General features: G+C 65.5%; 50 protein-coding genes, 1 pseudogene and 1 riboswitch (2 of these 52 only partly in view). Of the genes and pseudogenes, 21 read left to right on the top strand and 30 right to left on the bottom strand.

Translation table 11 applies throughout. The features are described 5' to 3' along the window. On the top strand, positions 1-751 hold the final stretch of the coding sequence (locus CLV01_RS11065; RefSeq protein ID WP_257221574.1) for a mechanosensitive ion channel domain-containing protein. It extends 2690 nt beyond the left edge of the window; only the last 751 of its 3441 coding nucleotides appear in the window; its start codon lies off the left edge, out of view; its stop codon occupies positions 749-751. On the opposite strand, the gene CLV01_RS11060 is transcribed toward CLV01_RS11065, so the two are convergent. Together CLV01_RS11060 and CLV01_RS11055 are read right to left on the bottom strand one after the other, a co-directional pair. Further along, complete coding sequence (locus CLV01_RS11060) at positions 748-2475, bottom strand: methyl-accepting chemotaxis protein (RefSeq protein WP_099734295.1); 1728 nt, start codon at positions 2473-2475, stop codon at positions 748-750. The two genes, CLV01_RS11065 and CLV01_RS11060, sit on opposite strands and share 4 nt — an antisense overlap. 191 nt (positions 2476-2666) lie before the next feature. Next, on the bottom strand, positions 2667-3584 hold the full coding sequence (locus tag CLV01_RS11055) for a LysR substrate-binding domain-containing protein (RefSeq protein WP_052155357.1): 918 nt from the start codon (positions 3582-3584) through the stop codon (positions 2667-2669). 56 nt (positions 3585-3640) lie between these two features. Between CLV01_RS11055 and CLV01_RS11050 the strand changes: the two genes are divergently transcribed. Genes CLV01_RS11050 through CLV01_RS11035 form a run of 4 tightly spaced genes read left to right on the top strand, consistent with a single transcriptional unit; the run spans position 3641 to position 7621 of the window. Further along, positions 3641-4543 (top strand): HpcH/HpaI aldolase/citrate lyase family protein, encoded by a 903-nt coding sequence (locus tag CLV01_RS11050; RefSeq protein ID WP_099734296.1) that lies wholly within the window; start codon positions 3641-3643, stop codon positions 4541-4543. After that, positions 4540-5721, top strand: a complete 1182-nt coding sequence (locus CLV01_RS11045; protein WP_099734297.1) for a CaiB/BaiF CoA transferase family protein — start codon at positions 4540-4542, stop codon at positions 5719-5721. The genes CLV01_RS11050 and CLV01_RS11045 overlap by 4 nt, the downstream gene beginning before the upstream one ends. A gap of 32 nt (positions 5722-5753) precedes the next feature. Further along, complete coding sequence (locus CLV01_RS11040) at positions 5754-6734, top strand: Bug family tripartite tricarboxylate transporter substrate binding protein (RefSeq protein ID WP_157760065.1); 981 nt, start codon at positions 5754-5756, stop codon at positions 6732-6734. Between the two features lie 47 nt (positions 6735-6781). Next, positions 6782-7621: a fumarylacetoacetate hydrolase family protein gene (locus tag CLV01_RS11035; RefSeq protein WP_099734298.1), complete on the top strand. Its 840-nt coding sequence runs from the start codon at positions 6782-6784 to the stop codon at positions 7619-7621. Between the two features lie 54 nt (positions 7622-7675). On the opposite strand, the gene pmbA is transcribed toward CLV01_RS11035, so the two are convergent. Then, positions 7676-9085 (bottom strand): metalloprotease PmbA, encoded by a 1410-nt coding sequence (gene pmbA, locus CLV01_RS11030; protein ID WP_012204243.1) that lies wholly within the window; start codon positions 9083-9085, stop codon positions 7676-7678. 66 nt (positions 9086-9151) lie between these two features. On the opposite strand from pmbA, the gene yjgA reads away from it, so the two are divergent. Continuing rightward, positions 9152-9835, top strand: a complete 684-nt coding sequence (gene yjgA, locus CLV01_RS11025) for a ribosome biogenesis factor YjgA (protein ID WP_099734299.1) — start codon at positions 9152-9154, stop codon at positions 9833-9835. Beyond that, positions 9828-10433 carry a molybdopterin adenylyltransferase gene (gene mog, locus CLV01_RS11020; RefSeq protein WP_099734300.1) on the top strand — a complete coding sequence of 202 codons (606 nt, stop codon included), beginning with the start codon at positions 9828-9830 and terminating at the stop codon, positions 10431-10433. Before yjgA ends, mog begins: the two co-directional genes overlap by 8 nt. Before the next feature lie 43 nt (positions 10434-10476). On the opposite strand, the gene CLV01_RS11015 is transcribed toward mog, so the two are convergent. After that, complete coding sequence (locus CLV01_RS11015; RefSeq protein WP_047325805.1) at positions 10477-11013, bottom strand: DUF6036 family nucleotidyltransferase; 537 nt, start codon at positions 11011-11013, stop codon at positions 10477-10479. After that, entirely contained in the window at positions 10994-11680 is a 687-nt protein-coding gene (locus CLV01_RS11010; protein WP_047325806.1) for a helix-turn-helix transcriptional regulator, read from the bottom strand. The genes CLV01_RS11015 and CLV01_RS11010 overlap by 20 nt, the downstream gene beginning before the upstream one ends. 322 nt (positions 11681-12002) lie before the next feature. Here CLV01_RS11010 and CLV01_RS11005 point away from each other — a divergent pair, with 322 nt between their 5' ends. The 4 genes from CLV01_RS11005 (at position 12003) to CLV01_RS10990 (ending at position 17921) form a co-directional block, all read left to right on the top strand. Further along, positions 12003-13214: an ABC transporter substrate-binding protein gene (locus CLV01_RS11005; protein ID WP_012204238.1), complete on the top strand. Its 1212-nt coding sequence runs from the start codon at positions 12003-12005 to the stop codon at positions 13212-13214. 189 nt (positions 13215-13403) lie between these two features. After that, the gene (locus tag CLV01_RS11000; RefSeq protein WP_099734301.1) at positions 13404-14585 is read left to right on the top strand and encodes an efflux RND transporter periplasmic adaptor subunit; all 1182 of its coding nucleotides are present in this window, start codon (positions 13404-13406) and stop codon (positions 14583-14585) included. A gap of 2 nt (positions 14586-14587) precedes the next feature. Further along, positions 14588-16534, top strand: coding sequence for a MacB family efflux pump subunit (locus CLV01_RS10995; RefSeq protein WP_043822875.1), 1947 nt, complete (start codon positions 14588-14590; stop codon positions 16532-16534). 1 nt (position 16535) lies between these two features. After that, positions 16536-17921: an efflux transporter outer membrane subunit gene (locus tag CLV01_RS10990; protein WP_099734302.1), complete on the top strand. Its 1386-nt coding sequence runs from the start codon at positions 16536-16538 to the stop codon at positions 17919-17921. A gap of 25 nt (positions 17922-17946) precedes the next feature. Here CLV01_RS10990 and CLV01_RS10985 read toward each other — a convergent pair whose 3' ends face one another. The 10 genes and pseudogenes from CLV01_RS10985 to CLV01_RS10940 form a co-directional block, all read right to left on the bottom strand. Further along, positions 17947-19002, bottom strand: a complete 1056-nt coding sequence (locus CLV01_RS10985) for a porin (protein ID WP_099734303.1) — start codon at positions 19000-19002, stop codon at positions 17947-17949. 307 nt (positions 19003-19309) lie between these two features. Further along, positions 19310-19657: an L-rhamnose mutarotase gene (locus CLV01_RS10980; RefSeq protein ID WP_099734304.1), complete on the bottom strand. Its 348-nt coding sequence runs from the start codon at positions 19655-19657 to the stop codon at positions 19310-19312. Positions 19658-19673: 16 nt separating this feature from the next. Continuing rightward, a complete protein-coding gene (locus tag CLV01_RS10975; protein ID WP_065347600.1) occupies positions 19674-20450 on the bottom strand; it encodes an SDR family oxidoreductase in 777 nt (258 codons plus the stop codon). 16 nt (positions 20451-20466) lie between these two features. Continuing rightward, on the bottom strand, positions 20467-21384 hold the full coding sequence (locus CLV01_RS10970) for an amidohydrolase family protein (RefSeq protein WP_099734305.1): 918 nt from the start codon (positions 21382-21384) through the stop codon (positions 20467-20469). A 3-nt stretch (positions 21385-21387) separates the two neighbouring features. Beyond that, the gene (locus CLV01_RS10965; RefSeq protein ID WP_099734306.1) at positions 21388-22665 is read right to left on the bottom strand and encodes an L-fuconate dehydratase; all 1278 of its coding nucleotides are present in this window, start codon (positions 22663-22665) and stop codon (positions 21388-21390) included. A 7-nt stretch (positions 22666-22672) separates the two neighbouring features. Continuing rightward, positions 22673-23563, bottom strand: a complete 891-nt coding sequence (locus CLV01_RS10960) for a fumarylacetoacetate hydrolase family protein (protein WP_099734307.1) — start codon at positions 23561-23563, stop codon at positions 22673-22675. Between the two features lie 18 nt (positions 23564-23581). Continuing rightward, complete coding sequence (locus CLV01_RS10955) at positions 23582-24331, bottom strand: SDR family oxidoreductase (protein ID WP_099734308.1); 750 nt, start codon at positions 24329-24331, stop codon at positions 23582-23584. Positions 24332-24389: 58 nt separating this feature from the next. Beyond that, positions 24390-25405: pseudogene (locus tag CLV01_RS10950) on the bottom strand (ABC transporter permease). Beyond that, positions 25395-26945, bottom strand: coding sequence for a sugar ABC transporter ATP-binding protein (locus CLV01_RS10945; protein ID WP_084027447.1), 1551 nt, complete (start codon positions 26943-26945; stop codon positions 25395-25397). Before CLV01_RS10945 ends, CLV01_RS10950 begins: the two are co-directional and overlap by 11 nt. Next, complete coding sequence (locus CLV01_RS10940) at positions 26942-27946, bottom strand: sugar ABC transporter substrate-binding protein (protein ID WP_099735186.1); 1005 nt, start codon at positions 27944-27946, stop codon at positions 26942-26944. Before CLV01_RS10940 ends, CLV01_RS10945 begins: the two co-directional genes overlap by 4 nt. Before the next feature lie 278 nt (positions 27947-28224). Here CLV01_RS10940 and CLV01_RS10935 point away from each other — a divergent pair, with 278 nt between their 5' ends. Further along, a complete protein-coding gene (locus tag CLV01_RS10935; protein WP_099734309.1) occupies positions 28225-29025 on the top strand; it encodes an IclR family transcriptional regulator in 801 nt (266 codons plus the stop codon). Positions 29026-29050: 25 nt separating this feature from the next. On the opposite strand, the gene thiC is transcribed toward CLV01_RS10935, so the two are convergent. From thiC to CLV01_RS10915, 4 genes are all read right to left on the bottom strand, one after another. After that, positions 29051-30994 (bottom strand): phosphomethylpyrimidine synthase ThiC, encoded by a 1944-nt coding sequence (thiC, locus tag CLV01_RS10930; RefSeq protein WP_047218741.1) that lies wholly within the window; start codon positions 30992-30994, stop codon positions 29051-29053. Between the two features lie 265 nt (positions 30995-31259). Continuing rightward, positions 31260-31385: riboswitch (TPP riboswitch) on the bottom strand. A gap of 63 nt (positions 31386-31448) precedes the next feature. Continuing rightward, complete coding sequence (locus tag CLV01_RS10925) at positions 31449-32111, bottom strand: nitroreductase (protein ID WP_012204232.1); 663 nt, start codon at positions 32109-32111, stop codon at positions 31449-31451. Positions 32112-32173: 62 nt separating this feature from the next. Further along, a complete protein-coding gene (cysE, locus tag CLV01_RS10920; protein ID WP_099734310.1) occupies positions 32174-32998 on the bottom strand; it encodes a serine O-acetyltransferase in 825 nt (274 codons plus the stop codon). A 35-nt stretch (positions 32999-33033) separates the two neighbouring features. Continuing rightward, on the bottom strand, positions 33034-33831 hold the full coding sequence (locus tag CLV01_RS10915) for an RNA methyltransferase (protein WP_099734311.1): 798 nt from the start codon (positions 33829-33831) through the stop codon (positions 33034-33036). A 216-nt stretch (positions 33832-34047) separates the two neighbouring features. Here CLV01_RS10915 and CLV01_RS10910 point away from each other — a divergent pair, with 216 nt between their 5' ends. Further along, the gene (locus CLV01_RS10910; RefSeq protein ID WP_016449664.1) at positions 34048-34962 is read left to right on the top strand and encodes an inositol monophosphatase family protein; all 915 of its coding nucleotides are present in this window, start codon (positions 34048-34050) and stop codon (positions 34960-34962) included. Between the two features lie 302 nt (positions 34963-35264). Here the strand turns inward: CLV01_RS10910 and fusA are convergent, their stop codons facing one another. Further along, positions 35265-37367 (bottom strand): elongation factor G, encoded by a 2103-nt coding sequence (gene fusA, locus CLV01_RS10905; protein ID WP_047219361.1) that lies wholly within the window; start codon positions 37365-37367, stop codon positions 35265-35267. 350 nt (positions 37368-37717) lie between these two features. Between fusA and CLV01_RS10900 the strand changes: the two genes are divergently transcribed. After that, complete coding sequence (locus CLV01_RS10900) at positions 37718-38068, top strand: ArsR/SmtB family transcription factor (protein ID WP_012204227.1); 351 nt, start codon at positions 37718-37720, stop codon at positions 38066-38068. Positions 38069-38105: 37 nt separating this feature from the next. On the opposite strand, the gene CLV01_RS10895 is transcribed toward CLV01_RS10900, so the two are convergent. The 7 genes from CLV01_RS10895 to CLV01_RS10855 form a co-directional block, all read right to left on the bottom strand. Then, complete coding sequence (locus CLV01_RS10895) at positions 38106-38492, bottom strand: hypothetical protein (protein ID WP_099734312.1); 387 nt, start codon at positions 38490-38492, stop codon at positions 38106-38108. 405 nt (positions 38493-38897) lie between these two features. Next, the gene (locus tag CLV01_RS10880; RefSeq protein WP_099734313.1) at positions 38898-39998 is read right to left on the bottom strand and encodes an HNH endonuclease; all 1101 of its coding nucleotides are present in this window, start codon (positions 39996-39998) and stop codon (positions 38898-38900) included. Further along, a complete protein-coding gene (locus CLV01_RS10875; protein WP_099734314.1) occupies positions 39998-41788 on the bottom strand; it encodes a restriction system-associated AAA family ATPase in 1791 nt (596 codons plus the stop codon). The genes CLV01_RS10880 and CLV01_RS10875 overlap by 1 nt, the downstream gene beginning before the upstream one ends. Beyond that, a complete protein-coding gene (locus CLV01_RS10870; protein WP_099734315.1) occupies positions 41785-43410 on the bottom strand; it encodes a restriction endonuclease subunit S in 1626 nt (541 codons plus the stop codon). Before CLV01_RS10870 ends, CLV01_RS10875 begins: the two co-directional genes overlap by 4 nt. Then, a complete protein-coding gene (locus CLV01_RS10865) occupies positions 43407-45071 on the bottom strand; it encodes a type I restriction-modification system subunit M (protein ID WP_099734316.1) in 1665 nt (554 codons plus the stop codon). The genes CLV01_RS10870 and CLV01_RS10865 overlap by 4 nt, the downstream gene beginning before the upstream one ends. Positions 45072-45086: 15 nt before the next feature. Further along, the gene (locus tag CLV01_RS10860) at positions 45087-47885 is read right to left on the bottom strand and encodes a type I restriction endonuclease subunit R (RefSeq protein WP_099734317.1); all 2799 of its coding nucleotides are present in this window, start codon (positions 47883-47885) and stop codon (positions 45087-45089) included. A gap of 21 nt (positions 47886-47906) precedes the next feature. Continuing rightward, complete coding sequence (locus CLV01_RS10855; protein ID WP_099735293.1) at positions 47907-48113, bottom strand: helix-turn-helix domain-containing protein; 207 nt, start codon at positions 48111-48113, stop codon at positions 47907-47909. A gap of 381 nt (positions 48114-48494) precedes the next feature. On the opposite strand from CLV01_RS10855, the gene CLV01_RS10850 reads away from it, so the two are divergent. Next, on the top strand, positions 48495-49619 hold the full coding sequence (locus tag CLV01_RS10850; RefSeq protein WP_099734319.1) for a sterol desaturase family protein: 1125 nt from the start codon (positions 48495-48497) through the stop codon (positions 49617-49619). On the opposite strand, the gene CLV01_RS10845 is transcribed toward CLV01_RS10850, so the two are convergent. The 3 genes from CLV01_RS10845 to CLV01_RS10835 form a co-directional block, all read right to left on the bottom strand. Next, the gene (locus CLV01_RS10845) at positions 49573-50505 is read right to left on the bottom strand and encodes a LysR family transcriptional regulator (protein ID WP_099735187.1); all 933 of its coding nucleotides are present in this window, start codon (positions 50503-50505) and stop codon (positions 49573-49575) included. The two genes, CLV01_RS10850 and CLV01_RS10845, sit on opposite strands and share 47 nt — an antisense overlap. Positions 50506-50545: 40 nt before the next feature. After that, complete coding sequence (locus tag CLV01_RS10840) at positions 50546-51319, bottom strand: SDR family oxidoreductase (RefSeq protein ID WP_099734320.1); 774 nt, start codon at positions 51317-51319, stop codon at positions 50546-50548. 477 nt (positions 51320-51796) lie between these two features. Continuing rightward, positions 51797-53041, bottom strand: a complete 1245-nt coding sequence (locus CLV01_RS10835) for an SAM-dependent methyltransferase (protein ID WP_099734321.1) — start codon at positions 53039-53041, stop codon at positions 51797-51799. A 237-nt stretch (positions 53042-53278) separates the two neighbouring features. On the opposite strand from CLV01_RS10835, the gene CLV01_RS29510 reads away from it, so the two are divergent. From CLV01_RS29510 to arsC, 6 genes are all read left to right on the top strand, one after another. After that, positions 53279-53401, top strand: coding sequence for a hypothetical protein (locus CLV01_RS29510; protein ID WP_256974566.1), 123 nt, complete (start codon positions 53279-53281; stop codon positions 53399-53401). Next, positions 53398-54219 (top strand): hypothetical protein, encoded by an 822-nt coding sequence (locus tag CLV01_RS10830; protein WP_257221258.1) that lies wholly within the window; start codon positions 53398-53400, stop codon positions 54217-54219. The genes CLV01_RS29510 and CLV01_RS10830 overlap by 4 nt, the downstream gene beginning before the upstream one ends. Before the next feature lie 51 nt (positions 54220-54270). Continuing rightward, positions 54271-55203: a DUF4349 domain-containing protein gene (locus tag CLV01_RS10825; RefSeq protein ID WP_099734323.1), complete on the top strand. Its 933-nt coding sequence runs from the start codon at positions 54271-54273 to the stop codon at positions 55201-55203. Positions 55204-55282: 79 nt separating this feature from the next. Then, positions 55283-56380: a DNA glycosylase AlkZ-like family protein gene (locus CLV01_RS10820; RefSeq protein ID WP_099734324.1), complete on the top strand. Its 1098-nt coding sequence runs from the start codon at positions 55283-55285 to the stop codon at positions 56378-56380. An 89-nt stretch (positions 56381-56469) separates the two neighbouring features. Continuing rightward, positions 56470-56799 carry an ArsR/SmtB family transcription factor gene (locus tag CLV01_RS10815; RefSeq protein WP_099734325.1) on the top strand — a complete coding sequence of 110 codons (330 nt, stop codon included), beginning with the start codon at positions 56470-56472 and terminating at the stop codon, positions 56797-56799. A gap of 25 nt (positions 56800-56824) precedes the next feature. Then, positions 56825-57136, top strand: the 5' portion of a protein-coding gene (gene arsC, locus CLV01_RS10810; protein ID WP_099734326.1) for an arsenate reductase (glutaredoxin). It continues 120 nt past the right edge of the window; only the first 312 of its 432 coding nucleotides appear in the window; its start codon is at positions 56825-56827; its stop codon lies off the right edge, out of view.

The following is a 57136-nucleotide window of genomic DNA, read 5'->3' as shown; positions in this document are numbered from 1 at the left end:
CTACGCCATCACCATCGCGGGTACGGTCAGCGCCTTCACGCTGCTGGGCCTGCGCTGGGGCCAGCTGCAGTGGATGGTGGCGGCGCTCACCGTGGGTCTGGGCTTTGGCCTGCAGGAGATCTTCGCCAACTTCGTCTCGGGCCTGATCCTGCTGGTGGAGCGGCCCTTCCGCGTGGGCGATGTCATCACCATCGACACCCTCACCGGCACCGTCACGCGCATCCGCACGCGGGCCACCACGGTGCTGGACTTCGACAACAAGGAAATCGTCATCCCCAACAAGACCTTCATCACCGGCCAGGTGACGAACTGGACCTTGAGCGACGACGTGACCCGCCTGGTGATCGACGTGCCCGTGGCCCACGGCAATGACCCCGAGCGAGTGCGCGACATGCTGCTGGGCATTGCCAGGGAACACCCCCAGGTGCTGCGCGAACCCGAGCCCAACTGCTGGTTCATGGCGCTGGAAGGCAACGGCCAGCGCTTCGAGCTGCGCGCCTACGTGGGCAAGGTCGAAGACCGCCTGCCCGTGCGCCACGACCTCAACCGCCGCGTCAACGACCGGCTCAAGGACGCTGGCATTGCCGTGGCCTTCCCGCAACTGGACCTGCATGTGCGCAACATGCCGACCCATACACCGGGGCAGGCATCTGGGCAGGCACCGGGGCAGACCCCACCCATCCGACGGCATGAGGCCGGCAAGTCCCCCGGTTCCACGCGCACAGCGCGGCATTGCCCCGCTCGCGGTTAGAACACTTCCCAGTTCTCGTCCACACGCTCGCCCGCATTGCGCAGCGGGGTGACCTTGGCAGGCGCTGCAGCAACCCTGGGTGCCGCTGCGGACGCCCTCGTCCGCTGGTCGCCCTTGCTGCCTGCGGCGGCCGGCGCTGGCGCCTGGGCCGGTGAGGACGCGGGCAGGGGCACGGACGAGGACACCCCGTCCAGCTTGAACAGACTGACCAGATCGACCAGCCTGGCAGCCTGCGCGTTCAAGCTTGCGGCAGCCGCCGCCGATTCCTCGACCAGGGCCGCATTCTGCTGCGTGACCTGGTCAAGCTGTACGACGGCATCGCCCACCTGCGCCACACCGTCGGCCTGCTCAGCCGTGGCCGCGCCTATTTCGCCGATCAGGTCGGCAACACGCTGCGCCTGCTGGACGATGTCCTTCATCGCGGAACCCGTCTCGCCCACCAGGCCCGAGCCCTCGTCCACCTTGGACACGCTCTCGCCTATCAGGGCCTTGATCTCCTTGGCTGCCCCCGCGCTGCGCTGGGCCAGGCTGCGCACTTCGGATGCCACCACCGCAAAGCCTCGCCCCTGCTCGCCGGCCCGCGCCGCCTCCACGGCGGCATTGAGCGCCAGGATGTTGGTCTGGAAGGCAATGGAGTCGATCACGCCGATGATGTCCTCGATCTTCCGGGAACTGGCGGTGATCTGCTCCATGGTGGCCACAACGCGGTCCACGATCTTGCCGCCGCCAGTGGCGGCCTGGCTCGACGATGCGGCCAGCTGGGTGGCGGTACGCACCGTATCGGCATTGAGCTTGACGGTGGCGTTCATCTCCTCCATGGAGGCGGCGGTCTGTTCCAGATTGCTGGCCTGCTCTTCCGTGCGCTGGCTCAGGTCCGCATTGCCCGAGGCAATCTGGCTGGCGCCGGTCGCGATGGATTCACTGCTTTGCCGCACATCAGCGACCACGCGCGCCAGGCCGGCCCGCATGTCCTCCATGGCGCGCAGCAGGCTGGAGGTGTCGCCGGGCGCCAATTGCACCCGCACGGACAAATCGCCCTGCGCGATCTGGCGCGCCACCCCGGCGGCATAGGACGGCTCTCCGCCCAGCTGCTGCTTGACCGTCCTGGTGATCATCCAGGCCACCAGACCGCCCAGCGCGGCGGCCAGCAGCGTCAGCACCAGCATGGCCACGCCGTCTTCGGCCACGCGGCGCAGCGAGCCGTCCACGGTGGCCTGCGTCTGTGCCTTCTGGTAATCGACCAGCGCCTCGACCGCATCGAAATAGGTCGTCTGCAAGGAGCGCAGGCGCCCCATGATCAGATCCCTGGCGGCATCGCCCTGGTTGGCCAGGCCCAGGTCACCGGCCTGGCGCATGGTCTCCACGAAAGGCTGGCGCGCCTGCCGTATGTCGGCAAAGAGCCGGCGCGCCTGCTCGGTCTGCAGGCGCTGGTCCAACTCCTTCATGACCAAGCCGTTCCTGGCAACCACCTCATCCAGCCGGCGGCTCTCCTCGGCCATCTGCGCCGGATCGGTGATCAGCGCCAGATTGCGCACCACCCGTGCCGACGCATTGGCGTTGTCCTTGAGCGATTGCAGCCGGGCCAGATTGCCCATGCGGTCCTCGGCCAGCACGCGCAGCTGCTCGCCCTGGTCACGCAACTTCATCCAGCCGAAGGCCGCCACGCATACGCAAACCACGATCACCGCGAAAAAACCCATGCCCAGCATGGTTCCCAACTTCATACGCCTCAGAAAACCCACGTCGCTCTCCCTCGAACCACCCACGCAAACCGGCCAGACTGCTGTCACGGAAGAAACACATTCCGGAACAAATTTGACAATTTGAATCAGTCGCGTCGCTTTCCCAAACCCTGCACATCCAGTAGGACAGCGCCTTGCCGGCATGCAGGCATGGCGCTGCCAGCGGTCTGCAGTCAGCGATGGGAAGCCAGGGGCGCGTAGATATCCCGCAGCAGGTGCTCCAGCTGCGCCAGCACCATGGCGCTGGCCCGGCTGCGGACGGCCTGCGGCTTCGTGGCCGTGAGCACGTCGCGGTAGAGGTGCTCGACGTCGAGGGGGCGGATCACCGTGGAGCGCCGTGGCCGCAGCATGCGCAGGCTGATCCACGGCAGCACACTGGCGCCCAGCCCTGCGCGCACCGCACCGATCTGGGTGGCAGTGGAGTTCACCTCGCCTGCCACCTGGTAGCCGGTGTCCAGCGCCGCAAAGGCCCGGTCCAGCGCACCGCGCGTGGCATTGGGCAGGCTGGGCAGCAGCAGTGGATGCCGTGCCAGATCCTGCAGCGACATGGGCTTGCCATCCGCCTCGGGCGCCAGGGCGCGGGCGCAGCCAAAGAAGAAAGGCTCGCGTACCACGGGCCGCGTCTCCAGCTTGGCCGTGGCCTCCGAGGCATAGAGCACGCCCATGTCGAAGCGGCCGCTGTGCACGCCCTCCACCAGATGGCCGCTCAGCCCTTCGTGGATGGACAGGATGACGGCCGGCCAGCGCTCGCGGCAGGCGGCCAGCAGGGGAACGGCCAGCACCTGGGCGATGCTGCCCGCAATGGCCACCGATACAGAACCGGCCACCTGCGATTCCTCGACCTGAACGCAGGCCCGCGCATCGGCCACCTGCCGCAGGATGGCCTGCGCCTGGCCGTACAGCAGCCGGCCCGTGGCCGTGGGTTGCACGCCCAGCGCGCCACGCACCAGCAGCGTGCTTTGCAGTTCCTGCTCAAGCAGCTTGAGCTGGTGGCTCACGGCGGATGGCACCACGTGCAGCACATCACAGGCGCGGGTGATGCTCTGGGCATCGATCACGGCAATCAGGTATCTGAGCTGGCGCAATTCCATGTCAGGTCCGAAGAGGGGTTCGATTTGCACGAAGGCCGGTTCTGAATTCCTCAGCCATGCGCTGCGAGGTGCTGCCTACATTGTGCTTACCGCCACTCCGCTACCCAAGCCCCATGCCGTTCCACCCCCGATCCCTGCTATATGTTCCTGCAACCTCCGCACGCATGCTGGCCAGCGCAGGGCGGCGCGGTGCCGATGCCCTCGTACTGGACCTGGAAGACGCCATTGCCCCCGCGCAGAAGGCGCAGGCCCGCGCCATGCTGCAACCGGCCATCGCCAGCCTGCGCGGGCAGTGCCTCGTGCTGGTGCGCATCAACGCGGACAGGGCATTGGCACAGGCCGATACCGAGGCCGCCTTGCAGGCTGGTTGCGATGGCCTGGTCATCCCCAAGGTGGAATCTGCCGCCGATGTGCAGCGCATCGCAGCCCTGGTCGATATCCACGGCAGCCCGCCGGTGCTGCTGCAGGCCATCGTGGAGACGCCCACCGGGCTGATGCGTCTGCAGGACATTGCCCAGGCCTCGCCCCGGCTGGTGTCGCTGGCCTTTGGCGGCGAGGACTTCGCCACTGCATTGGGCGTGGCGCCCACGCCCCAGGCCCTTGCCATGCCGGCACAGGCCGTGGTCATCGCAGCCGTGTCAGCCGGGCTGCATCCCGTGGGGCTGGCAGGCAGCATCGGCGGCTATGCGGATCTTGCGCAGTTCGGCGAACTGGCCCGGATCTCCCGCGCACTGGGCATGCAAGGTGCCGCCTGCATCCACCCGGCCCAGTTGGCGGCCGTGCACGCAGCCTTCGGAGCCAGCCAAGAGGATCTGCGCCAGGCGCGCGACACCGTGCTGGCCTATGAACAGGCGCTGGCGCAGGGACAGGGCGCCGCGGCCGTTGACGGCCGCATGGTCGATGCACCCATTGCTGAGCGCGCACGCCAGTTGCTGCGCAGCACCGGGGAAGCCGCATGAACGCCACGGACAACACAGGCGCCCTGCCCCTGCGCGGCATCCGCGTGCTCGACCTGTCGCGCCTGGCTGCAGGCAACATGCTCACGCTGCAGTTGGCCGACTTCGGCGCCGAAGTGATCAAGGTCGAGGCGCCGGGCGGCGACACCCTGCGCGACTGGAAGAACGACGGCCAGCCGCTGTGGTGGCAGATCTACGCGCGCAACAAGAAAAGCATCTGCCTGGACCTGCATGACGGGGTCGATGTGCAAAGTCTTCTGCAGCTGGCCGAATCGGCACAGGTCCTGGTGGAGAGCTTTCGCCACGGCGCACTGGAAAAGTTCGGACTGGGACCCGATGTCCTGCTGCAGCGCAATCCCCGCCTGGTGATCGTGCGCATCTCAGGCTGGGGCCAGACCGGTCCCTATGCGCAACGGCCCGGCTTTGGCACCCTGGTCGAAGCCTTCTCGGGCTTTGCCCAGAAGAATGGCTTTCCCGACAAGCCGCCCGCCCTGCCCAACCTCGGCCTGGCCGACATGATCGCGGGCCTGGCGGGCGTGGGCGCCACCATGTTCGCACTGCGCGAAGTGGAAACCAATGGTGGCCGCGGCCAGGTGGTGGACCTGTCGCTGCTGGAACCCATGTTGGCCGTGCTCGGCCCCGACCCCGCCATCTTCCAGCGCACCGGCCGGCGGCCACGGCGCATGGGCAACCGTGCCGACATCGCCGCACCGCGCAATGCCTACCAGTGCGCCGACGGGCGCTGGCTGGTGATGTCGGGCTCCACCCAGCGCATGGCCGAACGGATTTTCGAGGCCATGGGCCGCAAGGACCTGTGCAGCGATCCCCGCTTCGCCACCAACGCGGCACGGCTGCGACATGTCGATGCGCTGGACGCGCTGATCGCCGGCTTTGTGGCACAGCGCAGCCTGCAGGACAACCTGCTGCACTTCGGCCAATGGGAGGTGACCGTGGGGCCGGTGCTTGACGTGGAGCAGTTGCTGGCCGACGAGCATGTGCGCGCCAGGGCCTGCATCACCTGCATCCCCGATGCCGACGGCCAACCGCTGCCCATGCACAACGTCTTTCCGCGCCTGTCGCGCACACCCGGGTCCATCCGCAGCCTGGGCCCTGCGCTGGGAGAGCACCAGCACCTGGTGCCACCGGGCGGCTGGAGCGATCACCCTGCCCCGACCGAATGAACCCTCAGCCCATACAACGAAGGAGACATACCATGGCCTTTCTCAGGACTTTGCTCACCAGGGTCGCCACGGCGGCAGCCCTGGGCCACGCCGCCCTGCTCTCTTTGCCAGCCCACGCGGCCCCTGCGCAACTGGTCACCCTGGTGGTGCCTGCCGCGCCGGGCGGCTCCAACGACATCGTGGCGCGCGTCATGGAGCCGCTGCTACGCGGCGAACTCGACCGGCCCGTGGTGGTCGAGAACCGGGGAGGCGGCGGGGGCAATGTCGGCGCAGCCTACGTGGCACGCGCCGAAGCCGGCAGCAACATCTGGCTGCTGACATCAGCCAGCATCGTCACCATGAACCCCGGCTTGTTCGCCAACCCGGGCTTCGACACGCTGCGCGACTTCGTGCCCGTGGCCGGCATTGCCAGCGTGCCCCATGTGCTGTTGGTCAACAAGGACTTTGCGCCGTCCACCCTGCCCGAGCTGCTGGCCTTGCTGCGCAGGGAGCCGGGCAGGTACTTCTTCGGCTCTGCCGGCAACGGCACCTACTCGCACATCCTCATGGAATTCCTCAAGCGCGCCGAAAAGGTGGATGCCTCCCATGTCCCCTTCCGTGGCGTGGCCCCGGCCATGACCGAACTGATGGCCGGGCGCATACAGATGCTGATCAGCACCCTGCCTTCGGCCATGCCCTACCTGCAAAGCCGCGACGTCAAAGCCCTGGCCGTGTTCTCCGACCAGCGCAGCGAGTTCCTGCCCGACCTGCCCCTGGCCCGCGACACCGTTGCCGGCCTGGTTGGCGACCTGTGGATTGCGCTGTACGCGCCCAAGGACACACCCTCGCAGGAAGTGCAGCGCATGCGCCAGGCCGTGGACAAGGCCCAGGCATCACCCGGACTGCGCGAGAAATTCCGCAAAATGGGCGCCAGCGTCTACGCCCCCACGGCTGCAGAACTGCGGCTGCAGACGGCAGCCGACCTGGCACGCTGGAGCCAGTTGATCCGGCAGGCAGGCATCCAGGTGGACTAGGCAGCCGGCCCATTTCAAGTCATTCCAGAGCATTCCAAGGAGACTCCATGAAACTGCTGAGATTCGGCCCCGAGGGCCAGGAAAAGCCCGGCCTGCTGGATACCGAAGGCCAGATCCGCGACCTGTCCGCCCTGTTGGACGACTACACGCCCCGCCTGCTGGGCCGCGAGACGCTGCGGGCCCTGGCCGCCATCGACCCCGCCAGGCTGCCCCTGGTGCAAGGCCCGGTGCGCATCGGCATGCCCTGGAGCGGCATGTCCAAGTTCGTCGCCATCGGCCTGAACTACCGCGACCATGCCGAGGAAGCCGGCATGCCCATTCCCAAGGAGCCCATCCTCTTCGCCAAATGGCCCAGCTGCGCCTGCGGCCCCGACGACGACATCCCCCTGCCCGAGGGCAGCACGCGCATGGACTGGGAGGTGGAACTGGGCATCGTCATCGGCGAGCGCGCGCGCAATGTGTCCGTGGCCGATGCGCTGGAGCATGTGGCCGGCTACTGCCTTGCCAACGATGTGTCCGAGCGCGAATACCAGATCGAGCGCAGCGGTGGCCAGTGGAGCAAGGGCAAGGGCTTCGACCGCTTCGGCCCCATCGGCCCCTGGCTGGTCACGCGCGACGAAGTGACCGATCCGCAGGCCCTGCAGCTATGGCTGGATGTGAACGGGGAGCGCCGCCAGAGCGGCAGCACGCGCACCATGATCTTTGGCTGCGCCGAACTCATCAGCCACTGCAGCCGCGTGATGACGCTGGAGCCCGGCGACCTCATCATCACCGGCACGCCCCCGGGAGTCGGGATGGGCATGAAGCCGCCGCGCTATCTGAAGGCTGGCGATGTGATGGAGCTGGGGATCGAGGGGCTGGGGGTGCAGAGGCAGCGAGTGGTGTAGATCCACAAAAAAGCGGCTTCAAAAAGCCGCTTTATTCTTGAGCTGAACCAGCGCTCAGCTGCCCGCCACCTTCATCCGGTTGATCAGGATCGAGCCCACGGTCTTGGCGCCGTAGTTGTAGGCATCTGCGCCCACGGCCTCAATGCCCTTGAGCATGTCCTTGAGGTTGCCGGCGATGGTGATCTCGTGCACGGGGAAGGCGATTTCGCCGTTTTCCACCCAGAAACCGCTGACGCCGCGCGAGTAGTCGCCGGTCACGTAGTTCACGCCCTGGCCCATGAGCTCGATCACGAACAGGCCCGTGCCCAGCTTCTTGAGCATGGCGGGCAGGTCGTCGCCGGCCTTGGTGCGGCGCGAGGTCATGACCAGGTTGTGCGATCCGCCGGCATTGCCGGTGGTCTTCATGCCCAGCTTGCGGGCCGAGTAGCTGGACAGGAAGTAGCCCTCGACGCGGCCGGCATCGACCACCTTGCGGGCCTGCACACGCACGCCTTCCTCGTCGAAGGGCGAACTGCCCTTGCCGCCGAGGATGAAGGGGTCTTCCGTGATGTCGATGTGCTTGGGGAAGACGGGCTTGCCCAGCGAGTCGAGCAGGAAGGTGCTGCGGCGGTACAGCGCGCCGCCGCTGACGGCCTGCACGAAGCTGCCCAGCAGGCCTGCGGCCAGCGTGGACTCGAACAGCACCGGGCATTCGGTGGTCGGGATCTTGCGGCTGCCCAGGCGGCTCAGGGCGCGCTGGGCGGCGTAGCGGCCCACCGCTTCGGGCGAGGCCAGGTCGGCCGCGTTGCGCATGGAGCTGTACCAGGCGTCGCGCTGCATCTCGCCATTGCGGCCCGGCAGCGATGCGATGGGCGCCACCGACAGGCTGTGGCGCGAGCTGGCGTAGCCGCCACGGAAACCATTGGTGTGGGCACTGAAGAAATGGCTTTGCTGAGCCGAAACGCCCGCGCCTTCGCTGTTGGTGATGCGCTTGTGCGTGCGCAGCGCGGCTTCCTCGCATTGCAGCGCCAGTTCGGCCGCAGCCTCGCTGGTGAGGTCCCAGGGGTGGAACAGCTGCAGGTCGCGGTGGGTGCCGGGCTGGGCGATGTCGGCCGCATCGGGCAGGCCGGCCATGGGGTCTTCGGCCGTGAAGCGTGCGATGTCGTAGGCGGCCTGCACGGTCTGCTGGATGGCGGCATCCGAGAAGTCCGAGGTGCTGGCGTTGCCACGGCGGTTGCCCAGGTAGACGGTCACGCCCAGCGACTTGTCGCGGTTGCGCTCCACGGTCTCCAAAGCCCCCTTGCGCACGCTCACGCTCAGGCCGCAGCCCTCGGAAGCCTCGGCCCCGGCGTTGGTGGCGCCGAGCTTCTTGGCGTGGACCAGGGCACGGTCCACCAAGTCTTCAAAAAACGGTTGGCTGTAGCTGAAGCCGGAATCAGCCTGCGGTTTGGCGGTGCTTGCCGAGCGGGGACGGGGTTTTTTCATAGCGGCGGCTATGATAGCCGCCACTGCAGCGCTCTCCGCGCCGCCACTGCATTTGTCCCCTACCCCATGTCACGCAAACCCAAAAAAGGCTACTACGTCAAAGGTCACTTCGTTGCCGAAGGCAGCGAACTCGACCTGCAGCTCAAGGCCGAACTCAAAGGCACCCCCGACTCCAGCAAGACGGATCTCAAGCGCGAGTCCGACGCCTTGCAGGACCTCGGCAAGGATTTGCTGACGCTGCGCTCCGACCTGTTCAAGCGCCTGCAATTGCCCGACCAGCTGGCCGATGCCCTGGCCGAGGCCAAGCGCATCACCAATTTCGAAGGCAAGCGCCGCCAGATGCAATTCGTCGGCAAGCTCATGCGCAAGCTGGACGAGACCGAGATCGCCGCCGTGCGCGCGGCACTGGACGAGCAGCACAACGGCTCGGCCGCCGAGAAGATGGCCCTGCACGCCGCCGAGCAATGGCGCGACCGCCTGATTGCCGAGGAATCGGCCCTGTCCATCTGGCTGGACCATTTCCCCGACACCGACACCCAGCAGCTGCGCGCCCTGATCCGCCAGGCCCGCAAGGACATGCCGGGCGCCCATGAAGCCAATGTGCAGGAATCCACCGGCCTGGCCCAGCGCAAGGGCCGCGCCTACCGCGACCTGTTCCAGCTGGTTCGCCAGCAGTTGGGCGGCACGGGCCGCGAGGCTGCCGAGGACGGTGACGGTGACGGCGCTGGCGAGGAAGCTGACGATGAGTGAACCCGTCCATGACGCTGTGCGCATCGGCATCGTCTCGATCAGCGACCGTGCCAGCAGCGGCGTCTATGAGGACAAGGGCCTGCCGGCCCTGCAGGACTGGCTCACCCGCGCGCTCAGGAACCCCATCACGTTCGAGCCGCGCCTGATCCCCGACGAGCAGGCCGGCATCAGCGCCACGCTGATCGAACTGGTCAATGCAGGCTGCTCCCTGGTGCTGACCACGGGCGGCACCGGCCCCGCTCTGCGCGATGTCACGCCCGAAGCCACGCTGGCCGTGGCCGACAAGGAAATGCCGGGCTTTGGCGAGCAGATGCGCCAGATCAGCCTGGCCTTTGTGCCCACGGCGATTCTGTCGCGCCAGGTGGCGGTGATCCGTGGCAAGAGCCTGATCATCAACCTGCCGGGCCAGCCCAAGGCGATTGCCGAAACCCTGGAAGGCCTGAAGAACCCCGATGGCACGCAAAAGGTCAACGGCATCTTCGCGGCCGTGCCCTATTGCGTGGACCTGATCGGCGGGCCTTATCTGGAAACGGATGACAGCGTCTGCAAGGCGTTCCGCCCCAAGAGCGCAGTGCGCACCGCACGACCTGCGGCCTGAGCGCGCGGACACGGCAATCGACAAGCAGCCTGCGGGCTGCTTTTTATTTTTTCAGCCCCTTGAACCAGCGCTGAATCCGGGCCCGCAATTGCCGTTTGCCGTCATCACCCAACGGCATGCCGCTTGCCAGTTTCAGTGCCGCATCGACCTGTACATGGCCATGCTCCATCAGTGCCATGCAAAACACCCGGTCCTTGTCGCGCCCCGCCTGGGCCTTGGAGAGAAAGAGATCCAGCACATCCAGGCAATAGCCGACGCGATCGTTGGTATTGCCGTTCTGGATACGGTGCAGCCGGTTTTGCCAGCCTGAGGCAAGCACTGCCGTGTCCGGGCCCACGCCCTGCGCGTAGTAGCCATTGGACTCGTGGAAGCGAGAGCCTTCGCCAATGGATCCGTCGATCCGGTCCGCCAGATCCGGAGCGTTGAGCGGATAGATGTCCGCCTCTGCGGACATCTTGAAAACCGGCTCGGGATACGGGATGGAGCCCAGGATTGCCTGGCTTCCCACGATGACGAATTCATACTCATTCGTCACATCCCCGCTGGCACGAATGATGTGCTCAAGATCCTCTCGGTTCATAGGCCCGCCCTGTATCTCCCAATGCAACGCCCCGCTTGAGATCCCCCACCTGCGCCAGTACCTGCTGGCGCACCTGTTCGGGCAGCACCGATGTCAGGGGCGAGGCCTGGCGCAGTTCCTGGGCCCTTCGCGTGCGGGCCAGGATGGTGCGCCAGCGGCCATTTTGCAAGACATCCTGCCACTGCCTCCACAGGCTGGCGGAATGCGAATCCCCCTGGCTCAACCACCGCTCCAACGTGTCCTGTGCCTGCTGCAGCAATGCCGGGTCTGATCGCACAAGGCGCACGGCTTCTTCATGCAATGCCAAGCTTTGCAGATCCTGCACTTCATGGCGCGCATCCTGCGCACGCACCAGAACCTGTACGACGGGCCTGGCATGGCGCGAACGGGCTGCGGCAGTTCCTGCGGGCGCGGGCTGCAGGGCGTCGCCCGCCAGCAATGCCAATTCTCCCCCTATGCCCAGTTCCGACATGACCCGCAGGTACGTGCCCATGGATGGCCCGGGATCGCCGGACTCGACTGCAGCGAGCGTGCTGCGGGATATGCCTACGCGCGAGGCCATCTCGACCGTGCCCAGCCCCTGCTCCTTGCGCAGACGCTTGAGCCGGTCACCGAACTGCAAAAGCAGTTGGCGCTGAAGAAGGGTGGACTTTTCTGGCGTTTTCATTTGTCCATTATTTTAAGCAAAACCTATATTTTTGATTGTTTTTCTAGACAAATTAATTCAAGACCAGTGCTTTCGCATCCCCAGGTCAAGGAACGGAAAAGCAGGTCCTGACGCGCGCACAAGCCACGGCCGGGATGCGCAGCGCATGGCGATCAATCAACGGGCCAGCCACGTTGCAAGAATGAGCGGCTGGACTGTCGCACCGGGGCCACCAAGCCCGTGCTTGCCCCAATGCGGCAGGCCCCTGTCCCTGCCAGCATGGAATCACCCCGGCCCCTGCGCAACAGCAGCGGGCTTTTTCCATCCAAAGCAAGGAGACTTCATGCAGCAACGCCCCAAGACATCGCTGATGACACCGCTGGCCCTGGCACTGTGCGCCGCCGCACTGGCAACGCCGGCCCTGGCGCAGCAGGACAAGGTTCGGATCGGCTTCATCACCGACATGTCCAGTCTCTATGCCGATGTCGAGGGCAAGAACGGCGCCGTGGCGATACAGATGGCCATCGACGACTACGGCGGCAAGCTGCTGGGCAAGCCCATCGAGCTGCTGACGGCCGACCACCAGAACAAGGCCGACATTGCCGCCAGCAAGGCGCGCGAGTGGATTGACACGCAGGGCATCAGCCTGGTGTTTGGCGGCACGAACTCGGCCACGGCCCTGTCCATGGCCAAGGTGGCGCAGGAGAAAAAGCGGGTCTTCATCGACAACGGCGCGGGCAGCTCGGCGCTGACCAACGAGCAGTGCAGCCCCTACACCGTGCACTACGCCTTCGACACCGTGGCCCTGGCCAAGGGCACGGGCGCGGCCGTGGTGGAGGCCGGCGGCAAGAGCTGGTACTTCGTGACGGCCGACTATGCCTTCGGCCATGCGCTGGAGGCCGATACCACCAAGATCATCGAGGCGCGCGGCGGCAAGGTGCTGGGCTCGGTCAAGACGCCGCTGAACGCCAGCGACTTCTCCAGCTTCATGCTGCAGGCGCAGAACTCCAAGGCCCAGATCCTGGGCCTGGCCAACGCGGGTGGCGACACCATCAACTCCATCAAGGCCGCGCGCGAGTTCGGCGTGACCAAGGACATGAAGCTGGCCGGCCTGCTGGTGTTCTTCACCGACGTGCACAGCCTGGGCCTGAAGAACACCCAGGGCATGCAGTTCACCACCAGCTGGTACTGGGACATGAACGATGCCTCGCGCAAGTTCGCCGATGCCTTCATGGCCAAGACCCAGCGCCGCCCCAGCGAGATCCAGGCGGCCGACTACTCGGCCACCATGAACTGGCTCAAGGCCGTGGAGAAGGCCGGCACGCTGGACGCCGACAAGGTCATGGCCACCTGGCGCGGCATGAAGATGGACGACTTCTTCGGCAGCGGCTACCTGCGCGAGGACGGCCGCTACGTTCACGACATGTACCTGATGGAAGTGAAATCCCCCGCCGAATCCAAGGGCACCTGGGACTACTACAAGCTGGTCAAGAAGCTGCCGGCCGAGCAGGTCTGGACGACGAAGGCAGAGAGCAAGTGCCAATATTGGCGCTGAACTGGCGCTGAACTTGCGGTGAGCCGGGGGGCAGCCCGGCCGCTCCCGCCCCTCGCTTTTCTCCACTGAATCTCCATGCCTTGGTCAATGCCGGGACATCGAACCGCGCCAGACTGGTAAGTTCGAGCATTGGGCGCGGCGCCGGGCAGGAACTTCTTCCCCTGCGGCCGACCGCGCGGCAGGGGAAGAATGAAGTTCAATCGCAAGTGGACCATTGGCGCCGTGGTGGGTGCCTGCATCATCGCCGGGGGCGCACTGTGGAAGGCCAGCGCCAAGCCCGCCACCCGGTACGCGACGGCCGCCGTCACCGTGGGCAACCTGGAGCAGACCGTGCTGGCCGTAGGCCGGCTGCATGCCAAGGAGCTGGTTGCCGTGGGCGCCCAGGTCTCCGGACAGGTCAAGCGCCTGCATGTGGAACTGGGCCAGCAGGTCAAGGCCGGCGACCTGATCGCCGAGGTCGATGCCCAGCCGCAGCGCATCAAGCTGCGCAATGCGGAGGCCTCGGTCACCGCGCTGCAGGCGCAGCTGGCCGCGCGGCGCGCGGCCCTCGTCCAGGCCCGGCTCACCTTCCAGCGCCAGCAGGAACTGCTGCAGGCCGACGCCACCTCGCGCGCCGACCATGAGGCCGCCAAGGCGGCGCTGGACACGGCCCAGGCAGAGGTCGGCGCCCTGCAGGCCCAGATCGAGCAGGCACGCACCCAGGTGGAGACCGAGCGCATCAACCTGGGCTACACCCGCATCGTCGCGCCCATGGACGGCGTGATCGTGGCCGTGGTCACCAAGCAGGGCCAGACCCTGAACTCCTTCCAGACCACGCCCACCATCGTCATGCTGGCCAAGCTCGACGTGATGACCGTGCGTGCCGAGATTGCCGAGGCCGACGTGGACAAGATCCAGCTCGGCCAGACCGCATGGTTCACCACGCTGGGCAGCAACCGCCAAAAACACATGGCGAAGATAGAGCGCATCGAGCCCGCACCGACCTCCATCGTCAATGACGCGGGCGGCGGCGCCTCGCCCGCTGCGGCCACGCCCGCCGCCAAGGCCATCTACTACAACGCCCAGTTCGACGTGCCCAACCCGGACGGCAAGCTGCGCCCCTCCATGACCGCCCAGGTCACCGTGCGCGTGGCCCAGACCGACAAGGCCGTGCTGGTGCCGGCCGCCGCACTGGGCAGCCGGGCAGAGGACGACAGCTACACCGTGCGCGTGCGCGACGGCGAAGGCAAGGTCGCCGAGCGCAAGGTGCGCATCGGCCTGCGCACCAATGCCCAGGCCCAGGTGCTGTCGGGCCTGGAGGCCGGCGAGCAGGTGGTGATCGGCGAGGCGGGCCCGAACAACGCCCCCGCCGCCGACCCCATGGGAATGTGAGCATGGACCAGCCATTGCTGCAGATGCGGGGACTGCGCAGGGAGTTCCCCGCCGGTGACACCACGGTCGCCGTGCTCAAGGACATCGACCTGACCATCGAGGCCGGCGAGATGGTGGCCATCGTCGGCGCCTCGGGCTCGGGCAAGTCCACGCTGATGAACATCCTCGGCTGCCTGGACCATCCGACCTCGGGCAGCTACCGCATCGCCGGCCGCGAGACCGGCGAGCTGGGCCCCGATGCGCTGGCCGCGCTGCGGCGCGAGCATTTCGGCTTCATCTTCCAGCGCTACCACCTGCTGGCCGACCTCACGGCCCAGGGCAATGTGGAGCTGCCATCGGTCTACGCCGGCACGGCGCCAACGGACCGCCATGCGCGCTCGGCCGCCCTGCTCGAACGCCTGGGCCTGGCCGACCGCATGCAGCACCGGCCAGGCCAGCTGTCGGGCGGGCAGCAGCAGCGCGTGTCCATCGCCCGCGCGCTGATGAACGGCGGCGCCGTCATCCTGGCCGACGAGCCCACGGGCGCGCTGGACAAGGCCAGCGGCGAACAGGTCATGCGCATCCTGCAGGAGCTGCATGCCGACGGCCACACCATCATCCTGGTCACGCACGACATGGCCGTGGCGGCCCACGCCTCGCGCGTGATCGAGATCAGCGACGGCGCCATCATCGCGGACCGGCGCAGCGCCCCGCATGAAAGCAAGCCCCCGCTGGAGGCCACAGCCGCACCGCGCGCCGCCTCCTGGCGCATGTTCGGCGACCGCTTCGGCGAAGCGCTGCGCATGGCGCTGCGGGCCATGAACGCGCACCGCCTGCGCACCTTCCTGACCATGCTGGGCATCATCATCGGCATCTCTGCCGTGGTCTCGGTGGTGGCGCTGGGGCGCGGCGCGCAGCAGCAGGTGATGAACCAGATCAGCGAGCTGGGCACGAACACGCTGGACATCTTCCCGGGCAAGGACTTCGGAGACACGCGCGCCGCCGCCATCGAGACCCTGGTCGCCGCCGATGCCCAGGCCCTGGCCGAGCAGCCCTACGTGGACAGCGCCACGCCCAACGTATCGGTCAGCGTCACGGCGCTGTACCGCGAGAACGCGGCCATGGCCCAGGTGACGGGCGTGGGCTTCGAGCACTTCCGCGTGAAGGGCCTGCGCCTGGCGTCAGGGCGGTTCTTCGACCAGCGCGACGTGGACCTGCACGCCCAGGTCGCGGTCATCGACCAGAAGGCCGCCACCGCGCTCTTTCCCGGCAACCCCAGCCCGCTGGGCGAGGTGGTGATGCTGGGCGAGATGCCCGTGGAGATCGTGGGCGTGCTGCGCCCCGCGCAAAACAGCTTCGGTGGCTCCACGCCCACCTTCTTCGTGCCCTACACGGCAGCCGCCACGCGCCTGGTCGGCAAGTACCACCTGGACAGCATCACGCTGCGCATCAAGGACGAGGTGCCGGCAGAGATCGCGCTGAAGGCGGCCACCAGCCTGCTCACGGAACGCCACGGCACCAAGGACTTCTTCGTCTGGAACTCCGACCAGATCCGCCAGGCCATCACGCGCACCAGCACCACGCTGACGCTGCTGGTCTCGGCCATCGCCATGATCGCGCTGCTGGTGGGCGGCATCGGCGTGATGAACATCATGCTGGTGTCGGTGACCGAGCGCACGCGCGAGATCGGCGTGCGCATGGCCATCGGCGCGCGCCAGTCGGACATCCTTCAGCAGTTCCTGATCGAGGCCGTGCTGGTCTGCATCGTGGGCGGCATCCTGGGTGTCTCTCTGGCGCTGGGCCTGGGCCTGGCAGTGAGCCTGTCGGGCTCCAGCTTCCAGCTGTCGTTCTCGGCCGCCTCCATCGTGCTGGCCGTCGCCTGCTCCTCGCTCATAGGCATCACCTTCGGCTTCCTGCCCGCGCGCAGCGCGGCGCGCCTGGACCCCGTCCAGGCCCTCTCCAGAGATTGACATGCATATGCTCAAGACCAGCGCGCTGGCATGCGCCGTGGCCCTTGCGGGCTGCGGCGCCATCACGCGCACCCCCTACGAAGCGCCCCAGGTGGCGCTGCCCGCGCAGTTCGAACATGCGCAGGCATCGTCCCCGGCAGCCACGCCCACGCCCATACCCGATGCCTGGTGGCGCGGCTTCGGCGATCCGCGGCTCGATGCCTGGATTGACCTGGCACTGGCGCGCAACCCTGACATGGCCACGGCCGGCATCCGCGTGCGGCGTGCCGCGCTGCAGGCGCAACTGGCAGGCCATGCGCTGCTGCCCCAGCCCAGCGGCAGCGTAGGCACGGGCGCCAGCCGCCCGCTGTCGGGCAGCCAGCGCAGCACCCTGGAGAACGCCAGCGCCACACTGGGCGTGGCCTGGGAGCTGGACCTATTCGACCGGCTGGGCGCGCAGCGCGATGCCGCCGTCTTCGAAGCACAGGCCAGCGTGCAGGACAAGGATGCCGTGGCGCTGTCGCTGACCACCACCACGGCCAGCCTGTACTGGCAGCTGGCGCTGGCCAACGAGCGCCTGGACATGTCACGCCAAAGCCTGGAGTACGTGCGCCGCACGATCGACCTGGTGCAGGCCCAGTACCGCAGCGGTGCAGTTTCCGGCCTGGAGCTGCGCGAGGCCCGGCAGGCCCTGGCCGAGCAGCAGGCCCTGCTGAGCCAATACACCCAGGCCCGCGCCGAACTGCGCCAGGCATTGGCCGAATTGCTGCAGGGCGCCGAGCCGCCCGGTGGCGAGCCCCAGGCGCTGCCCGTGGCCGACCTGCCCGCCGTGCAGGCGGGCCTGCCCGCCGACCTGCTGGGGCGCCGCCCCGACCTGCGCGCCGCCGAACTGCGGCTGCGCGGCGCCCTGGCCGGCAGCGATGCCACGGCCGCCAGCTACTACCCGCGGCTGTCGCTCACGGGCAGCCTGGGCACCTCCAGCAGCACCCTGCTCGATGTGCTGGCCAATCCCGTGGCAGCCCTGGGCGCCAACCTGGCCCTGCCGTTTCTCAATGTGCGCGAGATGCGGCTGAACACCGCCATTGCACGCAGCCAGTACGAAGAGGCGGTGGTCAACTTCCGCAAAACGCTGTACGCCGCGTTGGCCGAAACGGAAAAATCCCTGTCCGCCCGCACCGAACTGGCCCGTCAGGAAGAGGCCCAGCAGCGCGCCACGCAGGAATCCGTGGAAATCACACGCCTGTACGAGGCGCGCTACCGCGCCGGCCAGGTGCCGCTGCGCACCTGGCTGGACGCCCAGGAGCGCCGCCGCGCAGCGCAGCTGGCCCTGTCCGCGCTGAACCTGGCACGCCTGCAGAACCAGCTCACGCTGCACAAGGCGCTAGGCGGAGGGTGGCCGGCTTCCTGAAGCCACCACCCGGGGTCCGCCAGAGTCAGAACGAATGCGCCATGCCCACGTAGAAGCCGGTCTGGCTGCCGCCCGGCGCCGGGTTGTTGTTGGTGGTCTCCACCGAGAAGTTCGCATTGCCGCCATTGCGCACATTGCCCACGCTGGCATACAGCAGCGTGCGCTTGGACAGCGCGTAGTCGGCGCCCGCCATGAACAGGTTGGCGCTGCCGCCGCCGTTGTTGACCGTGGTGCGGTAGCCCGCCCCGATCAGCGTCAGCGGGCCTGAGACGTTGTAGCGCGCGCCCATCCAGTACTGCCGCGCCTTGTTGGGCACGCCGGCCGCGCTGTCGGGCGCGGACAGCTGCTCATAGCCCGCGAACAGCTTGAGCGCGGACAGCGTCACCGTGCCGCCCAGCGTCAGGTTGCGGGAGGTGGTGTACAGATCGCTGAAGCGGCCATTGGCATCGCGGGCCACATCGTAGATGGCGCGCAACTCGAACGTGGGCGCGGTATAGGACACGGACAGCGCATCCTTGCGCAGCCGCGATGCGCCCTGCGGCTGCTCGCCCAGGCCGGTCAGCGCCAGCACGCGCAGGCCGCCCCAGTTCGGCGTCTCGTAGGAAATCATGTTGTCATGCCCGCCCCAGTTGCGCCCCCGCACCAGCGTGGCCGAGCCGATGAACTGCTGGCCCGTGGGGTCCAGCGCCCAGTGCGCATCCGAGATCGACAGGTCCTTGCCCAGCTTCAGCGTGCCCCATCCACTGCGCAGGCCCACGAAGGTGCGGCGGTTGAAGAAACCTGCGCCGTTGAACCTGGCATCGTCGATGCTGAAGCCCGACTCCAGCGTGAACAGCGCATGCAGCCCGCCGCCCAGATCCTCCACCCCCTTGAAACCCAGCATGCTCGTGCCCCACTGGTTGCCCACGGCCCGCCACAGATTGCCAGAGCCCCCCGTGGCCGGGTCGTACACATTGTTCTGGTAGTCCACCCCCGCGACCACACGCCCATAGAGCGTGACCGAACTCTGGGCCTGGGCCGCCAGGGCCGTGCCCAGCGCCAGCGCGGCCAGGCCAGCGCTGCGGATCATGCGTTTATTCATCTCCCTCTCCTCCTTGACATTGCCGATTGGCGAAAATCCCCATGACCGCAGCACGGCTGCCATGGGGAGCAGCTTGAAACCGGTCGCCAGCCCTTTTTCTTGTTCTTGTGCTTCTTGTTTCTTGCGGGCGCATGCAGTCCCGTGGTTGCGATGCCCTGCAGGCTGCTTTCATGAATTCTCCGCAGGGATGGCGCCGGGCCTGAACGATTCATGCGCAGACCTATGCATTTGCGGCGCGGGCGCCCCGGTGTTTTCCCCTGGAAGGGGGCGGAGCGACGCTCGGGGATGGGGCATGGCCGCCGGATGCTCAGTCCGCCGCAGCATCGGCCAGCCGGAAGATGCAGGCCATGGGAGTCCACTTGTCGCCGGGCGGTGTCCAGGGCGTGGGCGCCTGGAAGGTCCACATCAGCGCCTCCCATTTGCGCAGCTTCGGGTCGATGGCAGCGGCCAGGGTCATGGCCCGGGGGTCATGCACCGCGTCATCGGTTTCCATGACCATCACCATGCGCGTGCCAAGGCGGTGGATTTCCATGCCGGTGACGCCATGGCTGCGCAGATGCGCCGCCACCTCCGGCCAGATCCGGTGATGCAGGGCTTCGTACCGGGCGATCAGCGACGGATCATCCCTGAGGTCGAGTGCAAGGCATTGGCGCATGGTGTCTCCATGGTGGTCAGGTCAGCGCGCGGTCCAGGTGGGTGTAGCCGCCATCGACGAACAGCCATTGCCCCGTGGTGTGCGATGCCCGCTCGGACAGAAGAAAGACGACCGTGTCCGCAATCTCCTCGGCCGCCGTCATGCGCCGGCCCAGCGGAATCCGGGCGCTGATCTGTTCCAGCTGGCGCCCGGGGTCGTCGAAGCGGCCCAGCCAGTGCAGGTACATCGGCGTCATCACCTCCGCGGGCACCACGGCATTGACGCGCACGCCATCGGCTGCCAGCGCGGCAGCCCATTCGCGCGTCAGCGAGAGCTGGGCCCCCTTGGCCGCGCAGTAGCCGCTGGCCTGGCCCTGCCCGGTCAGCGCGGTCTTGGACGAGATGTTGACGATGGCGCCACGGCTGGCCTTGAGGTGCGGCAGGCAATGGTGGGCCATGACGTAGTAGTGCACCAGGTTGGCCTGCAGCGAGCGCACGAAGGCGTCGCGCCCTGCCTCCAGGCCCACGCCGTCATTGATGCCCGCGTTGTTCACCAGGCCGTCGATGTGGCCGCAGTCCGCCGCAGCGCGGGCCACCATCTCCCCGCATGCCTGTTCATCGACCAGGTCGAAGCGGAAGTGGCGGGCCCGGGGCTGCAGCTCCATGAGCTGCGCCTCGAACCGCGCGGACATGGTGTCCTTGCCGCAGATCAGCGGAACCGCACCTTCGCCGGCCAGCCGCAGCGAGATGGCCGCCCCGATGCCGCTGGCACCGCCCGTGACGATGAAGGTCTTGTCTTTCAGGTTCAGGTCCATGCTGCCTCCCATGTGGTCAGGTCATGCCTTGCGGCTGCAGGCCGTAGCAGCGCGCGGCGGTGCCGCCCCACAGCGCCTCGCGCTCGGAGGCCGACAGCCGCGACGACGCCCAACCATCCACCAACTCAAAGACCGTGGCGTATGGCGCGGCCAGCAGGCAGACCGGCCAGTCGGAGCCGAACATCAGCCGCTGCGGACCGAACACCTGCAAGGCCGTGTCCAGGCATTGGAGCAGGCAGGCCCGGTCAGGCTCGCGCAGGCCGGATCGCCAGTCGGCCTCGGTCACCAGGCCCGAGAGCTTGCACGCGACATGCGACAGCGGGGCGAAGCGCTGCAGCAATGCCTGCCAGCGGCCGAACGCGGCCTGGGCCTGGCCCTTGTGCTGGTCCTGGGTAAGCCCGGCCAGTGGCGGCTTGCCCAGGTGATCCAGCACCATCCAGTGCGCGTCATGCCGTACACACAAGGCGGCGGCCGCGTCCATCTGGTGGTCGAACACCAGCACGTCGTACGCCCAGCCCTGGCGCTGCAGCACGGACAGACCGCGTGCGAATGCCGCAGAGCGCAGAAAGGCCGAGGCATCAGGCTCATCCTGCACCTGATGGCGCCACCCGCACAGCGCCGGCTCGGCACGCCAGGACTGCAGGCGCTCGCCAATGCCGTCGCAGGCCAGATCCTCCCATCCCACGACGCCGCAAATACCGCTACGCCGCCGCGCCAGATCCAGCAGGTATCGCGTTTCATCGACACTGCCCCTGGCCTGCACGGCAATGGCGCCGGTCAGGCCGCAGGCTTCCAACTGCGGCAATACCTGCTCCGGCGTGCAATCCACCGCCAGCGCCTGCATGCCCTCGCCTATCCAGGGATAGTCCTGGGCGCTGTAATGCCAGAAGTGCAGATGCGCGTCTATGCGCTGAAGGGAAGGTGCTTCGTCCATGGCTCAGGCCGGGAAGCGGTATCTGTGGAGAGATTCCGGCTTCATCGTGATGGAAAAGCCGGGCGCACCGGGAGGCATATAGGCCGCATTGCGCACCACGCAGGGATCCACAAAGTGCTCGTGCAGATGGTCCACGTACTCGATCACGCGCCCCTCACGCGTGCCGGACACGCAGACGAAATCGATCATGGACAGATGCTGCACATACTCGCAAAGGCCCACGCCCCCGGCATGCGGACACACGGGCAGACCGTACTTTGCGGCCAGCAGGAGTACCAGCAGCACCTCGTTGACCCCTCCCAGCCGGCAGGCGTCGATCTGCACCACGTCGATGGCGCCACGCATGATGAACTGCTTGAAGAGAATGCGGTTCTGGCACATCTCTCCAGAGGCGACCTGGACCGGGGCAACGGCTTCGCGCACCGCGCGGTGGCCCTCCACATCGTCAGGGCTGGTCGGCTCCTCGATGAACCAGGGCCTGGCAAAGGCCAACTCCCGCACCCAGCCGATGGCCTGCCCCACCTCCCAGGCCTGGTTGGCGTCGATCATCAACTGGCGGTCCGGCCCCAGCACCTCGCGCGCGATGGACACGCGCCGGATGTCGTCCTGCAGGCTGCGCCCCACCTTGAGCTTGACGTGGTTGAAGCCGCCGGCCACCGCCCCGCGGCACAGGCGGCGCAGTTTGTCGTCGTCATAGCCCAGCCAGCCGGCCGAGGTCGTGTAGCAGGGATAGCCCTCGCGCTCCAGCACGCCGATGCACTCGGCCTTGCGCGGTGCCTGGCGATGCAGCAGCTCCAGCGCCTGGGCTTCGGTCAGGGCATCCGTCATGTAGCGAAAATCCAGCGCGCGAACGAACTCCTCGGGCGTGAAATCGGCGACCAGGCGCCACAGCGGCTTGCCCTCGGCCTTGGCCCACAGGTCCCACACGGCATTGACCACGGCGCCGGTGGCCAGGTGCATTGCCCCCTTGTCCGGGCCGATCCAGCGCAACTGGCTGTCGGAGGTGATGTGGCGCCAAAAGCGTCCCATGTCCTCCCGGACCCAGTCGAGCTCCACGCCCTCCACCAGGTGCCGCATGGCCGCGATGGCGGCGCAGCAGACCTCGTTGCCGCGCCCGATGGTGAAGGTCAGCCCGTGCCCCTCAAGGCCGGGCGTGTCCGTCTCCAGGATCACATAGGCGGCGGAGTAGTCCGGGTCCGGGTTCATGGCGTCAGACCCATCCAGGTGCCTGGAGGTCGGAAAGCGCACATCGAGCACGCGCAGGGACAGGATTCGCGTCATGGTCTTCTCAGGCCTTGCCGGTTGTCGAGGGATTCGGTTGCACGCGGGCCGCCACCATGGTCTGGCGCTGCTCGCCCAGGCCGGCGATGCCCAGCCGCATGGCCTGCCCGGCACGCAGGTACATGGGCGGCTTCTGGCCCATGCCCACGCCCGGCGGCGTGCCGGTGGAGATCACATCGCCCGGTTGCAGGCTCATGAAGCGGCTCAGGTAGCTGATGAGAAAGGCCACGCCGAACACCATGGTGGCCGTGCTGCCGTCCTGCATGCGCCGGCCGTCCACATCCAGCCACATGCGCAGCGCCTGCGGATCGGGCACCTCGTCGGCCGTGACCAGCCAGGGCCCCAGCGGGCCGAAGCCGTCGCAGCCCTTGCCCTTGTCCCAGGTGCCACCGCGCTCGAGCTGGTACTCGCGCTCGGAGATGTCGTTGACCACGCAATAGCCCGCCACGTGCTGCGTGGCCCGGGCCTCGTCGATATGGCGCCCGCCCTGGCCGATGACCACGCCAAGCTCCACCTCCCAATCCGTCTTCACGGAGCCGGGCGGAATCTCGATGGCGTCGTCCGGGCCGCAGATGGCACTGGTCCACTTGCCAAACACCACGGGCTCGGGCGGCACCTGCATGCCGGCCTCGGCCGCATGGTCCGAGTAGTTGAGGCCTATGCACACGAACTTGCCCACCCGCCCCACGCAGGGGCCCAGACGCAGCGTGTGCTGCGGCACGCCTTCCACCAGGGGCAGTTGCAAGGGGTCAAGGGCGCCCAGTTGCGCCAGGCTGTCCGGCAGCAGCACAGGACCGGCAATGTCGTCCACCACGCCCGAGAGGTCGCGCACACGCCCTTGCGCATCGAGCAGGCCCGGTCTTTCATGGCCCCTGGGGCCGTATCGCAGCAATTTCATGGAGCAGTCCTGTGCAGTTCAGTTGGACCAGCCGCCGTCGATCACGCTCAGCGTGCCGGTGACGAAGCGGGATTCATCGCTGGCGAGATAGGTGGCCAGCGCGGCGATCTCCTCGGGCTGGCCTACCCGCCCCATGGGCTGGCGCGCCACGAAGGCCGCGCGCACCTGCTCCAGCGGCACGCCCTGCTGCCGGGCCTGGCCGGCGATGCGCGCCTGCAGCGACGGGGACTCCACCGTGCCAGGGCAGATGGCGTTGCAGCGTATGCCCCGCGTGACGAAGTCGGCCGCCACGGCCTTGGTCAGCCCGACCACGGCAGCCTTGGTGGCGCCATAGGCATGGCGAAGGGGCACGCCCTTCACGCTGGAGGCCGCGGACGACATGTTGATGATCGAGCCGCCGCCCTGGGCCAGCATGGCGGGCAGCAGGGCGCGGATGATGCGGTGCATGGAGGTGACGTTGAGCTGCCACGCAAAGGCCCAGTCCTCGTCGCTGCAGTCCAGGATACTGCCGTGGTGCACGAAGCCCGCGCAGTTGAGCACAGCATCGAAAGCCCTCTCCTGCCCGGCCAGTGCCAGGATGTCGGCCGCATCCGTCACATCCAGCCGCCGCGTGCGCAGGCCATCCCTGCCCTCCAGCTCGGCCAGCGCCTGCAGGTCGATGTCGGTGGCCAGCACGCAGGCACCTTCGCGGGCAAACATCAGCGCGCAGGCACGCCCTATGCCCTGCCCGGCTGCGGTGACGAGAATGTGTTTTCCGGCGAGTCTCATGGAGCCATTCCTTCCCTTGCTTGAAAAGGGTTCTGCACGGGCGATTCGCGGGCCGCGCCTATTGCTGCTGCTCACCTGCGAGCCGGGCCAGCATCAGGGCGCCGAGGATGATGGCGCCGTAGATGGCCTGTATCCAGAACGATGGCACCTGCGCCAGCGTCAGCAGGTTCTGCACCACGCCCAGCAGCAGCACGCCGCACAGCGCGCCCGACATGGAGCCCTTGCCGCCATCGAGCGAAATACCGCCGATGACGGCCGCCGCGAACACCGTGAAAATCATCGAACTGCCCTGGTTGGCATTGATGGCGCCCACATAGCCCGTGACCACCAGCCCGCCCACTGCGGCCAGCACACCGGCCAGCACGAAGACGCCCCAGGTAATACGGTCCACATTGATGCCCGCCGCGCGCGCCGCATGGGGGTTGCCGCCAATCGCATACAGCGCGCGGCCCAGCCGGTGGTGGCGCAGCACCACGGCGGCCATGCCGAACGCCAGCGCCGCCAGCCAGACCGACAGCGGCAGCCCCAGCAGCGTGGCCGTGGCCAGGGCGAAGAAAGGCTGCGGCATGTCGAACAGGGTGCCGCCCCTGGTCGCGCCCACCAGCAGGCCGCGCAGCACGATCAGCATCGCCAGCGTGACGATGAAGGCATTGAGCCGCAGCCTGACGACCAACAGGCCATTGAGAAAACCCGTGCATGCGCCCACGGCCGCGATGGCCAGCAGCCCTGCCGCCACCGGCCATTCCGTGCCAAAGCCTCCCGAGGCTGCAGGAATCACCAGCATGGCGCCCACCGCCGGCGCAATGCCCACCGTGGACTCCACCGACAGATCGAACTTGCCCGTGATGATGATCAGCGACTCCGCCAACACCACCAGCGCCAGGGCCGCCGAGGCCCCAGGATGCTGACCAGGTTGGCCGGTGTCAGAAAGCTGGGGCTGGTCAAGGCTCCCAGCACGAACAGCAGGGCCAGCGCAGGGACCAGCGCATAGTCGCGCAGCCGGTGCAGGGCGAGCCGCCCGGCGGCCGGCACGGGCACAGCCGTGTTCGGCGAGACAAAGGCGTCAGTGCGCATGCAGGCTCACTCCTTCCATGGATGCAATCAGTTCACCGTCGTCCCAGCCTCTGGCGAGTTCGGCCACCACATGGCCATGCGACATCACCAGCACGCGGTCGCAGATGCGCAGGTCGTCCAGCTCGCTGCTCGCCAGCAGCACGGCCCGGCCCTGCAGTCGCTCACCCTCCACCACGGCCAGCAATGCCTGCCGGGACTTCACATCCACACCCGCAGTGGGATCGATGAGCACCAGCACATCGGGCTCGCTGGCCAGGGCGCGCGCCATCACCACCTTCTGCTGGTTGCCGCCCGACAGGCCGGACACGGCCTGCTGCGGCCCGCTGGCCGCCACATCGAGTGCACGCATGGCCGACAACGCTGCCGCCTGCCGGCGCGCTGGCGCAACGAAGCCGAACCGGCCCAGCCTGTCCATGATGGTCATGGTTGCGTTCTCGGCAATGGACTGCCCCGGCACCAGGCCCTGGCGGTGCCTGTCCTGCGGCACGCAACCCACGCCGTGCGCCAGCGCGGCGCCCACATCGCCGGGCGGCAGCACGCGGCCCGACACCAGGATCCGGCCTGCCGTCGTGCGCCGCAGACCCGCTACCGCCTCGCCCACGGCCGTGCGCCCGCTGCTGGTGGAGCCTGTCAGCCCCACGATCTCGCCACGCCGCACCTGCAGGCTGACAGCCCCGAAACCCTTGCCGCACACCTGCTGCAGCGCCAGCACCACGGGGGCAACGCCCGTGCCCCAGCCTGCCGGGGGTGCGTGGGCGGTGCAAGGCGAGCCGGCCAGGCTGTCCCGCTCGCCCGTCATGGCCTCGATCAGTGCCTGCCGGGGCAACTGCGCCACCGGCGCCGTCACCACATGGCGCGCATCGCGCAGCACGGTCACCGTCTGGCAAATCTCATAGATCTCCTGCAAGTGGTGCGAGATGAAGAGAAACGTGACGCCGCCTTGCTGCAGATCGTGCACGCGCCTGAGCAGCCGCCGCGTCTCGTCGTGGTCCAGCTGCGCCGTGGGTTCGTCCAGGATGATGAAGCGCGCGCCCAGCGACAGTGCCCGTGCGATCTCCACCAGTTGGCGCGCCTCCACCGTCAGGTCCCGGGCCAGCGCATCCTCGTGCACATCGATCTGCCAGGCATCCAGCAAGGCCCTTGCCTCGCGCCGCAGCACGCGCCAGGAAATCCAGCCATGGCGCAGCGGCTGCCGGTTGATGAACAGGTTCTCGGCCACCGACAGCTCGCCGATGATGGTCGAATGCTGGTAGACACAGGCCACATGCTGGCGCCAGGCCATGCGGTCGGCCACCGCAGGCGCGGGCTGGCCGTTGAAGCGGATGCTCCCCGTGCCGGGCTGGTGCAGGCCGGTCAGCAGGGCGACCAAGGTGGACTTGCCTGCGCCGTTGCGGCCAGCCAGTGCATGCGACTCGCCCGGCATGACCGCCAGGCTCACATCGTGCAAGGCCATCGTGGAGCCGAAACGCAAGCCGAGCCCACGCGCCTCCATCACCGGCGTGCCGGGCCTGCCAGCCATGAATCCGGGGCGCATCGTCATGGCTGGTTGGCCCACAGCGACTTGTCATCCACGTTCTCGCGCGTCACCACGGGCGCGGGCAACTGGTCCTCCAGAATGCCCGGAGCCACCTCCACGATGCGGCTGCCATGCGGGGTGGGCCCGGGCTTGAACGACTGCCCGGCCAGCGCTGCCTTGATGTAGTACAGGCCGTACTTTGCGTAAAGATCGGCGGGCTGCGAGATGGTGGCGTCGATCTCGCCCTTGCGGATGGCGTCCAGCTCCTGCGCGATGCCGTCGTTGCTGATCACCACGATGTGCCGCGGATCGCCGGCCGGATGCAGCAGCCCCCTGCGCCGCAGCGTCTGCAGCGTGGGCGCCAGATAGACGCCGCCTGCGTGCATGTAGATGCCCTTCAGGTCCGGATGCGCGGACAGCAGGCCGTCGAGCGCGGCAGCGGCGGCATCGGACTTCCAGGCCGCGGGAATCTCCAGCACCTGCAGCGCCGGGAAATCCTTCATGCAACTGCGAAAAGCCTCGGCCCGATCACGGCCGTTGACCGATGCCAGGTCGCCCATGATCTGCACCACCTTGCCCGCTTTCACCTGCGCGCCCAGGTACTGGCAGGACCGCGTGCCATAGGCGCGGTTGTCGGCACGCACCACCATCGCCACCTTGCCCCGGGTAGGCGCCACGTCCACCGCCACCACAGGAATCTTCCCCTGCTCGGCCAAGGCGAGCGCGCGACCAATGGCCGCCGAATCCAATGGCGCCACCACCAACCCCTTGGCGCCGAGGTTGATCAGATTGGCCACGTCGGTGATCTGCTGGGCCGGGTCCTGGTTGGAGTTCACCGGCGCCAGGATGTCGACCCCGAGGGCCTTCGCCATTTGCGGGAGGTAGCCGTTGTAGGCCTGCCAGAACGGCGAGGTCAGCAGTGGCAGGTTGACCCCGATCCTGCCCTGCGCCGGGCCGGGCTCCACCGCCAGCGCAGACCCCGCGCATGCCAGCGCCGCAACAGCGGCTGAGAACCGCCAAGCCATGCCGACCCGTTTGGCCGGTGCCTGGGAAACGCCATGCAGTGCTGCCATGGAACTGGCCTCCTCATGTGTGCCGGGACTCCGGCGGTGCGGCGGTGTGACGGGATCGCCTCTTGCCTATGACCAAAATGCCTTGGTTTGGCAAAATCATTCATCCATGAATTTATTATTTATGAATAAATTCAAACTTGGCACCTATGGTTTACCCAGAGCATTGCCCCGATGCGCAAGGCATCCTCCAAAACAGGATCAGTCCTATCCCGAACGTAAGATCTGCACGCATGAGCAAAGCACTGGACAACGCAGAAGACAGCGAGCGCTACCGCGCGCCGGCACTGGACAAGGGGCTGGACATCCTGGAGCTGCTGGCCGAGCACCCCGATGGACTGACGCGGGCCGAGATCGTCAAGGAACTGGGCCGGGGCCCCAGTGAGATCTACCGCATGCTCGAGCGGCTGGTGGCCCGGCAATACGTGATGCGCTCAGCCGGCGGCGACCGCCATGCGCTCAGCCTCAAGATGTTCGCGCTGGCGCACCGCCACCCGCCCGTCAACCGCCTCGTGACCCAGGCGCTGCCCGTCATGGATGCCTATGCGCGGCAGGCCGAGCAGTCCTGCCACCTGGGCCTCTACGACCGTGGCAATGTCCTGATCGTGGCCCAGGTCCCCGGCCCCGGGAACTGGGGCCTGTCAATCAGGCTGGGCGCACGCGTCGGGCTGCTGGACACCGGGTCAGGCCATGTGCTGCTGGCCTGCCAGACACCCGAACGCCGCGCGCAGATGCTGGCCGAGCACACGCCTTTGGAAGGCGAGGTACATCTGCCCGAGGCGCAGCTGCACGACATGCTGGAACAGATCCGCAGCACGGGCTACAAGCAGCGCGAAAGCCTGCAGTCCTATGGAGTGGTGGACATCTCCTGCCCCATCCTGGGACCTGACGGTCAGGCCCTGGCCGTGCTGACCTCACCCTATATCCGCCGCATCGATGGACATGCGGGCCCTTCGCTGGATGAAGCGCGCGAATGCCTGTTGCAGGCGGCACAGGAGTTGTCGTTGAACCGGCAGCCGCGCGACGGCCAGTGAGCCGCGCGCAGCCTGCCGGCTGGCGTCAACGCGCCGTCGTATCGCTGCTGGCCGCCACGATGGGGATATAGAACTCCCCGCCGGCACGGTTGAATTCCTCGGCCTTGGCCTGCATTCCGGCGGCAATGCCTTCCTGCTCGGCCACGCCCTTGGCAGCGGCGAATTCGCGCACTTCCTGGGTGATCTTCATGGAGCAGAACTTGGGGCCGCACATGGAGCAGAAGTGCGCCACCTTGGCGCTGTCCTTGGGCAGGGTTTCGTCGTGGTAGGCCTGGGCGGTGTCGGGGTCCAGGCCCAGGTTGAACTGGTCCTGCCAGCGGAAGTCGAAGCGGGCCTGGCTCAGCGCGTCGTCGCGGGCGCGGGCGCCGGGGTGGCCCTTGGCGACGTCGGCCGCGTGGGCCGCGATCTTGTACGCGATGATGCCCTGCTTGACGTCGTCGCGGTCGGGCAGGCCCAGGTGTTCCTTGGGCGTGACGTAGCACAGCATGGCGGTGCCGAACCAGCCGATCATGGCCGCGCCGATGGCGCTGGCGATGTGGTCGTAGCCGGGGGCGATGTCGATGGTCAGCGGGCCCAGGGTGTAGAACGGCGCCTCGTGGCAGTGCTTGAGCTGCTCGGTCATGTTGGCCTGGATCATGTGCATGGGCACGTGGCCGGGGCCTTCGATCATGGTCTGCACGTCGTGCTTCCAGGCCAGCTGGGTCAGCTCGCCCAGGGTCTTGAGTTCGGCGAACTGGGCTTCGTCATTGGCGTCCGAGGCGCTGCCGGGGCGCAGGCCGTCGCCCAGCGAGAAGCTGACGTCGTACTGCTTCATGATGTCGCAGATGTCCTCGAAGTGCTCGTACAGGAAGCTCTCGCGGTGGTGGGCCATGCACCACTTGGCCATGATGGAGCCGCCGCGCGAGACGATGCCCGTGCGGCGCTGGGCCGTGAGGTGGATGTAGGCCAGGCGCACGCCGGCGTGGATGGTGAAGTAGTCCACGCCCTGCTCGGCCTGCTCGATCAGGGTGTCGCGGAAGATGGGCCAGGTCAGGTCCTCGGCAATGCCGCCCACTTTCTCCAGCGCCTGGTAGATGGGCACGGTGCCGATGGGCACGGGCGAGTTGCGGATGATCCAGTCGCGCGTGGTGTGGATGTTCTTGCCGGTGGACAGGTCCATCACGTTGTCCGCGCCCCAGCGGATGGCCCAGACCAGCTTCTCGACCTCTTCCTCGATGCTGGAGGTGACGGCCGAGTTGCCGATGTTGGCGTTGATCTTGACCTTGAAGTTGCGCCCGATGGCCATGGGCTCGATCTCGGGGTGGTTGATGTTGGCCGGGATGATGGCGCGGCCGCGCGCCACTTCGTCGCGCACGAATTCGGGCGTGATGATCTTGGGGATGGCAGCGCCCAGGCCGTTGCCGGCCAGGCGTGCCTCGCGCGCGGCGTCCTGCTGGTACTCGGCCATCCATTCGCGGCGGCCGTTCTCGCGCAGGGCCACGTATTCCATCTCGGGCGTGATGATGCCCTTGCGCGCGTAGTGCATCTGGGTGACGTTTCCGCCGCTTTTCGCGCGGCGCGGCTGGCGCTGCAGCGATGCGGCCTCGGCCCGCAGGCGGGCCACGCGCTCATCTTCCTCGCCGCGCTTGCCGCCGTCGTCGAGGGCCTGGCGCAGGCGGCCGGCGTAGTACTCGCTGTCGCCGCGCGACTCGATCCAGGCATTGCGCACGCCCGGCAGGCCGCTGCGCACGTCGATGGCCACGGCCGGGTCGGTGTAGGGGCCCGAGGTGTCATAGACGCTGACCTGCTCGCCATTGGTCAGCTGGATATCGCGCACGGGCACGCTCAGGCCGGCATGCAGGCTGCCTTGCAGATAGCTCTTGGTGGAGGCCGGGAACGGCTTGCGCGACTGCGCCAGCAGGTCGGAAAAACGCTGTGCGTCTGGAGCTTCGCCGGCTGCGGGGGTGAAGATGGAATCGGGAGCGTTCATGTCGGGTTCCTTGCGTTCAAAGCGTCGATCAACAACGCTCCGGGAACCGGACACTCCTTGGGCTGTGCCAAAGGCCGCGCACCGGGCTATGCCAGTGTGGGCCTGCCAGGGCCGTATGGCCTTGGCCCCTGGTTGCCACGCACGCCAAGGCGCACGAGCAGCCTTGGTTGGCAAGGGTCGATGCGCATCGGATGGTGGCCTGCCTGGCCGTTGCGGCCCTGCGTGTATCCGCCGTGGCGGACTTCCATCCTCTGACTTCGGCCCCGCTTCAGGGTCCCGCTCTTCTTCCGCCGGTATCAACCGGATCAAGTTCGTCGGGTTCGCCGCCTGGTCCATGCAGCGCATGGACCGGTTGGCATCTCAGTGCATCAGCACACCCCGGAGCAGAGCGCAGTATAGGGGATGGCAAGGCGCCCTTGCCCTGCGGGTTTGCCCAGGGGCCTGAAAGCCCTGCTCAGTCGAAGCCGCGCATCTGCGCCCATTCGGCCACCGGTGCGCGCGTGGCGCGCCAGCCGTTGATGGGGGCATCCTTGTCCTCGTAGCCCAGCGCAATGCCGAAGGCCACGTGGTAGCCCTCGGGCAGCGCCAGCGCCTGGGTCACGGCATCGTTGTAGCGGCGCCAGAAGCCCTGGGCGCAGGTCGCCAGGCCATTGGCGCAGGCCAGCAGCATGAAGGACTGCAGGTAGATGCCCAGGTCCACCCATTGCGGCAGACCCATGCGCTCGTCCACCGCCACGATCAGGCCCACGGGCGCGCCGAAGAACTGGCCGTTGCGCGCCAGCTGCTCCAGCCGCGCGGGCTTGTCGTCGCGCGGAATGCCCAGCGACTGGTACAGCTCCTCGCCATTGGCAAAGCGCCGACTGCGGTAGGGCTCCCAGAGATTGGGCGGGTAGGACAGGCCGGGCTGGGCGTCCTGGGGCTCGGCTTCGGCAACGGCGGTGAGCAGCTGCTGCAGCGGCTCGCCCGTCAGCGCCAGCACGCGCCAGGGCTGCAGGTTGCCGCCCGAGGCCGCTTGTGCCGACTGTTCCATCAGGGAGCGCACCAGCGCCGCATCGGGCGACTGGGGCAGGAAGGCGCGCACGGAGCGGCGCGCATGCAAGGCCTGTTCAACGTTCATGCTGGTCGGGGTCTCCGGTCTTCTTGGGGGATCTTGGGGATCTTTGGTGATCTTGTGCAGGCCTACTTGCCCATGATCTGGTCGATCTTGTCCTTCTGGAACGCCTGCGGGCGCTCGGACTCGCAGGGCACGCAGTCGCCCACCTTGCTGCCGGCCGAGAGCTTGGCAATGGCCTCCCAAAGCAGCGCGATCTGCTGCTCGTGCGCGGCCGCGCCATCGCTCAGGCCGCGCATGGCCTGGGCCACGGGGTCCATTTCCTGGGTGATGCCGTAGGCCGTGAACGGCTGGGGCGCGGCAGAGGCCGAGACCTTGATGGACTCGGCCTTGGCAGATGCCAGGTCGTGCTCGGTCACGTCGGCGCTGTGGCCGTTCTTGCTGGCGATGATGCGCGCCGGAATGCCCACGGCCGTGGCGCCTGCGGGCACGGGCTTGATGACCACGGCATTGCTGCCGATCTTGGCACCGTCGCCCACGTCGAAGCCGCCCAGCACCTTGGCGCCCGCGCTGACCACCACATCGCGGCCCAGCGTGGGATGGCGCTTGGCGCCCTTGTACAGCGAGGTGCCGCCCAGGGTCACGCCGTGGTAGATGGTGCAGCCGTCGCCGACCACGGCCGTCTCGCCGATGACGACGCCCATGCCGTGGTCGATGAAGACGCGCTCGCCGATGACGGCGCCCGGATGGATCTCGATGCCGGTGAGCCAGCGGCCGATGTGCGAGATGAAGCGCCCCAGCCACTTGAGGCCATGGTTCCAGCACCAGTGCGCCGGGCGCTGCAGCCAGATCGCATGCAGACCCGGATAACAGGTGATGACCTCCCAGGTGCTGCGTGCCGCAGGGTCGCGGTCGAGGATGCACTGGATATCGGAGCGCAGGCGGTCAAGCATCTAGGGGCTGGTTATTGTTGACAAGACCGCTCAGTCTAGCGTTTCGGTGGGGTGCTCTGCAGCATGGCCTTCGCAACACCGCGCAGGATGTGGATTTCCTCGGCGGTCAGTTGCGAGCGGTTGAAAAGCTGGTTGAGGCGCGGCATCAGCTTCTTGGGCGCAGCCGGATCAAGAAAGCCGATATGCGCCAGCGCCTGCTCCCAATGGCCCAGCATGCCGGCCACCTGGGCCGCGTCGGCACGCTGCGGCGCGGGCGTGTGCTCCACCACGGGAAAGCCGCCCAGCGCCTGGCGCCATTCATAGGCCACGACCTGGATGGCCGCCCCCAGGTTCAGCGAGCCAAACTGCGGATTGGACGGAATCGACAGCGCCACATCGCTGCGGTAGACATCGTCGTTGCTCATGCCGAAGCGCTCGCAGCCGAACAGGAAGGCCACGCCCGACTGGTTGCAGCGCGGCGTGGGAGCCCATTCATCGGTGGTCGGCGCCGCTTCATCGGGCGCATCCAGCACATCCAGCGCCCCGCTGAGCAGCAGCTCGAAATGCTGGCGCGGCGTGCGCGTGGGCGGGCCGAAGTCGCGCGGCGTCATGGCCGTGGCGCACAGGTGGCTGATGCCGTCCAGCGCCTCCTCCAGCGTCTCGACCACGCGCGCATTGCCCAGCACGTCCAGCGCGCCGCTGGCCCGCTGGATGGTCTCTTCCTTGCGCAGCACGTTGGGCCAGCGCGGGCGCACCAGCACCAGGTCGTCAAAGCCCATGGTCTTCAGGGCGCGGGCGGCGGCGCCCACATTGCCGGCGTGGCTGGTTTCTATCAGTACGAATCGGGTTTTCATAGCGTCGCTGGCCTGCCGGCGCCGGCAGAGCCCCCAAGACGGGACAGGTTGCGCAGCACAAAACGGACAAGGCGGGTAAAATTGCGCGCTATTGTCGCCGCCCCGCATCGCCGGACGCGGCTTTTTCCGTTCTTACCCGCGTCAAACAGCCTGCTTTTGCCAGAGAGGACCGTCCTCTCCTTGCACAGCCGCTGCTCCGCCAACGCCTCACAATCTATGTCGACCAACCTGCATCCCATGCTCAACGTGGCCATCAAGGCCGCACGCGCCGCCGGCGCCATCATCAACCGCGCGGCTCTTGACGTGGAATCCGTGCGTGTCGCACAAAAGCAGGTCAACGACTTTGTGACCGAGGTGGACAAGGCGGCCGAGCAGGCCATCATCGAAACCTTGCTGGGCGCCTACCCGGGCCACGGCATCCTGGCCGAGGAATCGGGCAACGAGTTCGGCGCCAAGAACTCCGACTACGTCTGGATCATCGATCCGCTGGACGGCACCACCAACTTCATCCACGGCTTCCCCGTGTACTGCGTGAGCATTGCCCTGTCCTTCAAGGGCAAGGTCGAGCATGCCGTGGTGTACGACCCCTCGCGCAACGACCTGTTCACGGCCACGCGCGGCCGCGGCGCCTACCTGAATGACCGCCGCATCCGCGTGTCCAAGCGCATCCAGCTCAAGGACAGCCTGATCTCCACCGGCTTCCCCTTCCGCCGTGGCGACAACTTCAAGCAGTACATGAACATGCTGGGCGACGTGATGCAGGAAACCGCTGGCGTGCGCCGCCCCGGCGCCGCCGCGCTGGACCTGGCCTACGTGGCAGCCGGCTTTGCCGACGGTTTCTTCGAAAGCGGCCTGCAGATCTGGGACGTGGCCGCTGGCAGCCTGCTGGTGACCGAGGCCGGTGGCCTGGTCGGCAACTTCACGGGCGAGGCGGATTTCCTGGAGCAGAAGGAATGCCTGGCGGGCAATCCGCGCATCTATGGTGCGCTGGTCGGCATCGTTGGCAAGTACAGCAAGTTTGCTTCGGCTGGTGAGAAGGCTGGTGTGCGGCAGGCGCTGTCTGATTCTGGAGAGGCGGCTCCCGTCGCTGATGCTGAAACTGCTGAGTCTGAGCAGCAGCCTGAGGCTTGATTCCGGCTTCTCCTCTCTTATGAAAAACAGCTCCTTCAAGGAGCTGTTTTTCGTTGGGCGCGGGTTCGGTGCGCTTTTTGCCCCTGCCGGGAGGTTGTTTTTCGAGGCCGGGTCTCGGCCCGGCGGCCGACCTACCTTTCTTTGATTCGTCACCGGTACGCCGGCCGAAGAAACGTAGGCCAAAGAAAGACGACCCGAATGTCCACGTCCCTTCGCTTCGCTGCGGGCAACCTGCGTCGGCATACGGGAGGGGTGCGGGCCACGGCCATGGCCTCACGGCCTGGCCTGTGGCGCAGACTCTTTTACTTGACCCGTGCGTTGATCACCGCCTCGGCCACGTTGCGCGGTGCTTCGGCGTAGTGCTTGAACTCCATGGAGTAGGTGGCACGGCCTTGCGTTTGCGAGCGCAGGGAGGTGGCGTAGCCGAACATTTCGGACAGGGGCACTTCGGCCTTGATGGACTTGCCGCCGCCGGCCATGTCGTCCATGCCCTGCACCATGCCGCGCCGCGAGGACAGGTCGCCCATGACGGTGCCGGCGTAGTCTTCGGGCGTCTCGACCTCGACGGCCATCATGGGTTCGAGGATGACGGGGCTGGCCTTTCTCGCCGCTTCCTTGAAGCCGAAGATGGCCGCCATCTTGAAGGCCATTTCGTTGGAGTCCACGTCGTGGTACGAGCCAAAGGTCAGCGTGACCTTCACGTCCACCACGGGGTAGCCGGCCAGCACGCCGCTGGTCAGGGCCTCTACCACGCCCTTTTCCACCGCAGGGATGTACTCGCGCGGCACCACGCCGCCCTTGATGGCGTCGACGAACTCGAAGCCCTTGCCAGGCTCCTGCGGCTCCACCGTGAAGACCACGTGGCCGTACTGGCCCTTGCCGCCGGACTGGCGCACGAACTTGCCGTCCACATCGGTGACTTTCTTGCGGATGGTCTCGCGGTAGGCCACCTGGGGCTTGCCCACGTTGGCTTCCACGTTGAACTCGCGCTTCATGCGGTCCACGATGATTTCCAGGTGCAGCTCGCCCATGCCGGCGATGATGGTCTGGCCCGATTCCTCATCGGTGCGCACGCGGAACGACGGGTCTTCGGCTGCCAGGCGCGACAGGGCAATGCCCATCTTTTCCTGGTCGGCCTTGGACTTGGGCTCCACGGCCTGGGCGATCACGGGCTCGGGGAAGACCATCTTCTCCAGCACGATGGGTGCGGACGGGTCGCACAGGGTCTCGCCCGTGGTCACGTCCTTCAGGCCCACGCAGGCGGCAATGTCGCCGGCGTGAATTTCATCGACCTCCAGGCGTTCATTGGCATGCATCTGCACGATGCGGCCGATACGCTCCTTCTTGTCCTTGACGGAGTTGAGCACGCTGTCGCCCTTGTTCAGCACGCCCGAGTAGACGCGCACAAAGGTGAGCTGGCCCACGAAGGGGTCGGTCATCAGCTTGAAGGCCAGGGCAGAGAACTTTTCGCTGTCATCGGCATGGCGCACGATGATGGAGCCGTCTTCGGCATGGCCTTCCACGGGCGGCACTTCCAGCGGGGAAGGCATGAGCTCGACCACGGCGTCCAGCAGGCGCTGCACACCCTTGTTCTTGAAGGCCGAGCCGCACAGCATGGGCTGGATCTCGCCCGCAATGGTGCGCAGGCGCAGGCCGCGCAGGATGTCGGCCTCGGGCAGGTCGCCCTCTTCCAGGTAGCGGTTCATCAGGTCTTCGCTGGCCTCGGCAGCCGCCTCCACCATGGACTCGCGCCACTTCCTGGCGTCTGCCACCATGGCTGCGGGAATGTCCTGGTACTCGAACTTCATGCCCTGCGTGGCCTCGTCCCAGATGATGGCCTTCATCTTGAGCAGGTCCACCACGCCGGTGAACTGCTGCTCTGCGCCAATGGGCAGCACGATGGGCACCGGGTTGGCCTTGAGGCGGTCGATCATCATCTGGCGCACGCGCAGAAAATCCGCGCCCGTGCGGTCCATCTTGTTGACGAAGGCCAGGCGCGGCACCTTGTACTTGTTGGCCTGGCGCCAGACCGTCTCTGACTGCGGCTGCACGCCGCCCACGGCGTCATAGACCATGACGGCGCCGTCGAGCACGCGCATGGAACGCTCCACCTCGATGGTGAAATCCACGTGGCCCGGGGTGTCGATGATGTTGATGCGGTGCTGGTCAAAGCGGCCGTCCATGCCCTTCCAGAAGCAGGTAGTCGCCGCCGAGGTGATGGTGATGCCGCGCTCCTGCTCCTGCTCCATCCAGTCCATGATGGCGGCGCCCTCGTGCACCTCGCCCAGCTTGTGGCTCACCCCGGTGTAGAACAGGATGCGCTCGGTCGTGGTCGTCTTGCCGGCATCGATGTGCGCGGAGATACCAATGTTGCGATAGCGTTCTATGGGGGTATGGCGGGCCATGAAAGGACTCCTGGGTGCTACGAAAGCGTAAGTGCGTGATCTGCCGGTTCGAAGGGTCGGATTCTCGCGGGGGTTGAATGAGGGTTGATGACAATTGGAATGTACGAAGACAATCGTACTATCTTCCGCAACTTCTTGCAGAACGATCCATGTTTTCACCACGCAAGGGGCGTGTCTGCCAGATAACTGCCCGCGCCACGCCGCATCAGCGACGTGCGGCATTGCTTCCATGGCACAGTGGCGCCCCATCGACAGGATTGCGACTTGCGCAAGAAGGAACGCCACCAGCGTTCTTCCACAGGGCGCAGCGCGTAGCTGCCACCTGTTTGCACAAGTCCTGAGGACGATTCATGCTTGCCAACCACCCCGACCGCGAACAGATACGCCTGGAAAACCTGCTCAACGCCCTGGGCAACCCCCTGCGCCTGGCCGTGGTGCGCGCGCTGGCCGCAGGCCATGAGCGCGCCTGCGGCTCGCTCTTGCAGGGCCAGTCCAAATCCACCATGACCCACCACTGGCGCGTGCTGCGCGACAGCGGCGTGATCTGGCAGCGCCCCGATGGCCGCGAAAACCTGCTCTCCCTGCGCCGCGAAGACCTGGATGCGCGCTTTCCAGGCCTGCTGGACGCGCTGCTGCAGGCCCTGGCCGAAGACCCGCTCACCGAACAGGCCACGGCGGCCCACCTCAAACCCTGCCCCTGAAGCCCGGCCCCAGCAACGCAGGCGGCAGGCCTGCGCCCTACCCCTTCACGGCAAGCGCCGCAGCTACGCCCTCATCCGCAAACCGCTTGGCCGCCTTGAGCAGATAGCTCACGGCATAGAGGATGGGGTCGTCGGCCTCGTCGCCATTCAGATGGTCCACCACCTCAATGGCATAGCCCAGGTCCACCGCCGTGTCGTGCAGCAGGCCCAGTAGTTCCTTGTCCTGCGGCTCCAGCGACTGCGCCTGATCGGCCTTGGCGTAGTAGATGCGCAGCAGGTCGCGGCAGACGCAATTGATGGCTGTGACCTTGTGGCGAGCGTGCAGCTCCAGCACTTCGAGGGCAGCGCCCAGGTGCAGGACGGCGTCGATGGCTAGGTCGTCGAGGTTGGGTTGGGGAGTGGTGGAGAAGGTTGCTTGTCCCATCGAACCTAGTTGTGGGTGAGTCATGGCTCACAATTCTTGGTTCGCAAGGTGCGCTGGGCCACGTTTTCTTTAACTCATGGCTGCCACGCAATCGATCAGTGCAGGCTCAAGAGCCAGCCGCCATCGGCCAACAGCAAGCCGCTTGCCGATTCTGTCTGCGGATCGCCGCAGCCGACATGTGACCTCAGATAGGCATACATCTGGTAGATGTAGCCGCTGCGCAGGCTTTGCTCCCAATGCGCTCATCAGGCAGCATAGAGCGAATCAGTGCCTGCTCCTTCTGGCTGGGGCTGCTGATCTCCCAGATTCCCTCTTGTAGGAAGCGAGCGCTCTGGTCATCGGTGCGATCAAAGCTGGCCCCGACGAACCAAGTTGTCCTGGAAGACTCGTCTGGACCTGCGCTACTCATGCAGTTTGCTCCTCGTTGAATATTCCTTGCCTTCGGCAAGCATCGAGAAAAGCCTGTTTAAGGAAATTGCAGTCGGTGAATGGGCGCTTTCCGGCGTTGAACGCCAACGTCTTGAGAAAATCTTGAGGATCTTTCCCAAGCTCTCTCCATTCATCCAGAACCTGCGTGAGCCAAGCTTTGCCATCGCTTTCCATACAAAGCTTTGACTTGTAGCGCTCTTCGATGCCGTACACGTCTTTCCACGTGTCAATCTCCTGCGCGATGGCCGCAGGGCCAAATTGCAGGGTGATGTCCGCAGGGGTCAGCTTGGCAATGTCTGAGTGTTGCAGGTCTATTTGCAGCTCAATGGAGTGCGGCGTCGTCTTGTATGGATAGAAGACGGGGCGGCGATGAACCGCTCCCGCTGGATCTTTGAGCGAGTAGGCTGGATCCTTGCTAGTTTTGTAGCTGCTGTTGCAGTGATGACAGGCTGGTACAAGGTTGCGGAAGTTGATGGAGTTGAACGGGTACAGAGCTTTTGGCAGGTAATGGTCATAGGCCTCTCGCTTGCTGTGGTACTCGCCCAGCAAATCGTTGATGCCGCAAAACGGGCATTTCCCAGCCTTGTTGGTTTGCACAAAGGCTTGGTAGTGGTCGTCGATGTCGCCGATTTTTTCGCGCAGTGCAGCGAGGTTGAGAAGCGATTGGGAATAGAGTTCTTTGAAGAAGGTGCCGAGCTGGGCAGCAAGGTTTTTGTGATTAACGGCGATGTCGGTGTAACGGCCGAGGTGGGTCGCCGGATCATTTGTGCAAACTTTCTCAAGATCGTTATTGCCTTGGTACCAGCGCTTGAACTGGTTAATTTCCTGTGCTGAGAGCGGCGCGAAAAGTTCATAGATTGCTTTCACGTCTTTGTAAAAAATCTTGCCCCGCTCTGCCGCTTTTGCAGAAAATCCAAACTCCCTCATGACCTCCTTTAGGTCAGAATTTCCCGCGAACAGATCTGGATGGAAAACCAGACCGACTGGCGCCTTGCACCACACCTCATGAAAGATGAAGTCTATGAATGCCTGCATCTTCTCCATCTGGTGCGGGACATAGGTGTACGGAAACAGCATCAGCCCTGCGCCTCCCCATTGCTTGGCCGATCAGCATCGAGGATGGCCCTTATCAGCAGCACTTTCTCCACCGAATCGCCGAGTTGCTGATCAATCTCCGTGATAAGAGCCTCTTTGTCTTCGCTGCCCTGTTCAAAGCGCGTCCGCATCGCATCCAGCAACGCCTGCGCATGGCCGCCGATAGTTTCGCGCTTGCCAAAGGTGCTCATGGTGATCTTGTTGATCGAAGCACCCAGCGTGTTGTACGGCGGGTGGTTCATGCTGACCTTGCCGCTGGCTTTGTCCTTGGCAAACACCAGTACCTTGTCCCGCTCGCTATCGGAGATCAGAAATGGTGTGTGGGTTGTGATCAGCATTTCCTGCGCGCGTTCACCATTGCCCGGCAGGCACTGGCGCAAGCGGCTGATGAAGTTAGCGCGCCAGTCGGGGTTGAAGTGCGTTTCGGGCTCGTCGAGCAGGAACAGACTGTTAGTATCGCGGAACAGCAGGCACAGGCCGAGGCTGTGCAGCAGTTGGTGCTCGCCATCCGACAACTCTTTGAGAAGCATCGGCTTCTCAACACCTTGCTTCGTGAAGTAGAAGTTCTTGATGCGCATGGCGCGCTCATCGGACGCCAAGGTCGGCACCGTCTCACTGACGTAGTGACTGGTCGAGGTGTAGAGATCCGCCTTCAGGGTTTCGCTAACCGGGTAAAGATTAAGCGCCAGAAGAACTTGCAGTGCTTGGAACAAGGCCAGAGACGAATCATCAAAGTTGGCGCGGAAGGCTTTCTGGGTGTGCTCATTGACCCAGTAATCAAGGGTCAGTGTGTCCGACGCCTCATCGTGGAAATGCAGTGTGGCGCAGCGCTTGAGCTTCTCGATGATGGAGGTATTTTGTGTTCGCTCATTCGCCTCTAAGCCGTGCAACAGCTTGAGCCGATAGTCTCCAGTGGCTGGATCAAGATAGACCGCATCGGTATCTGCGAACCCACCGTGCTGCGTCTCGGTGTGCATGATGTAGTCACCTGATGTGAAGGCTGCCAGCTGGTGACGCGTGACGGGAATACTCCGGCGCAGAATGATACGAAATTGCTTCAACTCTCCAATGCCTATGTCCTCGCGGAAGGGCTGCAAGGTGGCCTCATCCTGAAACAATAGATTGCACAGCAGGATGGCTTGACTGAACCCGTTGTCGAGGTAAGCCAGCCGCGTTTCTGGGTAACCAGGATAGGGTAGTTGTTTGGCGAGCGCGTTCCAGTATTCGTCGAACTGCACGAACCGCATCTTGAAAAACGGCAGGCTGAGGATCTCGTTCTCGCCCGAGGAATAACCCAGCACGTACTGCGGCAGCAGGATATCGGCGTGTCCGCCCTTAAACGCCTCGTACACATCGGTACTGAAGTCGCCCTGGTTTTCCCAAAGAATGCGCACCGATTCGCCGGCGTTCTTCCACACACCCACCTTCGCCCACGGCGGGCTGTCGGGGCTGCGGTACTCGGCGGGCACGCGGATCAGGTAATCCAGCTCAAAGGCGATGGGCGAAACATCCAGCGCCTCGTCCTGCAAGGCCTCCGGCAGAAAGCTGCGGCGCACGCGCAGAACTTCCAGCTGGTAAAAGATCGCCGCCAGAGCTTCGAGCAGGTTGGATTTGCCGCTGCCGTTCGGCCCGGCGCAGACAAAGGGCGCGAAGTCGTTGGGTTGCACCAGCTCGTCCTGCAAGCTCCACTCGGTGCGGAAGTGGTGCTCAAAACCGCAGGGCAGGCTGCGGAAACCGTCAGGGTCGGTGATCTTGAGGCGCAGCAGTTTCATGTCTGACTGGTCTTTAGCTCAATCAAATTTCCAAGTATGGTCTCTTTGGTTTCAATTACACAATAAACTTGGTTTCTCTCTTGCCTCAAGCGCCCAGAATCAAGTGCCTCAAAGACCCAAGCTTTGACATGTTCGTAGTCGCTGGCACGCAGTTCGAAATCATTGTCCGGGTGCAGTTCTGCCAGCCGGGTTTGCGCGGCGGCGATGAAGTGTTCGAGGGAGAAAGCCGCACCGTCCAACTGCGTGCGATAGGCCTCCAACCAGAAACGCAGCAGCGGTGCAAGCTGCGTGCGGTCTTGGAGTGCGGGCAGCAGTAAATCGGTTTCGGGCAGCTCGATCACCGGCGTGATGATGGGCGCAGGCACGGCAGCGTCCACGGGGCTTTCTCCTTCGATGGGTACTGCAGGCAGGGCCACCCGCGACAAATCCAAATCGCCCTTGAAGGCCTGCTGACTTAGGGCACCGTAGAGGGCTTCGAGGTCGGTGAGGTTTTTTTGGTAGCAGGACTTAATGGCTTCGACCTTTTCGACGACAGCGGCGAATTGGTCCTGAAGTTCGATGGATGGATACGGAAACTCCAGGGAATCGAGAACTCCGGTGTTCATGTGGGTAAAAGCGCCATCTGCTCCTGTCTTCAAGCGCCCTACTCGCCCCTTGCAGTACAGCATCAATGAAACGAAGTACAGGGGTCGCAATTCATCGCCTAATCGAACACGAATCAAATTAGTGCTGATGATCGCAGGCTGCTCATTCATGCGAGCGACACACATCTTTCCAACAGTGCCAGCCCGCGAAACGATGATGTCGCCATCCTTCACCGAGTACGCCACCAGCTCGTCGTACTTATCAGCGGTGATCCACATGCGAAATGGAAGTGCCATTCGTCCATCTGAGGCGATGTTGTCCATATTCCAAACTGGCACGCCCGCATCGACTAGCTCCTCCTTCTTCAATGCACTTCCGAATGGGCCGCACTTAGTTCCCTCTTTAGGATTGACATAGAACTCCGAAAGCTTTCTTACAGGAAAACTATGAGGATTCAGAATCGGGTCGCCAAACATCTCCAGAAAAACGCTCTTGAGCAGGTCGTCGATTTGTTGCAGGTGTTTTTTGCGTTGGGCGATCAACCCTTCCACTCTGTCGAGCAGATGAGCAATGCGGATTTGGTCGTTGAGGGGCCAGTCCGGAATCTCGAAGTTCTCTAGAAATTCAGCCGGCACGCGCTTGTGGCCAGCTGCTCCCTTCATCGACTTCTGACCAAGAGACAACAGCCGCTTGCTACGCACAAAGTGATATAGAAATCGAGGGTCAACCTTCGCTGGAATGGCTCGGAGCACGTGAAACTCCGTTGACCCAAATCCGATTTGGTGCTCTAAATTGTCGGCAAGTGCCGATTTCCCGTTTTCAAAGCACGGGGTTATCTTTGCCAGTAAGACATCGCCCCGCTGGAAATATGTAAATCCCTTTCTAACTTCACCAAAGCTGCGAGTCTCCTGGAGTGTTATTCCTCCGTCTTCAGAGACTGCGGCCATTGGTACAAACGTAATTTCTCTTGAATCTTCTAGTCCCTTTGGCAGCCGAGGATTTATTTGAGCAACCTGCGATAGCGGAACGGCCTTCATCCCACCATCCCCTTCAGTTCCAGCAACTGGCGAACAATCCCGCCTTGCACCTTGGTCAGTTCCGCCTCGTCTACATCGCCCACCTCGGCCTGAATCAATCGATCCAGAATTACGCCCGGCGCGTCGTAGTGCACTTCTTCGAACACGTCTTGCTTGTAGCGCGAAAGCGAAAGGTCGAAGTTGTTTTTCTCGTCCGCAATCTCGGTGCGCGACACCATGAAGCACTTTGAGGTGCGATTGGTATCACTGGACGCGTTGCGAGCGTGGTATCGGACGATGATGTCTTGCAGGTCACCAAAGCCTTCCTGCTTGCTGCGCTTGTCGTCCAGCGAGTAACCATCGGCGGCCATTTCGTAGAACCAGACGTCTTCGGTGGCGGGTTTCGCCACCTTGTCTTTCGGTCCCCAGACCTTGGTGAACAGCAGGATGGCGGTGCTGACCCCGGCGTAGGGTCTGAACACGCCACTGGGCAAGGTGATGACGGCCTTGAGTTCGCAACGCTCCACCAGCATCTGGCGCAGCGCCTTGAACGCGCCGCCGGAGCCGAACAGCACGCCCTGCGGCACGATCACGCAAGCGGTAGCGCCCTTCTTGAGCAAGCGGTAAATGTTCTCGACAAACAGCAGCTCGGTCTTGGTGGTGGCCAGTTGCAGGTGCTCGTTGATGTCGCCCTTGTCGATGCTCCCGGTGAAAGGCGGGTTGGCCATCACGATGTCGTATTCGGCCTCCTCGGTGTAGCTCTTGCTGAGGGTGTCTTTGTAGTCGATGTGCGGCTCGTCGATGCCGTGCATCATCAGATTCATCAGCCCCAGCCGCACCATGGTGGCGTCGATGTCATAGCCGCACAGTGAGCTGGCCAGAATGGCCTGCGCCTTCTCTGTGAGCGCTGCCGCGACCGATGTGCGGATAAAGCCGTCTTCATCGGGCTTGAGGTCTTGGGCGCCCGCTTTTTTTGCCAGTTCGGTGACGATGTACTGATACGCGCCGAGCAGAAAGCCGCCTGAACCGCAGGCCGGGTCGGCAATCCTGTGGCCCAGTTGCGGCTGCACCAGATCGGCCATCAGCTTGATGATGTGGCGCGGGGTGCGGAACTGGCCGTTCTTGCCGGCGGTGGCGATCTCGGACAGCAGGAACTCGTAGACATCGCCCTGGATGTCCTGGAAGGCCTGGCCTTTCTCCTTTGAGTCCTTCTCCATCACCTCGAAGATGTCGTCGATGGTTTTCACCGCTTCCACCAGCAGGGCGGGCTTGGGGATGATGAAGACGGCGTTCTTCATGTGGTGGGTGAAGTTGGATTCGGCGCCGTTCAGATCTTTGAGGAAAGGAAACACCTTGCCCTGCACGTGCTGCAGCATCTCTTCGGCCTGCATGCGTTTGAATTCGCTCCAGCGTAGGCTGCGCTTTTCGATGGGGCGCTGTTCCGCGGCTGGCCAGTTGCGTTCCTCGGGCGGAATCCAAGTGCCCGTGAACTTGGAGGTGTACTTCTCGCCGGTCCATTCGGCATCGGCCTGGCGCTTCTGGTCCAGCTCATCCAGCCGCTTCATGAACAGCAGGTAGGTGATCTGCTCGATGGCGGTGAGCGGGTTGCTGATGCCGCCGCTCCAGAATTTGTTCCAGAGCTGGTCGATCTTGCTTTTGAGTTCGGGGCTGTTTTGCAGCATGGTGTGCCCGTTTATTTAGGCAGCCAACCGTTCGGTCAGCTGCAGGATCTCATTGATTTCAAATGGGCTGAACACGCCACGGATGCCTTGCGGATGGATGACCGTGAAGGGGGCGTTGATCAGGTCTTTCTTCTCCACCTTTTCGCGCTCGATGATGAAGCCCTTCAGCAGATTGAGGAATTCCATCTGCCGGCTGCTGAGCGTGGTGTGGGCGCGGATGAATTGGTCAAAGGCGGCGCTGACCTCGTCCGGAAAGCTCCTGAGTACCTCAATACCCAGGATGTGGCGGATGAACTGGATGAAGCCCGCCTTGCGGTTCTTGTAGACCTGGCGCAGCAGGTCTTCGGTGATATGCGGGTGTTCTTCGTGCAGCAGTTCGGCCAGTTCCTTGGCCTCTTCACTGCTCACTGCCTCGCCGTTCTTGATCTTCTGCAGCACCGGGTTGTGCGCGGTGAGTTCGGCGATCAGGTTTTCCACCATTTCGCGGTAGCGGGTGATGTTGACCGCCTCGTGCTGTGTGCCGAACTCCACCCATTCCTTCTTGTGCAGCTCATCGGCCAGATCGAGGTGGGTTTGCTCCTGGCCGCTGGATTGCTCGCGGAATTTCATCAGCGGGCCGAGCTTGGCGACCAGTTCGTCGAAGGCGTCTTCATCCGCCTTGGCCCAGTAGTGGCTGGTTTGCGCGGCGCGGATCAGGGCCTCTTCCTGCTTGACGAAGCCGACCGAGAGTGGCAATTCGCCGATCTGCTCGACGATGCTGTCCTTGAGGGTGTCGGCTTGTTCCTTCTCCTCGCTCAAAACTGCCAGTGAATATTCCAGCAGATCGCGCTCGAAGCGCATGGCCTTGAAATCGGCCTCGGACACGGTGCGGAACAGCGGCTTGATTTCTGCGCGCACGAACTCAAGGCGCTCGTGGCTGAGGCTGATCCAGAAGTTGTCGTCGTCCAGCCGCGCCAGCGCGGCAGCGGCTTCCTTGATCACCACCGACTCGTTGGGTAACGCGGCAATCTGCAGGCGGAGCTTGGCGACTTCACGCGTGGCGATGTCGGCATGGCCGCTGTCATTGGCCTTTTCAATCTTGTCGAGGCGCAGACCCACCAGCCGCACCGGGAGCGGCAACTGCGGTTTAAGCTCCTTACCCTTGGGGTTGAGCTTGAAGTATTCGAAGTTGTCCCAGCAGTCGAGGATCAGGAATACATCCTTCTCAAGGCACCAGGGCTTGGGCTTGCTGGTTTCCAGTAGGCGTGTGCCGCGCCCGACCATCTGCCAAAACTTCGTGTACGAGTAGACCGGCTTGGCGAACACGAGGTTGACGATTTCGCGCACATCGATGCCGGTGTCGAGCATGTCCACGCTGATGGCGATGCGAGGCATGTCGTTGTTGGTGAATTGATCAAGCTGCCCACCTTTCCCGTAGATGCGTGGGTCATCCGACACCAGCACCTTTGCAAGCTCACCGTGGTACTGCGGGTAAAGCTTGTCGAAGATTTCTTCCATCCGCCGGGCATGGGCCTTGGTGGCGCAAAAGAAAATGGTCTTGCCTGGCAGCACGCCGTTAGTGTCCTTGATGGCCTCCTCCATGAATTCGCGGACGATCAGAGTGTTGGTGCCCTTGTTGATCACCTGCTTTTCAAGCTGAGTGCCCTCGAAGTTGATGTCTTCAACTTCCTTGCCCTGGAGGATCAGCTTCTTCTGGTCTTCCAGCGAAATGGTGCGCTTGCTGATGCCCTCCATCTGGAACTTGGTCTGAATCTTCATGACCTGGAAGTTGCAGAGGTAGGGCGGCACGTTGTTCACGGCTTCTTCATAGGTGTAGGCAAACGTGGGAATGCCATCTTCGCAATGAAAAAGCTGGAAAGTGTTGTGGTCGATGATGTCGGTCGGCGTGGCCGTGAGGCCCAGCGTGATGGTCTTGAAGTAGTCCAGCACTTCGCCAAAGGTGTTGTAGATGGAGCGATGGCTTTCATCTACGACGATGAAATCGAAGAAGTGCGACGACAGGTGCTGTGCCTCGTCTCGGATGATGTTGAGCATCGTCGGGTAGGTGGCGACATACACACGGCGATCCGTCGCGATCAGCTTTTCACCCACGTTAGGCCAGCGCGGCTCGTTGGGCATGTGCTCCTTAAAGGCGGCCAAGGCCTGCTCACGCAAAGCGATGCGGTCCACGAGAAATAGCACCTTTTCTGCGTGTCCAGCCCGCATTAGGGCCTCGACCATGGCAATACAGGTGCGGGTCTTACCTGTGCCGGTGGCCATTACCAGGAGGAAGTCACGCCGTTTCTGTTCGATGCCTTCGAGCACCGCGCGAATCGCTCGGATCTGGTAGTCGCGACCGGCAATCGAGGTGTTTATGAATTCCTGCGTCAGCGGCTTGCGGTTGCGGCGTATATAGGCGAAGCGCTCCAGATCGTCTCGTGTGGGAAAACCGATGACCTTGCGCGGTGGAGCGTTTTCCAGATCCCAGAAATAAAGCTCGTGGCCATTGGTGTAGAAGCAGAATGGCAGTTCGCCGCCCAGCTGCTTCTGGATGTTGTAGCAGTACTGCTTGGCTTGCTCGCGGCCAATGGCGGCATCGCGGCTGGTCTTTTTGGCTTCGATCACCGCCAGCGGCTTGCGGTCCTTTCCGAGTAGGACATAGTCGCTGAACTGCTGGCCCTCGTAGGACGTGCACGGCTCTGCCACCGCATCACGCAGTGCCGTAAGAATGCCGAATTCCTCAACGACTTGCGTCGAGTCTTTCACGTTCCAACCCGCCTGAGCGAGTTGCTGGTCGATCAACTCTGACCGGGTTTGTGCCTCGGATTTGGTCACGTTTAGCCTTCCCCACTGGATTCATCTATGTTCGCTTTCGCTCTCCGTGGCGTCATCAGCCCCCCCCGCACGCACCCATTTGTCCACTTCGGACAACTGAAATTTCCACAGCCGCCCAATCTTGTGAGCGGGCAGTCCTTTGCGCTCGCGCCAACGATAAATGGTGTCCTTTACAACGCCCAGATGCCTAGCAACATCAATGGCTGTGACCCAGGGTTCGGCACTCATGGATTCTTGCTCAAAATATCTCAAAGTCGTTTTAAATCGTTCTTAGTCTACCACGCAGACGAAACAGCCAAGTAGGCCATCTTGGTCGGCAAATTGGTTGTTTTACGGTCAGCAAGGAATCTTCGACGGTCAGGCTGACGGCTTTGACGTACGTGTCAGACGATTGAGGGGGCTACTACTTTAATCAGTAGCGTGAGTTCGGCTCCGTCAGACGACGCACTGCAACCGCTGCATAGCCGCCGGCCGCATGCCGCAGATCAGCAGCACCAACAGGTCGATTGCAGCCTCCTCTGCGCTCCCACACACTCCCTGCACACCCCCACCCCATAATCCCGCCCGCAACCCCCAGCCCTCCCCCGGCCCTTCTTGCAGGCACAAGACATGACTTCACTGACCGAGCTGTGGCAGGCAGCCATCACCTGGCTCGCCACCCACGCTGTAACCCCCACCGTCCACTGGCTGGACATCGCCCAGGCGGCCGGCGATCCGCGTGAGATTGCCGAGGCGGTGCTGATTGCCACGCTGCAGTTGTTCCTGATCGCGGGCGTGATGCGGCCGCTGGAGAGCCTGTTTCCGGCCGAGCGCTGGAGCGACCGGCGGCTGACGACGGTGGACCGCAACTACACGCTGCTGATGCTGCTGGGGCTGTTTCCGCTGTTCAGTTTCCTGGTGCTGATGCCGTTTGCCAGCATGCTGGGCGGCGGGCCGGCGGCCGAGGAGGCCACGGGGCTCAAGCACTGGGTGCCGTGGTTTGCGGACCATCCGGTGGCGCTGTTCCTGGTGTACTACGTGGTCTACGACCTGGTGTATTACTGGATGCACCGCGCCCAGCACGTGATTCCCTGGTGGTGGGCCATGCACAGCATGCACCACAGCCAGCGCCAGATGAGCTGCTGGAGCAATGACCGCAGCCATTACCTGGACGGCATGCTGCAGTCCTTCATCCTGGCCACGGTGGGGCTGGCGATGGGGGTGGAGCCTTCGGAGTTTGCGCTGCTGGGGCTGCTCAGCGAGCTGGTGCAGAACTTCTCGCACGCCAATGTGCGGCTGCGCCTGGGCTGGCTGGGCCGCGTGGGTGAGCGGGTGCTGGTGGGCCCGCTGTTCCACCGCCACCACCACATGCTGCGCGACCCCGAGCGGCCCACGCGCCACAACTGCAATTTTGGGCAGGTGCTGCCCTGGTGGGACATGCTGTTTGGCACGGCGCTGTACACCGACGAGCCCGTGCGCCCCACGGGCGTGAGCGACCCCGAGGTGGATGCCGACAACGAGCGCGGGCTGGTGGCCATGCAGTGGCATACGCTCAAGCGGTTCTGGGGGGCGTTTCGCCGGCGCGAGGGCTGGCGGCTGGGCGATGTGTCCTTCGGGCCGGGCTACCGACCCATTCATGACGACGACGGGGCCCAGCCCCACCCTGCGGCCGGGGCGACTGGAGCGGCTGGGACGACCGGGGTTGCGCCTACGGCTCCAGGTTCGGCCGCATCAGCGCCTCGAACCAGTCGATGAAAACCGCCAGCCGGCGCGAGCGCTGGCGGCGGTGCGGATACAGCAGGGCCACGGGCATGGGCGCTGCGCGGTGGGCGGGCAGCACTTCCACCAGCTCGCCCGTGTCCAGCAGATGCTGCACGTCATAGCGCGGGATCTGGATCAGCCCCAGGCCGGCGCGGCAGCAGGCGATGTAGCTTTCTGCGTTGTTGGTGACCACGCGGCTGGGCACGGCCAGGGTCTGTGGACCGTCTGCCCCATCCACCCCGTCCACATCGCTCACCCCACTCCATTCCCAGGGCAGTTCCCGCCCGGTGCGCGGCGAGGCATAGCCCACGCTCCAGTGGCCGTGCAGCAGGTCCTGCGGCTGCTCGGGCAGGCCGTGCTCGCGCAGGTAGGCGGGGCTGGCGCAGTTGATGAGGGCAATGCAGCCCTGCGGGCGCACGACCAGGCTGCTGTCATGCAGCGTGCCCACGCGCACGGCGCAGTCCACGCCTTCCTGCACCAGGTCAATGGCGCGGTCTGACGAGCCCAGCACCAGTTGCAACCCCGGGTGGCGGCGCATGAGCCCCGGAAGCGCAGGCGCCAGCAGGCGGCGCGCGATGCGGCTGGGCACGTCCACATGCAGCCGGCCCGTGGCCTGGCGCGTGCGGGCCTGGAACATCTGCTCCACATCCTCGGCCTCTGACAGCAGCGGGCGCACACGCTCCAGCAACTGGGCACCATCGGCCGTGAGGCTCACCTGGCGCGTGGTGCGGTGCAAGAGCCTTGCGCCCACCTGCTCCTCCAGCTGCTGCACGGCGGCGGAGACCGTGGCGCGCGGCAGGTCCAGCGCATGGGCGGCCTTGATGAAGCTGCCCATCTCGGCCACCTGCATGAAGATCCGGTATCGGTCGAGTCGGTCCATGGGACGCAGCATAGTCCGTGCAGCAGTCCTTCCACTTGGCCTACTTGGTGGTGTAGCCGCCGTTGATCAGGATGGTCTGCCCGGTGATCCACCAGCCGTCGCTGACCAGGTGGCGGATGAAGGGCACCACGTCTTCGATATGCGTCAGCCCCGAAGGCGAGAACGGCGACAGCGCCGCCGCGCTCTTGTGATAGGCCACGGCGTCCGCGCCTTCCTGGCCGTAGAAGAACGGCGTGTCCATGGGCCCCGGCCCCACGGCCGTGACCGAAATGCCCCGCGCCCCGAACTCCTTGGCCGCCGCCCGCGTGAAATGCTCCACCGGCGCCTTGGTGCCCGCGTAGGAGGAATAAAACGGCGTGAACGCGCCCAGCAGCGAGGTCACCAGGGTCACGATCTTGCCGTGGTCGTTGACATGGCGCCCCGCCTCCTTGAGGAAGAAAAACGCCGACTTGCCGTTGACGGCGGCCATCTCGTCGTACTCCGCCTCGCTGATCTCCATCAGCGGCTTCTTGAGCACCTTGCCCACGGTGTTGATGGCAATGTCCGGCCGGCCCACGGCGTCCACGGCCTCTGCAAAAAGCCGCTCCACAGCGCCAGCGCGCGTGAGGTCGCCCTGCAGCGCCACGGCCTCTGCGCCCAGCGCACGCACTGCGGCCACCGTGGTCTCTGCCTTGGCCCGTGAAGACTCGCTGTTGTAGTGCACCACCACGGCCCGCGCGCCGTGCCCCGCCAGATCACGGGCAATCAGCCCGCCCAGATTCTTGCCGCCGCCTGCAATCAGCGCCACCTTGCCGCGAATGGAATGGTCTGCCATGGAAACGCTCCTTGTGCTTGGATGAAGCACCCAGCTTAGGCAGCCCGCCCCCCGCGATAAACCGGCCCAGCCGGGATGGATCATCCAGAAAACCAGAACAATCGCGCCGATAGTTCTCTCCCCGCCCCCGCTCCCCCGCCCCTTCCCGTATGCCCGCGCCTGCGTCGGGCCGCCTGCGGGGTTGCAGTCCTGCCGCAGGACAGGACTGCTTCGTCATCTGACTCGCCGTGATTGTCTGAACGGAGCGCGCAGCGCGAAGTGAGTTTCACGGCGAACCCCGCAGGCGGCCCGACGCAGGTTGCCCCGCAGCGCAGCGAAGGGGTCGCGGGCATTCGGGTCGCCTTTGCTTTGCCTACTTTCCTTTGGCGAAACAAAGGAAAGTAGGTCGGCCGCCGGGCCGAGACCCGGCCTCGAAAAAACACCACCCGGCAGGGTCAAAAGCCAAACCCGCGTCACGCCAGACGAACAAGACAAGCCTCACGACAAGGTCCGCTCGTACATATACCGCCGCGACCAAGGCAACGAAGCAGCCCCCTGCCCCGCCCTCCGACAAACAACCTGAAAAATAGACACATCGTCATGCTCAAACGCATAAGCACACCCCGCCAGATACACCCTCCAAATCCGAAACCTCTCCTCCTCCACCAACGCCCGAATCTCCGGCACACAAGCCTCGAACCGCTCCAGCCACAACTGCAACGTGCGCACGTAATGCCGCCGCAGCCCCTCCACATCCAGCACCTCCAGCCCCCCACGCTGCATGCCCTCCAGCGCCAGACTCAGGTGCGGCAGCTCGCCATCAGGAAACACATAGCGGTCAATGAACGCGCCGCCGCCCAGGGCCGTGGCGCCCACGTCGGCATCGGTGGAGGTAATGCCGTGGTTCAGCGCCAGCCCGTCGTCGGCCAGCAGCTCGCGCATGTGCGCAAAGTACATGGGCAGGTTGCGGCGGCCCACATGCTCGAACATGCCGACGCTGGTGATGCGGTCAAAGCGCCCCTGCACGTCGCGGTAGTCCTGCAGGCGGATCTCGATGCGGTGGGCCAGGCCTGCGGCGCGCACGCGCTCGGTGGCCGCTTCGAACTGGTTGCGCGACAGGGTCACGCCCACGCAGTGCGCGCCAAAGTGCTGGGCCGCGCGCAGCACCAGGGCGCCCCAGCCGCAGCCGATGTCCAGCAGGCGCTGGCCCGGCTGCAGGCGGATCTTGGTGAGGATGTGGTCCAGCTTCTTGCGCTGGGCGGTGGCCAGATCCTCGTCGCCGTTCTCGAAGTAGGCGCAGGAATAGACCATGCCCTCGTCCAGCCAGAGGCGGTAGAAGTCATCGGACACGTCGTAGTGGTACTGGATGGATTCGCGGTCCGTGCTGCGGCTGTGCCGAAAGCGCCTTGCCGCGCGCGCCGCAAGCGCCAGCCGCCCCGGCCCCTTGCCCGCGCCCTGGGTCTTGGACATGCGGCGCGCCAGCGCATAGCCGAAGTCGATGATGTCGGGCAGGCGGCCGTCGATGTCGATCTGGCCCTTCACATAGGCCTGGCCCAGGTGGTCCAGGCTGGGGTCCAGCAGCAGCGGCAGGGCCGAGGCGCTGCGCACGGTGAGCGTGACGCGCGGCTGCTCGAAGCGGCCGAAGTCGAACTGCTCGCCATTCCACAGCACCAGCCGCGCCGGCAGATCGGCCCGCGCACGCACGGCCTCGGCCCAGCGCCTGAGCTTCTTGTCCCAGAACATCTTGCATCTCCCCGGGGCTGGCGGCGCCCCCCCTTTTGACATGAACCGCATGAACCGCATGAAAAGGAAATGACCAGTCTTGCCGGTTCATGTGACGGCAAGACGTCAGCACGGCAGCCCGCGCCGGTAGCGGATCGATACAGACCCGATGGCGCCCACACCCCGCCAGCGGCCCGGCTTGGGGCACACTGGCCGGCGTTCCAACTGCCCCGGCGCGAAAGCGCCTGCGACAGACCCATGCAAGCCTTTGACCTGAGCATCGAGCACCGCAACGAACAACGCAGCACCGGCGGCTATGGCCTGCCGGCCGGATTTCAGGAACCTGCCATCGAACTGGAGCCAGTGACGCCATGGCCATGACCCATACCCAGGCGCTGTCCAAGCTGGCCGCCGACACCCTTGTGCAGACCCTGGAGGAAGACGTGGCGCGCGTGATGGCGCGCACGTTTGCGCTGGGCCGGCACGACGCCGCTATCGCGGCCAACTACGGCGGCCATGCCCTGCCGCCCCTGCTGCGGCGCTGGAGCTGCGTGCTGCAGGCAGATGACGCCAAGGCAACGGCGCTGTACCGGCACAAGACGGCGCTGGCCCTGGCCATCGTGCTGCACAGGAACGGCCTGGCCGACGCGGGCCTGAACACGGCCGCGCGCACGGCCATCGATTCGCTCAATGCCGAGGTGGCGCTCAGCGATGACTTCTTTCGCAAGTCGGCGCAGATCCGCCAGGACTTCCTGGACACGCCGCCCGCGCCGCCCAAACGCTCGCCGGGCCTTCCCGACAGCCTGACCTTCTACCGCGCGGCCGACGTGGTGGCCATGGAGCTGGACGGGCGCTTTTACGCGCTGTACGTGCACGGCTGCGCCCGGACGAACCAGAGCCCCATCGTCGAGTTCTACGACGCGGTGTTCGACCACCTGCCGCAGATGGCGGAGCTGGCCGATGTGCGCGCCCGGGGCCGGCGCTACAACGATGGTGTGGGGCGGGTGGCGCGGTTTTCCATATCGGGCCTGAAGTTCCTGCCCGACCCGGCAGGGCAGTTCACCCTGGTCAAGGCCTGCGTGGAGACGCCGCCGGACCCCGGCCATCTGCAAAAGGGCGACTGGCTCTACACGGTGTCCGACATCTTCGAGCTGCAGTCCGAGGTGGACTCCATGTTCGGCCCCGGCGGCAAGCCCTGAGCCTTGAGCCCTGACAGCGGCCTGTTCTTGCCTGTTTTCAAGAGGAAATTCATGACGCATCCCCGGCCTTCCACCCTGTCTTCCCGCATGGCCTTGCCGGCCGTGCTGGCACTGGCTGCCACGCTGGCCCTTGCGGGCTGCAACCAGCGGCATGACACAGCAGCCATGGAATCTGCGCCCGCCCCCGCGCCCATGGCGGGCGGCGCCGGCATGAAGCAAGGCCGCGCCGCCACCGTGCAGGCCGAGGATGCGGCAGCAGCCGCACCAGAGACATCGGCGCAGGACGAGATGGCCCAGCGCTTCCTGGCCGTGCGCCAGGAGCTGAACGTGGAAGTGCCGCAGGCGCAGCTGGCCGATGCCTGGGGCCAGGTGCGCGACCTGTGTGCCACGCTGCGCTGCGAGCTGCTGTCGGCATCCCTTCTGCGCGAGACGCCCCAGCAGCCCGGCAACGCCATGCTGGAGATGCGCGTGGCGCCGGCCGATGTGCAGCGGCTGCTGGGCACGCTGGCCGGCGTGGCCACCATCGTGTCGCAGAACACCATCAGCGAGGACAAGACGGCCGAGGTGATCGACGTGGAGGCGCGCATCAGGAACCGCACCGAGTTCCGCGACAGCCTGCGCCTGATGCTGCGCGACACCACGACCAAGCGCACCATGTCCGATCTGCTGGAGATACAGCGCACGCTGTCGGACACGCAGGCCGAGCTGGACGCCATGGCCGCCCAGCGCAAGGTGCTGGAGCAGCAGACCAGCAAGCAGCACATACAGATCCAGTTCACGCCCACCCGCGCCCTGGTGCAGGGCGGCACCAGCTACAGCCCCATAGGCCGCGCGCTGCGCGATGCCGGCCACGTGCTGGGCGAGAGCATGGCCGCGCTGATCACCTTCGTGGCGGCCGTGCTGCCCTGGCTGGTGCTGGTGGTGCTGCCGCTGGGCTGGGTGCTGCGCGCGCTGTGGCGGCGCAGGCGTGCCAGGAAGGCCTGAGCGGCACGGCAGGATCAGGAAGTACGGCGGGGCACGGAGACCGGCCCACCCGGCGGCCCTGCCGTGCTCCAATGAAGCCATGCCCACCGAACCGAGCCTTGACGACCTGCGCCGCCATGCCGTGGCGCGTATCCTGTTCACGCCGACCACCCTGCCTGCGGCCATACAGCGCCTGGGTTTTGTGCAGGCAGACCCGATCCGCGCGCCGGCCCGGGCACAGGACCTGACGCTGCGCCACCGCGTCAAGGACTACCGCGCCGGCGACCTGGAACGCCGCTACGCACGCCTGCCGATCGACGAGGACTGCCTGGTCAACTACGGCTTTCTGCCCAGCGAGCACCTGGCGCTGATGCACCCGCGCCAGGCCCGCAAGGCCTGGGATGCCGAGACGCAGCGCAAGGCCGCCGAGGTGCTGGCCTTTGTGCGCGAGCGCGGCGCCGTGCATCCGCGCGAGGTGGAGCAGCATTTCTCGCACGGAAGCGTGAAGAACTACTGGGGCGGCTCGGGCAGCGCCAGCACGCAGTTGCTCGACGGCATGCACTACCGCGGCCTGCTGCGGGTCAAGCGCCGCGACAGCGGCACGCGCGTCTACGAGGCCATCGCCCACCCGCCGGCCGACGACAGCCCCGCCGCCAGCGCCCTGCGCGCCGCCGCGCTGATCGACCTGGTGGTGCGCAAGTACGCACCGCTGCCGGCCCCCAGCCTGACCTACCTGGTGCGCCTGCTGGGCTACGGCGCGCCCCACCTGGCGCAGCAGACCCAGGTGGCGCTGCGGCTGGCGCGCGATCAGCTGGCCAGCTGCCGCATCGACGGAACCACCTGGTACTGGCCCGCCGACGAAAACCCACGCTCGCGCCGCCATGCCTTCGACGAGCGGCTACGCCTGCTCGCGCCCTTCGATCCCGTGGTCTGGGACCGGCGCCGCTTCACGCTGCTCTGGGGCTGGACCTACAAGTTCGAGGCCTACACGCCACCGGCCCGGCGCCAACTGGGCTACTACGCCCTGCCCATGCTCTGGCAAGGCCATGTGATCGGCTGGGCCAACCTGCAGGCGCGCGACGGCCGGCTGGAGCCGGCGTTCGGCTATGTGGCCGGCGCGGCGCCCGGCGATGCCGCCTTTCGCAGTGCGCTGGATGAGGAGCTGCAGCGCATAGAGCTGTTCCTGGCGCCGCGCTGAGATGCCCGCCCTGCGCGCCCTTCGGCGCAGGGCCGGCGGGAATGCGCTCAATCAATTCAATATTTCAACATTTCTTGTATCATTGACGCATGCAGGAAACCCAAGCCATCCGCTCCCTTTCCGCCCTCGCGCATGAAGCGCGGCTGCGCGTGTTCCGCGCACTGGTCGTTGCCGGTCCCGAGGGCCTGACGCCCAGCGCGCTGGCCGAGCAGCTGTGCATCGCGCCCAATGCGCTGTCGTTTCATCTGAAGGAGCTGTCCCATGCGCAACTGGTGAGCCAGGAGCGCCAGGGCCGCAATGTGCTGTACCGGGCGGCCTTTGCCGCCATGAACGACCTGCTCGCCTATCTCACCGAAAACTGCTGCCAGGGCGCCCCCTGCGCTGTGGCCGATGCGCCCGCCTGGGGCGGCGGCGCCTGACATCCACACGGTTACGGAGACCGCCATGAGCACCATCACCATCTATCACAACCCGGCCTGCGGCACGTCCCGCAACGTGCTGGCCCTGATCCGCAACAGTGGCGAAGAGCCCACCGTCATCGAGTACCTGAAGACACCGCCCGACCGCGCCACGCTGCAGCAGCTGCTGGCCGCCCTGGCCCTGCCCGTGCGCGATGTCCTGCGGCAAAAGGGCACGCCCTTCGACGAACTGGGCCTGGGCGAGCCGTCATGGACCGATGCCCAGCTGATCGACTTCATGCTCCAGCACCCCATCCTCATCAACCGCCCCATCGTGGTGACGCCGCTGGGCACGCGC

The organism is Delftia sp. 60 (genome assembly GCF_002754395.1).
Taxonomy (GTDB): domain Bacteria; phylum Pseudomonadota; class Gammaproteobacteria; order Burkholderiales; family Burkholderiaceae_C; genus Comamonas; species Comamonas acidovorans.
The sequence above is the reverse complement of the archived record's forward strand: the minus strand, read 5'-3'. Positions and strand labels throughout refer to the sequence as shown.

Coding starts and splice junctions, on each gene's coding strand:
- CLV01_RS10855 (WP_099735293.1), bottom strand. CDS start 48,113: ATGAGTGCCGAACCCTGGGTCACAGCCATTGATGTTGCTAGGCATCTG.
- CLV01_RS11005 (WP_012204238.1), top strand. CDS start 12,003: ATGCAGCAACGCCCCAAGACATCGCTGATGACACCGCTGGCCCTGGCA.
- CLV01_RS10975 (WP_065347600.1), bottom strand. CDS start 20,450: ATGGACCTGAACCTGAAAGACAAGACCTTCATCGTCACGGGCGGTGCC.
- CLV01_RS10850 (WP_099734319.1), top strand. CDS start 48,495: ATGACTTCACTGACCGAGCTGTGGCAGGCAGCCATCACCTGGCTCGCC.
- CLV01_RS11035 (WP_099734298.1), top strand. CDS start 6,782: ATGAAACTGCTGAGATTCGGCCCCGAGGGCCAGGAAAAGCCCGGCCTG.
- CLV01_RS10880 (WP_099734313.1), bottom strand. CDS start 39,998: ATGCTGTTTCCGTACACCTATGTCCCGCACCAGATGGAGAAGATGCAG.
- cysE (WP_099734310.1), bottom strand. CDS start 32,998: ATGCTTGACCGCCTGCGCTCCGATATCCAGTGCATCCTCGACCGCGAC.
- fusA (WP_047219361.1), bottom strand. CDS start 37,367: ATGGCCCGCCATACCCCCATAGAACGCTATCGCAACATTGGTATCTCC.
- CLV01_RS11015 (WP_047325805.1), bottom strand. CDS start 11,013: ATGAACCGAGAGGATCTTGAGCACATCATTCGTGCCAGCGGGGATGTG.
- CLV01_RS11055 (WP_052155357.1), bottom strand. CDS start 3,584: ATGGAATTGCGCCAGCTCAGATACCTGATTGCCGTGATCGATGCCCAG.
- CLV01_RS11000 (WP_099734301.1), top strand. CDS start 13,404: ATGAAGTTCAATCGCAAGTGGACCATTGGCGCCGTGGTGGGTGCCTGC.
- CLV01_RS10815 (WP_099734325.1), top strand. CDS start 56,470: ATGCAGGAAACCCAAGCCATCCGCTCCCTTTCCGCCCTCGCGCATGAA.
- CLV01_RS10895 (WP_099734312.1), bottom strand. CDS start 38,492: ATGGGACAAGCAACCTTCTCCACCACTCCCCAACCCAACCTCGACGAC.
- CLV01_RS10940 (WP_099735186.1), bottom strand. CDS start 27,946: ATGGCTTGGCGGTTCTCAGCCGCTGTTGCGGCGCTGGCATGCGCGGGG.
- CLV01_RS11010 (WP_047325806.1), bottom strand. CDS start 11,680: ATGAAAACGCCAGAAAAGTCCACCCTTCTTCAGCGCCAACTGCTTTTG.
- CLV01_RS11050 (WP_099734296.1), top strand. CDS start 3,641: ATGCGCTGCGAGGTGCTGCCTACATTGTGCTTACCGCCACTCCGCTAC.
- CLV01_RS11040 (WP_157760065.1), top strand. CDS start 5,754: ATGGCCTTTCTCAGGACTTTGCTCACCAGGGTCGCCACGGCGGCAGCC.
- CLV01_RS10960 (WP_099734307.1), bottom strand. CDS start 23,563: ATGAAATTGCTGCGATACGGCCCCAGGGGCCATGAAAGACCGGGCCTG.
- yjgA (WP_099734299.1), top strand. CDS start 9,152: ATGTCACGCAAACCCAAAAAAGGCTACTACGTCAAAGGTCACTTCGTT.
- pmbA (WP_012204243.1), bottom strand. CDS start 9,085: ATGAAAAAACCCCGTCCCCGCTCGGCAAGCACCGCCAAACCGCAGGCT.
- mog (WP_099734300.1), top strand. CDS start 9,828: ATGAGTGAACCCGTCCATGACGCTGTGCGCATCGGCATCGTCTCGATC.
- CLV01_RS10865 (WP_099734316.1), bottom strand. CDS start 45,071: ATGCTGCAAAACAGCCCCGAACTCAAAAGCAAGATCGACCAGCTCTGG.
- CLV01_RS10835 (WP_099734321.1), bottom strand. CDS start 53,041: ATGTTCTGGGACAAGAAGCTCAGGCGCTGGGCCGAGGCCGTGCGTGCG.
- thiC (WP_047218741.1), bottom strand. CDS start 30,994: ATGAACGCTCCCGATTCCATCTTCACCCCCGCAGCCGGCGAAGCTCCA.
- CLV01_RS10830 (WP_257221258.1), top strand. CDS start 53,398: ATGACCCATACCCAGGCGCTGTCCAAGCTGGCCGCCGACACCCTTGTG.
- CLV01_RS10840 (WP_099734320.1), bottom strand. CDS start 51,319: ATGGCAGACCATTCCATTCGCGGCAAGGTGGCGCTGATTGCAGGCGGC.
- CLV01_RS10970 (WP_099734305.1), bottom strand. CDS start 21,384: ATGGACGAAGCACCTTCCCTTCAGCGCATAGACGCGCATCTGCACTTC.
- CLV01_RS10965 (WP_099734306.1), bottom strand. CDS start 22,665: ATGACGCGAATCCTGTCCCTGCGCGTGCTCGATGTGCGCTTTCCGACC.
- CLV01_RS10900 (WP_012204227.1), top strand. CDS start 37,718: ATGCTTGCCAACCACCCCGACCGCGAACAGATACGCCTGGAAAACCTG.
- CLV01_RS10875 (WP_099734314.1), bottom strand. CDS start 41,788: ATGAAACTGCTGCGCCTCAAGATCACCGACCCTGACGGTTTCCGCAGC.
- CLV01_RS10945 (WP_084027447.1), bottom strand. CDS start 26,945: ATGACGATGCGCCCCGGATTCATGGCTGGCAGGCCCGGCACGCCGGTG.
- CLV01_RS10925 (WP_012204232.1), bottom strand. CDS start 32,111: ATGAACGTTGAACAGGCCTTGCATGCGCGCCGCTCCGTGCGCGCCTTC.
- CLV01_RS10820 (WP_099734324.1), top strand. CDS start 55,283: ATGCCCACCGAACCGAGCCTTGACGACCTGCGCCGCCATGCCGTGGCG.
- CLV01_RS11045 (WP_099734297.1), top strand. CDS start 4,540: ATGAACGCCACGGACAACACAGGCGCCCTGCCCCTGCGCGGCATCCGC.
- CLV01_RS10910 (WP_016449664.1), top strand. CDS start 34,048: ATGTCGACCAACCTGCATCCCATGCTCAACGTGGCCATCAAGGCCGCA.
- CLV01_RS10990 (WP_099734302.1), top strand. CDS start 16,536: ATGCATATGCTCAAGACCAGCGCGCTGGCATGCGCCGTGGCCCTTGCG.
- CLV01_RS29510 (WP_256974566.1), top strand. CDS start 53,279: ATGCAAGCCTTTGACCTGAGCATCGAGCACCGCAACGAACAACGCAGC.
- CLV01_RS10870 (WP_099734315.1), bottom strand. CDS start 43,410: ATGAAGGCCGTTCCGCTATCGCAGGTTGCTCAAATAAATCCTCGGCTG.
- CLV01_RS10825 (WP_099734323.1), top strand. CDS start 54,271: ATGACGCATCCCCGGCCTTCCACCCTGTCTTCCCGCATGGCCTTGCCG.
- CLV01_RS11060 (WP_099734295.1), bottom strand. CDS start 2,475: ATGAAGTTGGGAACCATGCTGGGCATGGGTTTTTTCGCGGTGATCGTG.
- CLV01_RS10955 (WP_099734308.1), bottom strand. CDS start 24,331: ATGAGACTCGCCGGAAAACACATTCTCGTCACCGCAGCCGGGCAGGGC.
- CLV01_RS10980 (WP_099734304.1), bottom strand. CDS start 19,657: ATGCGCCAATGCCTTGCACTCGACCTCAGGGATGATCCGTCGCTGATC.
- CLV01_RS10845 (WP_099735187.1), bottom strand. CDS start 50,505: ATGGACCGACTCGACCGATACCGGATCTTCATGCAGGTGGCCGAGATG.
- CLV01_RS10995 (WP_043822875.1), top strand. CDS start 14,588: ATGGACCAGCCATTGCTGCAGATGCGGGGACTGCGCAGGGAGTTCCCC.
- CLV01_RS10985 (WP_099734303.1), bottom strand. CDS start 19,002: ATGAATAAACGCATGATCCGCAGCGCTGGCCTGGCCGCGCTGGCGCTG.
- CLV01_RS10915 (WP_099734311.1), bottom strand. CDS start 33,831: ATGAAAACCCGATTCGTACTGATAGAAACCAGCCACGCCGGCAATGTG.
- CLV01_RS10935 (WP_099734309.1), top strand. CDS start 28,225: ATGAGCAAAGCACTGGACAACGCAGAAGACAGCGAGCGCTACCGCGCG.